The sequence below is a fragment of the Massilia sp. UBA6681 genome (genome assembly GCF_002454935.1).
Classification (GTDB): Bacteria; Pseudomonadota; Gammaproteobacteria; order Burkholderiales; family Burkholderiaceae_D; genus Telluria; species Telluria varians.
In genome coordinates, this window is record NZ_DKJX01000096.1 from 57,116 (window position 1) to 108,652 (window position 51,537).

The window sequence follows — 51,537 nt, forward strand, 5'->3', positions numbered from 1 at the left end:
CCGGACATCGGTCACCGGCAGAGAACTCAGGTAGGCCGACACGGCGGCGACCTCCGTCTCGGTCAGGCTCGACGCGATTACCTGCATGCAGTCCGGAGCCAGCGCGGTACGTACGCCATAACGCCACGCGCCAAGCTGCGCGCTCACGTAGTCGGCACGCAAGCCCAGCAGGCCAGGAATGCCTGGTTCACGTCCCGCCAGGTCACTGCCATGGCAAGTGGCACAGGCAGGAATGCGGCGCGCCGGCACGCCGCCGGTGACGATCTGCTGTCCATCCCGCACCAGCTGCGGTAATGGCGGCTGCCCCGTCGTCGCCAGCGGCGGCGGGTTCTGGGCGGCGAAGTATTCCGCCATCTTGTAGAGATAGGCATCAGGCAGGTAGGCCAGCAGGTAGTTCATCGGAACGTACTTGCGGCGACCGTCCCGGAAGGCCACCAGCTGGTTGTAGAGGTAGCCTGCGGGCTTGCCGGCCAGGCGCGGGAAATAGACATTCTGGACGCCGCGCCCTGCAACACCGTGGCAGCTGACACAAGCCGCCACGCGTGCTTCCATCGTGTCCGGGACCTGCCCGTCCGACGACGGCACGGTGGGCACATTCCGGCTCTGTGCCGGAACGAGCTGCGATATGGAGCCCAGCAACAGGCATGCGAAAACGTGTGCAAGAGGCTTCAATTTCCCTCTCCCAGTGAACATCTGCGTCGGCAGTAAGCCACGCTACATATGTACAACGTAGCATGAGCTCTACTGGGATGTCGCACTTTTGTCCCGTCTGTTTGAGCCCGAGAGGAAATTGGCAAAACTGCCGGAAAAGTCGGCTACTGTGTAAGCTTCACGATCAACTTGCCGAAATTGCGTCCCTGCAGCAGGTCGATGAAGGCTGCCGGCGCCTTGTCCAGCCCTTCGACGATGTCCTCGCGGTAGCGCAGGCGCCCATCCCCTACCCACCCCTGCGCTTCCTGCAGGAAGGCGGGCCGCAGCTCGGCAAACTCGCGCTGGATGAAGCCGCGGATGTTCAGGCTCTTCGTCAGCACGTCGCGCATGAGCAGGGCCAGCCGGTCGACGCCGGGCGCAGCCTGCGGCAAGGCGTTGTACTGGGCAATCAGGCCGCACACCGGCACCCGGGCGAAGTCGTTCAGCAGCGGGAATACCGCATCCCACACCTTGCCGCCGACGTTCTCGAAATACACGTCGATGCCTTGCGGGCAGGCGCTTGCGAGCTGCTGCGCGAAATCGGGCGCGCGGTGGTCGACCACGGCGTCGAAGCCCAGCTCGTCGCGCACGAAAGCGCATTTGTCGGGATCGCCCGCGATGCCGACCGCACGCGCACCCTGGATGCGGGCGATCTGCCCCACCGCCGAGCCCACCGCGCCGCTCGCCGCGGCCACCACCACGGTCTCGCCCGGCCGGGGGCGGCCGATCTGCAGCAGGCCCGCCCAGGCCGTAAAGCCGGGCATGCCCAGCACGCCGAGCGCTGTGCTGGGCGGCGCCACCGCGGGGTCGAGCTTGCGCAGTCCAAGGCCATCGGACAGCGCATAGCGCTGCCAGCCCGAGTGCGACAGCACGATGTCGCCCACCGCATACTGCGCGTGGCGCGATGCGATGACGCGCGCCACGGTGCCGCCTTCCATGACGGCGCCGAGCGCGACCGGCTCCGCATACGATTTCGCATCGTCCATCCTGCCGCGCATGTAAGGGTCGAGCGACAGGTACAGGATTTCCAGCAGCAGCTGGCCATCGGCGGGAACCGGGCAAGGCTCCTCTACAATGCGGAAGTTCTCCGGCCGCGGCAGGCCCTCGGGACGGGAAGCGAGCAGGACCCGCTGGTTGCGTGCTGGTGTCATCGTCGGCATCCTCCGGATAAATAAGGAACAGACAATCCTACGCCGGATTCAGAAATTTTTCCGAAACAAGCCTGCGGCACAAAGCCCACATCCTCGTCGACGATTACAAGAACTTACAGAAATCCGACCATTGCCGCCTTCTCAACGGTTCGCGGCACTTGTACCATAGCCGTCATTCCCGTTTCATTACTCTTCACTAGAAAAGCACCATGACCTTCACCACCCTGTCCCGCGCGCTGTGCCTGGCCGCCTTCGCCGCCGCCGTCGCCGCTCCTGTCCACGCCACCAGCTTCACCTCGTCCGCCTCCAGCGCGGGCTCGGCCTCGTCGGGCAGCATCTCCGATTCGATCGGCGCTTCCAGCAACAGCTCGAGCGGCGAAGACCGCGTGGCCGCGGGCGAATACCGCGTGATCGACATCGCCCAGGCGCCGGGCAAGGCGGATACCACCCGCATGACCCTGCGCGCGGTCGCCGCCGGCCCGGTGCGCGAATTCACCCTCGACGTGCCGAACCGCGCACTGGCCGGACGCGACGTCGGCAAGGGCGAACTGGTGCAGGTCAGCGAACGCGTGTACGGCTTCGACTTCGCCCACGCCGACACCAAGCGCTCCTTCTTCCTGGCGCTGCAGGACGACTGGTACCGCGACCTGGCTTCGCGCAAGGTCACGATCTAAGCAATGTTCAGCAAGTTCGCCGCTGCCGCGCTCCTGCTGGGCGCGAGCGCGGCAGCGCAAGCCGGGCTGCCGGCCTTCTGCCAGCAGTCGATCGACATCAGCGCCGCCGAGCAGGACCGCGTGCTGCGCTTCGCCGGCGCGGTCAAGACCGAACTGGAACGTTCGGGAGCGCGCGTTGCCCTCATCGCGCGCGCCGGCCTCGACCTGAGCCGCTTCGGCCAGCTGTATTCGCACGCCGGCATCGCCCTGCGCGACAATCCCGGCGGCCCGTGGGCCGTGCGCCAGCTGTATTACGCCTGTGACGAATCGCGCCCACGCCTGTTCGACCAGGGCGTGGCCGGTTTCGCGCTGGGCGCCGACGCCCCCACGCGCGGCCATATCTCGCTGGTCTTCCTGCCCAGCGAAGACGCCGCCCTGCTCGAAGGCGCGGCGCTGGACAAGCGCCTGGCCCTGGCCCTGCTGGGCGGGGAGTACAGCGCCAATGCCTATGCCTACGGCACCCGCTACCAGAATTGCAACGGCTGGGTGGCCGAACTGCTCGCCAGCGCCTGGGGAGCGCGCGCGGATGGCGGCGCCGGCACGCACCCGCGCGAGGACGCGCAGGGCTGGCTGCGCGCGCAGGGCTATACCGCCGGCCCGGTCCGGATTCCCTCGCACTGGCTGATGTTTGCCGGGCAGTTCGTACCGCTGGTGCACATGAACGACCATCCGGTCGAAGACTTGCACGCGCTCGCGCTGCATACGAGCGTGCCGGCCTCGATCGAAGCCTTCGTGCGCCGCCGGGCGCCGGAAGCGCACCGCGTCGAGCTGTGCCACACGCAGGACCGCATCGTGGTGCGCCGCGGCTGGGAGCCGCTGGGCGCCGCCTGCGAGCCGGCGCCGGGCGACGACGTCATTCCACTGAACTGAACACCATCCAGGTTCTTCAGCCACGCACAACAAAAAGCCCCGCTCGCAGCGGGGCTTTTTGCAGAAACCGGTAGGGCTTACTTGGCGGCGTCCAAACATGAGGGTCAGGTCTGACATTCAGACACGAACTCGAGCGTTACCTTGCCGTATTGCTCAGCCCGTGTCCAAATGTCAGACCTGACCCCGACGTATGCACGAAACAAAAAGCCCTGCTCGTAGCAGGGCTTTTTGCAGAAAGCGGTAGGGCTTACTTGGCGGCGTCGGCCAGCTTGCGCAGCACGGCGGGCGATACCGAGTCGCGGCCACGGCTGAGCTGATAGAGGGTCCAGAGGTCGCCGCCGCTATTGTGGGCCGTGATGGGGGCCGGGGTAAGGAAGAGGCTGCGGATGAAATTGACGATGATGGCCATGATGTTATTTCCTGAGATCGCTATGGAGTAACTCCAGTATGCGCCCTTTCAGATAGAAATCAAATTGCGATCAATGATGATCGCCATTCACGAATCAACTATCTCTAGCACATGATTATTTGCTCACACATTTGTGCAAATGCATTGTGTGTTACACTCCAGCCCGCTGGCCAAGGCCAGCGTCAATATCCCTCTCGCCGGTAAGGGCCATAGCGCTGTGCGACAGTCTCGCAGCGATTGGTCCATACTGAACGCCTGTCATGCAGGCGATCCGTCAAGGTCAAGCTGGCAGTGCATGCCCGGCATCTTCATGCCCAGGCACCTGCTCCGCCCGACCCTGCCTGCGGTTACGCCCGGCCCTCCTGCTGGCCTGCGCCCGCACGCATCAATAAGGAGAACTCATGCAACTGCTCTGCTCTGCGGGCTTTATTTTTCTGATCGTCCTATGGGGCATTATTGCCCCGGACAACATGGCCGCCGTCTTCTCGGAGATGCTTGCCGCACTCACCCGCAACTTCGGCTGGTTCTACCTGTGGGTCGTGCTGGCCCTGGTCCTGTTCGCCGCCTTTGTCGCCTTCAGCCGCTACGGCGACCTCAAGCTCGGCGGCGAGGACGACGAACCGGAATTCGCGCTCGGCAGCTGGTTCTCCATGCTGTTCGCCGCCGGCATGGGCATCGGCCTGGTGTTCTGGGGCGTGGCCGAACCGGTTTCCCACTACGTCACCGCGCCGCCCGGCGTCACGGCCGGCACGCCGGAAGCGGCCAACGCCGCCATGCGCTACGTGTTCTTCCATTGGGGCATCCACCCCTGGGCCGTGTACAGCGTGGTGGCGCTGGCGATCGCCTTCTTCCAGTACCGGCGCGGCGGCAATTCATTGATCAGCACCGTTACCAGCTCGCTGCCCTGGCGTCCGATTCGCGCCATGTCGGGCCTGTTCAACGGCCTGGCGATCGTGGCCACGGCCTTCGGTGTGGCCGCCTCGCTCGGCGTCGGCGCGCTGCAGATCAACAGCGGCCTGAACGCCGTGTTCGGCGTCGCGATCAGCCCCACCGCGCAAGTCGTCATCATCATCGTGACCGCCGCCATGTTTCTCACTTCGGCCATCTCCGGCGTCGAGAAGGGCATCAAGTTGCTGTCGAATGCCAACATGATCGTGGCGGCGCTGCTGGCCGTCGCCGTGTTCCTGCTCGGGCCGACGGTCGCGATCATCGACACCTTCACCAATACCCTGGGCAGCTATGCCAGCGAGTTTGTCCGGATGAGCCTGCGCTCGACGCCCTTCCGCGACAGCAGCTGGGTCGGCAACTGGACCATCTTCTACTGGGCCTGGTGGATCTCGTGGTCGCCGTTCGTCGGCCTGTTCATCGCGCGCGTCTCGCGCGGCCGCACCATCCGCGAATTCATCCTCGGCACCGTGCTGGCGCCCTCGCTGGCGGCCTTCATCTGGTTCTCGATCTTCGGCGGCACCGCGCTCTACCTGGAGATCTGGCAGCACGTCCCGTTGGCCGAAGCCGTCAAGGCCGACCTGGCCACCGCCTTGTTCGCGCTGTTCGACGCCATGCCCTTCGGCCAGATCATGTCGGTGGTGGCCACACTGCTGGTGGTGGTGTTCTTCGTCACCTCGGGCGACTCGGCCGTGCTGGTGCTGGGCATGATGAGCCAGGACGGCAATCCGAATCCGACCACCCGCACCAAGCTGATCTGGGGCACCCTGATCGCCGGTATCGCCATCAGCCTGCTGCTGGCGGGCGGGATCGACGCCGTGCAGACCGCCACCATCCTGTTCGCCCTGCCCTTCGCCCTGGTGATCGTACTGATGGTCATCGCCCTGTGGCGGGGGCTGCGCGACGACTGGGAGGAAGAAGCACGCCGCGAACGCGCCCTGCGGCGCAAGATGCGCGAGATGGCGGCGCGCTAGCCGCCCGGGGAAGGGGCTGGAGGACGCGCGTGCCCGGGCTGTAGCCAAACTGGTATCATGCGCGTTTTCCGGACCCTGGCCCGACAGCGCGCCCGTCCCCACCCTACAGAACATCAAGAATGAATACACCGACCCAACTGCCCGGTTTCTTCGGCCGGCTTTCGATCGCCTTCGGCAGCTTCTTCAAATCGCTCGGCGATGCCGAATTCGCCGCGCGCGTGCGCGATGACGCGGTAGGCCCTGCCGTGGTTCCCACTCCGGCGCCGACGCCTGCCCCGACCCTTGCCCCGACGGCCGCGCCGACGCCGGCCCCTACCCCGGCGCCGACGCCTGTGCCAACTCCTGCGCCGCTGCGCGCCCCGAGCGCCGAGTCGGCCCTGCAGCTGCTGAGCCTGTTCCAGCGCGAAGCCCGCCTGATCGACTTTACCCAGGAAAACCTGAGCGCCTATTCGGACGCCGACATCGGCGCCGCCGCCCGCGTCGTGCATGAAGGCTGCGCGCGCGTGCTGCGCGAGCACTTCACCATCGAGCCGGTGCGCAGCGAAGCCGAAGGCGCCCGCGTCACGCTGGAAGAAGGCTTCGACGCCGCCAGCGTGCGCCTGACCGGCAACGTGGTTGGCCAGGCCCCGTTCAAGGGAACCTTGTCGCACCGCGGCTGGCGCGCCACCAAGGTCCAGCTGCCGCAGCTGGCGGAGAAGCACGACGCGCGCGTGCTGGCGCCAGCGGAGGTGGAACTGTGAGCGATCCACGCTATGCCATCGGCATCGACCTGGGCACCACCCACAGCGCCCTCTCCTATGTCGACCTGCAGGCCAGCGACGGCGAGAAGACCGTCGACGGCGTGCTGCCCGTTCCGCAGCTGAGCGGACCGGGCACCGTCGAGGCGCTGCCGCTGCTGCCCTCCTTCCTCTACCTGCCGCACCCGGACGAACTGGCCGCGGGCGAGACGGCGCTGCCCTGGAGTGCGGGCGGCGAAGGTTTCATCGCCGGCGAAATGGCGCGCAGCCGCGGCGCCACCACCCCGATCCGCCTGGTGTCCTCGGCCAAGAGCTGGCTGAGCCACCCGAGCGTGGACCGCCGCGCCGCGATCCTGCCGCACGACGCGCCGGAAGAAGTCACGCGCGTCTCGCCGCTGGAGGCATCCACCCGCTACCTGGCGCACCTGCGCCAGGCCTGGAACGCCGCCCATCCGGACGCGCGTTTTGAAGAGCAGCAGGTCACCGTCACCATTCCGGCCTCGTTCGACCCGGGCGCGCGCGAACTCACTGCAGAAGCCGCACGCAACGCCGGCTTCGCTCCGACCCTGCTGGAAGAGCCGCAGGCGGCCCTGTACAGCTGGATCCAGGGAAGCAAAGGCGCCTGGCGCAAGCAGGTCAAGGCCGGCGACATCGTGCTGGTCGTGGACGTGGGCGGCGGCACCAGCGACTTCTCGCTGATCGCCATCCTCGAGCGTGACGGCAAGCTCGAACCGCACCGCGTGGCGGTGGGCGACCACATCCTGCTGGGCGGCGACAACATGGACCTGGCCCTGGCCCACTTCGTGGCGCGCAAGCTCCAGGCGAACGGCACCCAGCTCGATTCCTGGCAGATGCGCGCCCTCACCTACGGCTGCCGCAGCGCCAAGGAACACCTGCTGGCCGACGCCAACGCCACCGTGTGGCCGATCGTGGTGCCGAGCCGCGGCTCGAAACTCATCGGCGGCTCGATCCGCACCGAACTCACGCGCGACGAAGTCACCGCCTTCATCACCGACGGCTTCTTCCCGCGCGTCGAGGCAAGCGCACGCCCGGCCACGCGCCAGCGCGCCGGCCTGACCCAGGTCGGCCTGCCCTATGCACAGGACGCCGCGATCACCAAGCACCTGGCCGCCTTCCTGGCGCGCCAGGCCGGCGCCACCGCCGAGCTCGAAGGTTTCGCAGGCCGCGTGAACGCGGAACACACTTTCCTGCACCCGAGCGCGGTGCTGTTCAACGGCGGCGTGTTCAAGTCGAACATCCTGGCCCAGCGCGTGATGGACACCATCAACGACTGGCTCTACATGGAAGGCGCCGAGCCGGCGCGCATGCTCGAAGGCGCGGACCTCGACCTGGCGGTGGCGCGCGGCGCGGCCTACTTCAGCTACGCGCGGCGCGGCGGCGGCGTGCGCATCCGCGGCGGCACGGCCCGTTCCTACTACGTCGGCGTGGAATCCTCGATGCCGGCGATCCCCGGATTGGCCCCGCCGATCGAAGCCCTGTGCGTGGCGCCCTTCGGCATGGAAGAAGGCAGCGAACTCGAACTGCCGGGCCAGGAATTCGGCCTGGTGGTGGGCGAGCCGGTCACCTTCCGCTTCTTCGGCTCCACCACGCGTCGCCAGGACCGCATCGGCGAGGTGCTCGAGTTCTGGGGTCCGGACGAGCTGCAGGAGATGAACGAAATCCAGGCGACCCTGCCGGCGGAAGGCCGTGTCGCGGGCGATGTGGTGCAGGTCAAGCTGCACGCGCTGGCAACCGATGCCGGCACCCTGGAACTGGCCGCGGTATCGCGTGAAGGCCAGCGCTGGAAGATCGAGTTCGACGTTCGCAACGCGCCCGACCAGCAGTGAAGCCGCAGTGACGCAATACCTCGTCAGCATCGACCTGGGCACCACGAATACGGTGCTCGCCTACGCCCTGCCCGGCGGAGGGCAGGTCGAGCTGCTGGCCATCGAGCAGCTGGTGGCGCCCGGCGAGGTCGCCGCGGCGCCGCTGCTGCCCTCGATGCGCTATCACCCCGCCGAGGGCGAACTCGCCCCCGGCGAACTCCAGCTCCCCTGGAGACAGCAGGACCCGGCCGGAGTTGAACGCGTTGCCGTTGGCCGGCTGGCGCGCGTGCTCGGCGCGCAAACGCCCGGACGGCTGGTGGCCAGCGCCAAGAGCTGGCTGTCGCATGCGGGTGTGGACCGTATGGCCGCCATCCTGCCCTGGGGCGCCGAGGATGCCGACGTGGCGAAGGTATCGCCCGTCGCGGCCAGCGCCAGCTACCTGGCGCACCTGCGCGCGGCCTGGAACCGGCGCTTTCCCACCGCGCCGCTGGAAGCCCAGCAGATCGTCCTTACCGTGCCCGCTTCCTTCGACGAGGGCGCACGTGCGCTTACGTTCGAAGCGGCGCGCATGGCCGGCCTGCCCGAGCTGCGCCTGCTGGAAGAACCGCAGGCCGCCCTCTACGACTGGCTGTACCGCCACCGCGCCAGCCTGGCCCAGGACCTGGCGCAGACGCGCCTGGTGCTGGTGGCCGACGTCGGCGGCGGCACCACCGACTTCAGCCTGGTCAAGGTCGAGCTGGGAGAAGACGGCCAGCCGAAGCTCACGCGCATCGGCGTAGGCAACCACCTGATCCTTGGCGGCGACAACATGGACCTGGCGCTGGCGCACCTGGCCGAATCGCGCCTGGGCAATCCCGAACGCCTGTCCGCCGGCCGTCTTGCACAGCTGACGGAACGCTGCCGCGCGGCGAAGGAACAGCTGCTTGCGCCGGACGCGCCTGAACAGGTCAACGTGACCCTGCTGGGCAGCGGCGCGCGCCTGATCGGCGGCAGCCGCTCGGCCACCATCACGCGCGAGGACGTGCAGCGCATCGTGCTCGACGGCTTCCTGCCGCCGAACGAAGCGCAGGAGCCGGCCAAGCGCGCCAGGACCGGCATCGTCGAATTCGGCCTGCCGTATGCGAGCGATCCGGCGATCACGCGCCACCTCGCCGGTTTCCTGCGCCAGCATGCGCAGGCCGCGCGCGAAGCGCTCGGCAAGGTGGACGACACTAAGGATGACGGCGCGCTGCCGGTGCCCGACGCCCTGCTGCTCAACGGCGGCGTGTTCCGCGGCGCGGCGCTGGCCCAGCGCCTGGCGGACGTGCTGTCACACTGGCGCGGCGCGCCTGTGCAGGTGCTGCACAACGAGGACCCGGACGTGGCGGTGGCGCGCGGCGGTGTCGCCTACTCGCTGGCGCGCGCCGGCCAGGCGCCGTCGATCGAAAGCGGCTCGGCGCGCAACTACTACCTGCTGCTCGACGCGCAGCAATCCGGCGACACGCTGCGCGCGGTCTGCCTGCTGCCACGCGGTGCCCCCGCCGGTGAAGAAGTCCGCCTGGCGGGCCGCAGCTTCGCCCTGCGCCTGGGGCGGCCGGTGCGCTTTCACCTGGTTTCCATGACCGCCGACCCGGGCGGCGTACTGCCGCAGCCGGGCGACTTGCTCGACCTGCCGGCGGCCGACATCGTGCGCCTGCCCGCCATTTCGACGGTCCTGCGCAGCAAGCGCAGCGCCGACATTCCGGTGCAGCTGGCCATCGTACTGTCCGAGGTAGGCACGCTCGAGGTCTTCTGCGTGGCCGAGGAAGACGCGACCCAGCGCTGGCGCCTCGAGTTCCAGCTGCGTGCACAAGATGAGGAGCCAACCGAGGACCTCGATCTGCCGCCGGAACTGGACGACGCCATCGCACGCATCGACCGCATCTTCGGCAACCGCTCGCAGCAGGTCGACCCGCGCGAGGTGCGCCAGCTGCGCGCCTCGCTCGAACACCTGCTGGGCGGACGCGAACGCTGGACCACGCCGCTGCTGCGCCGCCTGTTCGACGCCCTGCTGGCGCGCGCCAGGGGCCGCCGCCGCTCCGCCGAGCACGAGCGCGTGTGGCTGAACCTGGCCGGCTACTGCCTGCGTCCGGGCTTCGGCCATCCGCTCGACGAATGGCGCATCGAGCAGCTGTGGGCGATGTTCGAGCTAGGTGCCCAGTACCACAAGGATAGCCAGGTGCGCGCCGAATGGTGGACGCTGTGGCGGCGCGTGGCCGGCGGCCTCTCCGTCGAAGCCCAACTACGCCTGCTCGACGACTTCGCCTTCAACCTGCAGGCCGACGAATCCGAGCGCGGCCGCCGTCCGGTGACGCTGGTGGACGGCAGCGAGGACGACATGCTGCGCGTCGGCGCCTCGCTGGAGCGCATCCCGTCCGCCTACAAGGCCGAGATCGGCGACTGGCTCGTCCAGCAGATCATGGAGATGCCGCCAGCGGCCAAGATCGATGCGCGCGCCGCGGCGCGCTACGGACGCTACCTGTGGGCCCTGGGACGCGTGGGTGCGCGCCAATCCTTCCACGGCGCCGCCCACGAGGTGGCGCCCAGCACCTCCGCCGAAAGCTGGCTGGGCCAGCTCCTGCAGCTCGACTGGAAGAAGATCGAGCCGGCCGGTTTTGCCGCCGCCCACATCGCCCGCATGACCGGCGACCGCTCGCGCGACATCGGCCAGGCGGTCCGCGACGAGGTGCTGCGGCGCCTGTCGTCCAGCGGCGCGCCAGCCAGCTGGTCGGCCATGGTGCGCGAGGTGGTCGAACTCGACCAGGCCGTCGAGACCCGCATGCTGGGCGATGCGCTGCCACCGGGACTCAAGCTGCTGCGCTAGCAAAACACGAAATCCTCATTCGATCTCGGCAGCGCGCACATTACGGCACGTACGCTGAACCACGCAAACCCCGCAACGGGAACCAGCAGCAACCAGAACGCAGACATGATCGACTCCTTCAGTTCAGCTCGATTTCGCACAGGTGTGCGAAAATCAGTTCAAAAAAAGGGACAGGCGTGACCGGTCCCGCTTTGCACATCCCTATTCCAGATCGTTGAAACTCTTGTACGTCGATATCAGGCGGTTGAACGCCCACTGCGCCCGCCGCGGCACCGCATTCGCGCGCAGGAAGCGCGCGTCGTGCATCACTCCGATCGCCAGGCTGTAGATCTCGAACACCAGCTGCTCGGGTTCGGTGTCGGGCCGCAGGTGCCCGGCTTCCATCGCCTGCAGCACCGTCTTGCGCAGCGAGGCGCGCCAGCGCGTCACCCCGGCTTCGATGCGGTCGCGCAGCGGTCCGGGCACGTCGTCGAACTCGAAGGCGCCGGCGGTGTACAGGCAGCCCCCGCGCGCGGTCTCGTTGCCGATCTTCTTCAGCCACAGCTCGACCTGCATCGTCAGGCGCGGCAGGCCGCGCGGCGCCTGCAGCGCCGGCACGAACACTTCCTCGCTGAAGCGGCGGTCGTATTCGTCCAGCACCGCGTCCTGCAGGGCTTCGAGCGAGCCGACGCGCGAGAACACGCCGCTCTTGCTGATGCCGGTGCGCTTGGACAGTTCGCCCAGCGACACCTTGCCGATGCCCTCGCCAGCGGCCATGTCGTAGGCGGCCGCGAGGATCGTCGCGTAGGTGGCTTCGCTTTTGGCTGTGGTATTCATGCCCTTACTTTAGCACAGGTGTGCGAAACAGCAAGGCATTTTGTTTCTTTCCATCGAGCTAGCGAATGCCCCGTCTTGCCGATCATGGCTACCATCGTTCCGCCAGACGAGACCAGCAGGAGTGCAACCCTTATCTTCAGGAGAAAAAATGGATTCCGATAACAAGCAGAACGGCGAGACCGTGGAACCTTCGCGCCGCCGCTTCGTCAGCACCGTCGCCACCGGCCTCGCGGCCGGCGCCGCGGCCGTTCCCGCGATGGCCCAGCAGGCCGGCGCCGCCAACCAGCCGCCGCCCGGGCGCGCCCGCGAAGCGGCGATGCGCTACCCGGCCCCACCCTTCCCCAAGCAGGAGCAGCCCTGGCCGGGACTGGCCAGCAAGATGACGCCGCGCCCGGACCATGGCGAGACCACCTACCGCGGCAGCGGACGCCTGGCCGGACGCAAGGCCCTGGTGACGGGCGGCGATTCGGGCATCGGCCGCGCCGCCGTGATCGCCTTTGCGCGCGAAGGCGCGGACGTGGCCATCAACTACCTGCCGGCCGAGGAGCCGGATGCCCAGGAGGTGGTGCAGCTGATCCGGCAGGCGGGCCGCAAGGCGGTCGCCATCCCCGGCGACATCCGCGACGAAGCCTTCTGCCGCAAACTGGTGGACGAAGCCGTGCGCCAGCTGGGCGGGCTCGACATCCTGGTCAACAACGCCTCGCGCCAGAAGTCGGCCGACTCGATCCTCGATATCTCGACGGCCGATTTCGACTGGACCTTCAAGACCAATGTGTATGCGATGTTCTGGATCACCAAGGCCGCGCTGCCGCATCTCAAGCCCGGCAGCTGCATCATCAACACCGCTTCGCAGCAGGCCTACGATCCATCGGAGAACCTGCTGGACTATTCCATGACGAAGGCGGCCGAGGTGGCGATGACCAAGTCGCTGGCCAAGCAGCTGGCATCGAAAGGGATCCGGGTGAATGCGGTGGCGCCGGGGCCGGTGTGGACGCCCTTGCAGGTATCGGGTGGCCAGACGCAGGAGAACCTGAAGAGCTTCGGTGGCCACACGCCGATGAAGCGGCCGGGCCAGCCGGCCGAGCTGGCGGCCACCTATGTGACCCTGGCCTCGGACGAGTCGAGCTACACCACCGCGCACGTCTACGGCGTATCGGGCGGCGGCGGCAACCCTTGACGGGGCCCTGAGACTGGCGCGCGGGCCGGGGCCAGCCCGCGCGCTGCGCCCCGGTTCAGCGGCGGCCGAACCAGCTCAGGCGGGCGAAAAAGGAAGCGACGGTGTTCGTGATCGAGCGGGTCGGAATGCGTTGGCTGAACAGGCCGGTGTAGTTGCAGCGCGAATTGACGGTCATTTCTTTTCTCTCCGAAACATTACTTGGCACAATAACCATGCTGCAAATACTGTTCTGTGCGCTAACTCGCATAGCGCGCCGGGAGACCGTCGCCTGGCGCGCGCGCCCTCGCACGATTGCGCCATATCATGCGACCAGCAGGGCTGCGTTCTACCCTGCTTCGTGGCCAACCAACGACCTAGGAGGTGTGCGATGAGCTACGCAGATCGTGACAAATATGGCATGTACAAGGACACCCGCAGTACCGGTCCCGGCCCTGAGCTGATGGGCGCCGACACGCTGATCGGAGACAGCGTCGTCAATGCGCAGGAGGAAGATCTCGGCGACATCAAGGAAATCATGCTCGACATGCAGACCGGCCAGGTCGCCTATGCGGTGCTGGGCTTCGGCGGCTTCCTCGGCCTGGGCGAAAAGCTGTTCGCCGTGCCCTGGCAGGCCCTGCACCTGGACACCGCGAACAAGCGCATGGTGCTCAACGTGGACAAGGAAAGGCTGAAGAACGCGCCCGGCTTCGACAAGGACGCCTGGCCCGACATGAGCGACCTGAACTGGGCCAACGGCATCCACAGCTTCTACGGCACCGATCCACAGCGCTCCGGCGCGCCCAGCATGGGGCCGGGCACGACGATGGGCGGCATGGTGGGCGGCGCCGGCAGCAGCTCCGCAATGGGCAGCGGCATGGGTTCCAGCATGGGAGCAGGATCGGCCGGCAGCACCGGCGGCGCCGGCAGCAGCCTGGGCGCCAGCGTCGGCTCGGGGAGCGTGCATGGCGACTCCTACGGCGTCGGCGGCAGCGCCGATCCGCGGCCCGGGCATGATGGGGACGACAAGGACCTGAGCCGTATCCGCGGCAGCAATATCGGTTGAGTGTTCATGCTGAACAGCCGATAGCGCAAATAGCAACCGTTAGAATTTGCACGTCATCCCGGCGAAGGCCGGGATCCAAGTTCTTCCGCAGTACCACTAACGGTACGGACTCCGGAAGCAAGATTGGATCCCGGCCTGCGCCGGGATGACGGTTTCACGGACAGTGGTCCCAAGGGCGCTTACGGCTGCCCGCTCACCGAATCATCGACTCCCACACCTTCTGCAGGCGCTTGGCCGACACCGGCATCGGCGTGCGCAGCTCCTGCGCGAACAGCGACACCCGCAGTTCCTCCAGCATCCAGCGGAACTCGGTCATGCGCGGGTCGTTGTTCTTGCCGGCCTGGTTCTTGAGCGTGCGCTGGAACTGGCTGGCCGCGTTCTGCCACTCCGCCATCAGCTGCGCATCGCGCGAGGGATTGCCGCGCAGCTTCTCGATACGCACATTGATCGCCTTCAGGTAGCGCGGGAAGTGCGCCAGCTGGCTGTACTCGTTGTCCGCGATGAAGCGCTTGTGGATCAGCCCCTGCAGCTGCGACTGGATGTCCTGCTGCACCGCCGGCGGCAGGCTCTGGATGCGCTTCGGCATGCCGTGGAACTCCGCCAGGATCGAGCCCACCAGGCGCGCGATCTCGTTGATCAGGAGGCCGATGCGCCCCTTGCCCTCGTCCTTGCGCTTGTTGAACTCTCCGGAGTTGATCGGCAGCGGGTCCTGCAGGCAGGCGATGTCGATCGCCTTGGCGATGATCTGGTCGCGCAGGTCTTCCTGCGTGCCCACGCTCATGAACTGCATGCCCATCCCTTGCAGGCCGGGGATGTTCTTCTCGGCGAATTTCAGCTGGTCCTTCAGCTGCAGCGCGAACAGGCGGCGCAGGCCGATGCGGTGGGTGCGCGCCGCCACGTTCGGGTCGTCGAACACTTCCAGGTCGCAGTGCGTGCCCTTGTCCACCAGCGCCGGGAAGCCGATCAAGGTCAGCTTGCCCTGCGTGATCTCCAGCAATTCCGGCAGCTCGCCGAAGCTCCAGGTGGTGAGACCCGTGTGCTGGATCGCGCCCGGCGCCGGCGCAGCGGGCGCGGCGCCTGATGCCTGGCCAGCCGATTTCGTGACCGGCGCATTGCCCTTCCCCTTTGCCGGAACAGGAGCGGCCGGCGCCGCCTGCAGCTTCGCAGGCGCGGCCGTCGGCGTGGCTTCCGCCATCTTCTGGAAGCTCTGGCGCGCCTGGCCGCCCAGCTCGGCCTGCAGGGTCGCCAGGTTGCGGCCCATGTCGAGCTGGCGCCCGTGCTCGTCGATCACCTTGAAGTTCATGAACAGGTGCGCCGGCAGGGTCTCGAGCTTGAAGTCGCCCGTGAGCACGCGCGCACTGGTGTGCATGTGGATGTCGGCGATCAGGGCGTCGACCAGGTCGCCCTTGGCGAAGCGCAGCGGATCCTGGTGGCGCTCGAAGAACTTGGCCGCGTACTCCGGCAGCGGCACGCAATGGCGGCGCAGCTTCTGCGGCAGGGATTTGAGCAGCAGGTGCACCTTCTCCTTCAGCATGCCCAGCACCAGCCAGCCCGCACGCTCCTGGGGAATCTGGTTCAGCGCAAACAGCGGCACCGCCAGGGTCACGCCGTCGCGCGGGCTGCCCGGTTCGAAGTGATAGGTCAGGCCCATCTCGATGCCGGTGACGTTCATCGTCTTCGGGAACAGCTCGGTGGTGACGCCGGCCGCCTCGTGCCGCATCAACTCTTCGCGGACCAGGAACAAGAGCTTCGGGTTGTCGCGCGAGGCGTCCTTGTACCACTTCTCGAAACCCGCGCCGTTCACGACCGTGTGCGGGATTTCCTTGTCATAGAAGGCGGCGATCAGCTGCTCGTCCACCAGCACGTCGAGGCGCCGCGACTTGTGCTCGAGGTTCTCGATCTCGCGCACCAGCTTGTGGTTGTGCGCGTAGAAAGGCGCGCGCGTCTCGTAGTCGCCCGCCACCAGCGCGTCGCGGATGAAGATCTCGCGCGCTTCAAGCGGGTTGTGCTGGCTGTAGTTGATGCGGCGGTTGCTGTACACGACGATGCCGTACAGGGTGGCGCGCTCGAGCGCCGTCACCTGGGCCTGGCGCTTTTCCCAGCGCGGCTCGCCCCAGGATTTCTTGAGCAGGTGGGCACCGATCTTTTCCACCCATTCCGGCTGGATCTGCGCGATGGTGCGCGCGTACAGGCGCGCGGTCTCGACCAGTTCGGCCGCCATCACCCAGCGTCCCGGCTTCTTGGCGAGGTAGGAACCCGGCCAGATGTGGAACTTGATGCCGCGCGCGCCCAGGAACACCGGCTCGTCCTCGGCCTTGAAGCCGATGTTCCCCAGCAGGCCGGTGAGCAGGGCCATGTGCAGCTGGTTGTAGGTGGCCGGCGCGGCATTCAGGCGCCAGCCCTGCTCGCGCGCCACGGTGAGCAGCTGCGAATGCACGTCGCGCCACTCGCGCAGGCGCAGCTGCGACAGGAAGTTGGCGCGGCAGTTCTCCTGCAGCTGGCGGTTCGACTTCTTGTGTGCGATGGCGTCCTCGAACCAGGCCCAGATCTTCAGGTAGCTGAGGAATTCGGACTTCTCGTCGGCGAACTTCTTGTGCTTCTCGTCGGCCTGCTGCTGGTACTCGATCGGGCGGTCGCGCGGATCTTGGGTGGACAGCGCCGAGGCCACGATCAGCATCTCGGTCAGGCAATCGTTGTCGACCGCGGCCAGGATCATGCGGCCCACGCGCGGGTCGAGCGGCAGCTTGGCCAGCTTCCTGCCCAGCGGGGTCAGCTCGTTGGCGTCGTCGACCGCGCCGACTTCCTGCAGCAGCTGGTAGCCGTCGGCGATCGCGCGGCCCTGCGGCGGCTCGATGAAGGGGAAGGTCTCGACGTCGGTCAGGTGCAGCGACTTCATGCGCAGGATGACCGAGGCCAGCGAGGAACGCAGGATCTCCGGATCCGCGAACTTCGGACGCTTGTTGAAATCGTCCTCCTCGAACAGGCGGATGCAGACGCCGTCGGCCACGCGGCCGCAGCGGCCGGCGCGCTGGTTGGCCGAGGATTGCGCCACCGGCTCGATCTGCAGCTGCTCGACCTTGTTGCGGAAGCTGTAGCGTTTGACGCGCGCCAGGCCCGTGTCGACCACGTAGCGGATGCCCGGCACGGTCAGCGAGGTCTCGGCCACGTTGGTGGCCAGCACGATGCGGCGCGCATTGGTGGTCTTGAACACGCGGTCCTGTTCCTCCACCGACAGGCGGGCGAACAGGGGCAGGATCTCGACATGCGGCGGATGGTGCTTGCGCAGGCTTTCCGCGCAGTCGCGGATCTCGCGCTCGCCCGGCAGGAACACCAGCACGTCGCCCGAACCGATGCGGCACAGCTCATCGACGGCGTCGACCACCGCTTCCATCAGGTCGCGCTTTTCGCGCGCCACCTGCGCCTTCGGGGCCGGTTCGCCGGGCTTGGCATTGGTGCTTGTCACCGGGTCGCGGTCCACCGGACGATATCGCACCTCCACCTTGTACAGGCGGCCCGAGACCTCGATGACGGGCGCCGGCATTGAAGGCGTGCCGAAGTGGCGCGAGAAGCGCTCGGCGTCGATGGTCGCCGAGGTGATGATCACCTTCAGGTCCGGACGGCGGGGCAGCAGCTGCTTCAGGTAGCCGAGCAGAAAGTCGATGTTCAGGCTGCGCTCGTGCGCTTCGTCGATGATGATCGTGTCGTAGGCGCGCAGCAGCGGGTCGGTCTGCGTTTCGGCCAGCAGGATACCGTCGGTCATCAGCTTGACCGAGGCGCCCTTCGACAGGGTGTCGTTGAAGCGCACCTTGAAGCCCACGTGCTCGCCCAGCGGCGAGCCGAGTTCCTGCGCGATGCGCTTCGCGGTGCTCGATGCGGCGATACGGCGCGGCTGGGTGTGGCCGATCAGGCCCTTCTGGCCGCGGCCCAGCTCCAGGCAGATCTTCGGCAGCTGGGTGGTTTTACCGGAGCCGGTTTCGCCCGACACGATCACGACCTGGTTCTCGCTCACCGCCTTCGCGATCTCGGCGCGGCGGCTCGAGACCGGCAGGTCTTCGGGGAAGGTGATCACGGGGAGCGGGTTGCGGAAAGGCGCAAGCTCGGCACGCTCGCGCGGCGGCTTGGCGCCGCCCTGCCCGTTCGCCGGACGCTGGCCATTGTCGTTGCGCGGCGCTGGTGCGCGGCGCGGTCCGCTGCGTTCCGCGCTACCCGGCTGCCTGGTCTGCAGTTCGCCATCGCGCGTCTGCGTCATTGACATGCGCGTCTGCGACGCACGGGTCTCGCCCTCCGGCCGCCCATTGCGTGGATCGGTAGCGGAAGTGTTCCGGGATGCGGCGCGCGCCTGCTGAGGCGAAGGCTTGTTACTCTGTTCAGACATTGATTTTTACAAGGTATTTGGTGCGCACAACGCGCAGCGAATTATAATGCGGCAAATGGAAAATCCTACCCAATTCGTCCAGTGGCTGCGCTCTGTCGCGCCATACATTCACACCTTCGGCGGCAAGACTTTCGTCGTCGCCTTCCCGGGCGAACTGGTCGCAGCCGGCGCCCTGCCGGTGCTGGCCCAGGACCTGTCCCTGCTGCTGGGACTCGGCATCCGCCTGGTGCTGGTGCACGGCTCGCGTCCGCAGGTAGCGGAGCAGCTCGCCCTGCGTAACGTCGAAGGCCGCTTCCATAACGGCGTCCGGATCACCGACCCCGCCGCGCTCGAATGCGCAAAGGAAGCCGCCGGCGAATTGCGTCTCGACATCGAAGCCGCCTTCAGCCAGGGCCTGCCGAACACCCCGATGTCGCATGCCCAGATCAGCATCGTATCCGGCAACTTCGTCGTCGCCCGTCCGCTGGGCGTGATCGACGGCGTCGACTTCGAGCTCACCGGCGTGACCCGCAAGATCGTCGCCGAGAAGATCCAGCCGATCCTGCAGACCGAAGACAGCCTGGTGCTGCTGTCGCCGCTGGGCTTCTCGCCCACCGGCGAGATCTTCAACCTGACCATGGAAGACGTGGCCGCCTCGGCCGCGATCGCGCTGCACGCCGACAAGCTGATCTTCATCACCGAGACCGGCATGATGAGCGACGCGGCCGGCACCGAGATCCGCGAACTGTCCTCGCACCAGGCCGAAGCCGTGCTGCAGGCCGGTTTCCTGCCGCCCGATTCCGCTTTCTACCTGCGGCACGCCATCAAGGCCTGCAACAGCGGCGTGGACCGCGCCCACATCGTGCCCTTCGAGATGGACGGCTCCGCCCTGCTCGAACTGTTCACCCACGACGGCGTCGGCACCATGATCAGCCACGAGAACCTCGAGAGTCTCCGCCAGGCCACAATTGAGGACGTCGGCGGGATTATCAAGCTCATCGAACCGCTGGAAGCCGACGGCACCCTGGTATACCGCGGCCGCGAGCTGATCGAACGCGAGATCGACCAGTTCTCGGTGATCGACCACGACGGCGTGATCTTCGGCTGTGCCGCGCTCTACCCCTTCCCGGAAGCGAAGATGGGCGAGATGGCCTGCCTGACCGTGAGCCCGGACGCCCAGACCCAGGGCGACGGCGAGCGCATCCTCAAGCACATCGAGAACCGCGCCCGTGCGGCCGGCCTGACCAAGCTGTTCGTGCTGACCACCCGCACCTCGCACTGGTTCAAGAAGCGCGGCTTCGTGCCGGCCACGGTGGACGACCTGCCCAAGGACCGCCAGCACATGTACAACTGGCAGCGCCGGTCACAGGTTTTCATCAAGACTCTATAATGTCGGTCTGACCCGCATTAGCGCGTACTTAACAGATACAGGAGCAATACCATGGCCCGCACCGTCCAATGCATCAAACTGAACAAGGAAGCCGAAGGACTGGACTTCCCGCCGGTACCAGGCGAAATGGGCAAGAAGCTGTACCAGTCGGTCTCGAAAGAGGCCTGGCAGGCATGGCTGAAGCACCAGACCATGCTGATCAACGAAAACCGCCTGAACCTGGCGGACGACCGCGCGCGCAAGTACTTGGCCACGCAGATGGAGCGTCACTTCTTCGGTGACGGCGCTGCCGACCAGGCACAGGGCTACGTGCCGCCGGCGGCTTAACTGATTGCTTGAACTGACACGGCAGTACTTCTGCCGTTAGCTGCGAAACCGTCGCTCCGGCGCAGGCCGGAGCCTAATTTCTGGTGCGTGCCGCTGACATCACGCGTTAGTGGTACGCGTCGAAAATTGGATTCCGGCCTTCGCCGGAATGACGTGCATCGGTAGCGTGAACAAAATTTCGGTTCGACACGCTCACATCTTCACGCACTGGCGCAATTCACAGCGCGCCATGAACACCTTCCCATCCTCGCAGCGCATCCGGTAAACCTCCACCGGTCCCGGCTCGGTCACCAGACCGGCGCCCTGCGCGCTCGTGCAGCCTTGCTGTTTCGCCAGCTTCTCGACCGTCGCCGACGACACGCCGATCCTGAAGGGCACGCGCTCGATCGGCGTGCCGTTCGGGTCGGCCAGGCCGGGAGCCGCCGGCTTGGCGGCCGCCAGAGGCGCCGGGGCCGGCTCCACCTTGCTCTTGAACAGCGTACAGCCGCCCAGCAGGACGGCGACCAGCAGCAGCGCGTGCTTCATGCGTTCTCCGCTCAGAAAGTCAGGGTCTTCACGCCTTCAGGCGTGCCCAGCAGGCAGACGTTCGCGCCGGCCTTGGCGAACAGGCCGACGGCGATCACGCCGACGATCTGGTTGATCCGCTCTTCCAGCGCCACTGGATCGGTAATCGACAGGCCGACCACGTCGATGAGCTCGCCGCCGTTGTCGGTGATGAAGGCTTCATCCGAACCCGCCTTGGTGCGCAGGCGCGGCTCGCCGCCCAGCAGCGCCAGCTGGCGCATCACCGAGGCGCGCGCCATCGGGATCACTTCCACCGGCAGCGGGAACTTGCCCAACGTTTCGACAAGTTTCGAACCGTCCGCGATGCACACGAATTTCTTCGACACCGAAGCCACGATCTTCTCGCGGGTAAGCGCCGCGCCGCCGCCCTTGATCATGGCGCCGCTGGCGGTGATCTCGTCCGCGCCGTCGATGTAGATCGCCATCGAGGTGACCTCGTTCAGGTCGAACACGGGGATGCCATGGCCGCGCAGGCGGCTTGCCGTCGCTTCGGACGAAGCCACGGTGCCCTTGATGCGGTCCTTGATCTTGGCCAGTTCGTCGATGAAGAAGTTGGCCGTCGAGCCGGTGCCGACGCCGATGATTTCGCCGTCCACCACGTAATCGATCGCGGCGCGCGCCACGGCTTGCTTGAGTTCGTCCTGGGTCATGATGCTGTCAGTGAGGTAAAAGGAAGCCGCCATTTTAGCGGATCGCTCCGTCCACCCCTCGAAAACGACGCTTCGTCGCATGGTTTGGCCAGTCGATGCATCACGCATTGCCAAGCTGATATCCGTACAGCACACTAAGTCTTTCCGTAGTTACCAGAACAGCACAATGAAACTCTTGACGAAGAAGCGGGTGGCGATCGCCGCCGGGGTGATCGTGATCGGCGGCGCGGCCGCCGCATGGTGGATGCCGAAGGGCGAGCCGAAAGTGCCGCCGTCGAAATACCGCACCTCGGCGGTCGACATCGGCGCCATCAACCAGACCGTCACCGCCACTGGCACCATCAACCCGGTCGCGCTGGTGAATGTCGGCTCGCAGGTCTCCGGTACCGTGGTCGAACTGAATGCGGACTTCAACGACCGCGTCACCAAGGGCCAGGTGCTGCTCAAGCTCGACCCGACCATCTTCAACGCCCAGATCCGCCAATTCGAAGCCAGCCGCGCGTCCGCCATGGCCAACCTGAAGCTGGCCGAGGCCAACTACCAGCGCAACCAGCAACTGGTCACCCAAAGCTTCGTCTCCAGCACCGCGCTCGACCAGAGCCGCCGCGAGATGGACGTGGCCCGCGCCAACGTGCAGCTGGCCCAGGCCCAGCTCGACCGCGCACGTGCGGACCTGAACAACAGCGTGATCCGCTCGCCGATCGACGGCGTCATCATCAAGCGCACCATCGACCTGGGCCAGACCGTGGCGGCCTCGTTCAACACGCCGAACCTGTTCCAGATCGCGCGCGACCTCACCAAGATGCAGATCGACACCAGCGTATCGGAAGCCGACGTCGGCGCCCTGAAGGACGGCCTGCCGGCGCGCTTCGTGGTCGACGCCTACCCGGACCGCGAATTCCACGCCACCATGCGCCAGTTCCGCCTGGCCGCCAACGTGGTGCAGAACGTGGTCACCTACAACGTCGTGCTCGACGTCGACAACCAGGACGAGATGCTGAAACCCGGCATGACGGCGCAGGTGCGCCTGGTGGTGGCCAACCGCCCGAACGTGCTGCGCATCCCGACCACCGCGCTGCGCTTCCAGCTGCCGGAAGAGGAACAGGAAAAGCTGCGCAAGCAGGAACAGGAAAAGGCCGGCAAGGACGGTAGCGTCAAGCAGGTGGCGCAAAAAGCCGCGCCACCGAGCCAGGACGACGACCTGGCCTTCCGCACCGCCAACGAAACCGCGCGCCAGTACAAGGTGTATCGCCTGGATGCCAAGAACCAGCCGCAGCCGGTGGACATCCGCGTCGGCCTGTCGAACTTCCGCTATACCGAAGTGGTGTCGGGCGGCCTGAAGGCGGGCGACCAGGTCGTCACGCGCACGCTGGCGCAGCCGAAAGAGGACATGTGAGCGCCGACGTGACTTCTTCTTCATTGATCGATATCCGCGGCGTCACCAAGACCTACGTCAGCGGCAGCGTCGAGACCCGGGTACTGCACGGGATCGACCTGCAGGTGGCGCGCGGCGACTTCGTCTCCATCATGGGCCAGTCCGGTTCCGGCAAGTCGACCCTGATGAACATCCTCGGCTGCCTCGACCAGGCCACCGGCGGCACCTACCTGCTCGACGGCGCCGACACGCGCTCGCTGTCGCGCGCCCAGCTGGCCGACATCCGCAACCGCGCGATCGGCTTCGTGTTCCAGAGCTTCAACCTGATCAAGCGGATGAGCGTGGCCGAGAACGTGGCGCTGCCGCTGATCTACGGCGGCTGGGGCCGCGGCAAGGCGCATGCGCGCGCGCTGCAGGAGCTCCAACGTGTTGGCCTGGAAGGCCTGGCGGGGCGCACCCCGAGCCAGCTCTCCGGCGGCCAGCAGCAGCGCGTGGCCATCGCCCGCGCCCTGGCCACCGACCCGCCCCTGCTGCTGGCGGACGAACCGACCGGCAACCTCGATACGCAAACGAGCGACGACATCATGTCCAGCTTCCAGCAACTGAACAAGGAGCGCGGCATCACCATCGTGCTCGTCACCCACGAGGCCGACGTCGCCGCCTACAGCCGCCGCCTGGTGCGCCTGAAGGATGGCCGCGTGCTGTACGACGGCCCATCCGCCGAGGGCCTGCGCCAGCTGAGCACGAACCACGCCGAGGTGCCGGCATGAACTTTATCCAGGTACTGATCGAATCCTTCCGCTCGATGGCGGCCAACCGCCTGCGCACGGCCCTGACCATGCTCGGCATCGTGATCGGCATCGCCTCCGTGGTCCTGCTGCTGGCGATCGGCGACAGCATGCAGCGCTTCATCGGCAAGGAACTGCAGCAGCTCGGCACCAACATGCTGTACGTGTTCCCCGGCGGCGACCGCACCACCGCCCAGCGCGCCCGCGCCGGCGCGGTGCCTTCGCTGTCGATCCACGACGCGGCCGCGCTCAACGACCTGCCCAGCCTGGTCGGCGCGGCGCCTGCGCTGCAGGGCAGCTTCAAGCTCAGCGCCGGCAACGAGAACCTGAACAGCCAGGTGCACGGCGTGACGCCGGCCATGTTCAAGATCCGCAACTGGAAGCTCGACCAAGGCAACATCTTCAGCGAAGCGGACGTGCGCGCCTCGAGCCGCATGGTGGTGATCGGCCAGAAGATCGCGGACCAGTTCTTCTACAAGACCGATCCGCTGGGGCAGTACATCCGCATCGAGAACGTCGCCTTCCAGGTGATCGGCGTGCTGGCCGGCGAAGGCAAGCAGATCGACGGCTCCGACATCTCGGAATTCGTGCTGATACCGATCACGGCGGCCAGCGCGAACCTGATCAAGATGCCCTTCCCGCAGAACGTGCACTACATCGCGGCCCAGGGACGGCCCGACATGTCGCTCAAGGAAGCGGAAGAAGACGTCAAGGAAACCCTGCGCGCCCGCCACCGCATCCGCATCGACAGTCCGGACGACTTCAAGGTGCAGAACATGGCCTCGTTCGCGGAGACCGCCAACACGATCAGCGCCGGCGTCGCCATGCTGCTCGGCCTGATCGGCGCGATCTCGCTTCTGGTGGGCGGCATCGGCATCATGAACATCATGCTGGTGTCGGTCACCGAACGGACCCGCGAGATCGGCATCCGCATGGCCATCGGCGCACGGCCGCGCGCGGTGCTGCTGCAGTTCCTGGCGGAGTCGGTGGTCATCTGCGTGGCCGGCGGCCTGGTGGGCGTGGCGATCGCGGCGGCCGGGGCGGCGGCGATCACTTCGACCGGCAAGTTCGACGTGTACCTGACCTTCCAGGGCGTGCTGGTTGCCTGCGGCTTTGCCACGGCCGTGGGTGTGTTCTTTGGATTCTATCCGGCGCGCCGGGCTTCGCGCCTGCTGCCGGTGGATTGCTTGCGCTACGAGTAGACATGAAGAAGTTGTACGATCCCGCCACGCCGCCTGTCGCGGCGCTGGCGGCATTGATGGTGTTCACCGCCTTCGCCACCGTCCCGGCCCAGGCCGTGGCCCGCGAAGGGGCACCCGCGAAGGCCGGGGCGACCGGCCTGCACCTGGACGAGCAGGCGCCGGTCCACGTCCATCGCAAGACCAACCGGGGCGACCTGCCCTACAAGCCCTTCTTCCTGATACAGACCTATCTGCAGTCGCTGCTGCCGCCGGAACCGCGCACGATCGACCTGCTGGGCCGGGTCGAGTTCGTCGCCAAGAGCGAAGCGGAAAAGGATTTGTTCGCGCCGGACTCCTGGGCGGTCGCCATCGTCGGGGACGAACTCGACCAGGTCGTCCCGGTCCGCCGCGGCGGCTACTTCCTGCTGCCGAAAGTGAAACTGGGAATGCTGGAGCTGGGCACCATCATGTTCAACACCCAGACCCAGAAAGGCAAGATGAGCGTCGCGTGGAAAGTCCGCGTTCCGCCCACGCAAACCCTCTCGTACGCCGAGTTCGCGCAAGCGCTCGAGGAAGTCAGCTACGTCCAGAGACGGATTCCCACCTACCGCTACGACCTGCGCGAGATCCGGCGCCACGGCCACAACGCCTTGCGCGCCTGCTTCCTGGGTGGCCCCGGCCGCATCGAGGTCGATGGCCGGCCGGCCACGACGATTCCCGACGGCGCCTGCCAGGTGCTGAAGTATGACGCCGCCGCGCGCGCGGGCAAGGCGCAGATCGCTTTCGTGGGGAAGCTGGACATCGTCACGCTCAAGGAAGTGATCAAGGGGGATTGAAGGTCCGGCGGCGCTCCGGCTTGCCGCCCGCTCCTGCTGCGCTCGTCATCGTTCTGCCCCTGCGAAAACTTAGTTCATCGGCAAGTTTTCGTTTCTTCAATGCAACAATGTTCAAGATAATTTGATGCCTGGTGCGCCGGCACCGCCCTTTAACGTTTATTCTTGAGGAAAAGTTCTGGAATACTCATTCTACAAATAAAACGTTTCTGACTAGGGCATCATGAAAATCAACAATCTCAAGATCGGCACCCGGCTGGGTGGCGCTTTCGCAGCGGTGATTCTCCTCATGGCGGTCATGCTCGCCAGCATGCTGTGGCAACTCGAGCGCATCTCGCATGCCAAGGACGTCATGGCGCAGACGGCCCGCCAGACGACGCTCGCCAAGGACTGGCTCGAAGGCGTCTCCGCCAACAGCGTCCGCTTCGTTGCCAAGCTCAGGAGCAACGTGCCGGGCGACGACCAGTACTACGACGAGCGGATCGGGACCGCCCGCGCCAAGGTCGCAAAGGTACAGGAGCAACTGCAGGCCATGGTCGATACGCCAGAGGGCAAGGCCCTGCTGGAGCGGGCGCTCGAGAACGACCGCAGCTGGTATGCGCTGGGCGACGCCGGCTTCGAACGCAAGGCCGAGCTCGGCGGCGAGCATCCCGAGGTCCAGGCCTTCTTCAAGGACAAGGTCGCTCCCCAGATGCGTGCCTATATCGCCTCGGTGGAAGAGATGGTGACCTACCAGACCGGGCTGTCGGAACGGGCCCAGGCCGACATCGACGCCCTGCAACTGACAGGACGACGCGTGCTGCTCGGCGTCGGCGCCTTCGCGCTGATCAGCGCCGCACTGTTCGGCTGGGTCCTCACGCGCAGCATCACGCACCCGCTGGCAGGCGCCGTGCGCGTCGCGCGGCGCGTCGCGTCGGGCGACCTGAGCGCCGACATCCGGGTCGAATCGCGCGACGAGATCGGCGAACTGATGGGCGCGCTGCAGGCCATGAACGCCAGCCTGCTCAAGACCGTCAGCGCGGTACGCGGCGGTACCGAGACCATCGTCGGCGCCTCGCAGGAGATCGCCGCCGGCAACCTCGACTTATCAAGCCGCACCGAGCAGCAGGCCGCGTCGCTGGAGGAAACCGCCTCCTCGATGGAGGAGCTGACCGGCACCGTGCGCCTGAACGCCGACAACGCGCAGGAGGCCAACCTGCTGGCCCGGCAGGCGTCGCAACTGGCCACCCGCGGCGGCGAGGTGGTGGCGCAGGTGGTGAGCACCATGGCCTCGATCAGCGCCTCCTCGAAGAAGATCGCCGACATCATCGGCGTCATCGACGGCATCGCCTTCCAGACCAACATCCTGGCGCTGAACGCGGCCGTCGAAGCGGCGCGCGCCGGCGAACAGGGGCGCGGTTTCGCGGTGGTCGCCTCCGAAGTGCGCAACCTGGCCCAGCGCTCGGCCGCGGCGGCCAAGGAAATCCGGCTCCTGATCGCCGATTCGGTGGACAAGGTCGGCGCCGGCGGGCGCCTGGTCGACGAGGCCGGCGACACCATGCAGGACATCGTGGACGGCATCGCGCGCGTGACCAACATCATGTCCGAGATCGCCGGCGCCAGCGCCGAGCAGACGGTCGGCATCGAGCAGGTCAATGCCGCCATCGTCCAGATGGACGGCGTGACCCAGCAGAATGCCGCGCTGGTCGAGCAAGCCGCCGCGGCGGCGGCCTCGATGCAGGAGCAGGCCCTGGCGCTGGCGGAACTGGTGCGCGCTTTCGATATCGGCGATGGCACGAGCAACGTAGTGAAGACGCCGGCGCCGACGGGCGTCGCGCGCTTGCTCGCACCTGTGGCCCTGGACTACGAACGGACAGCCGCCTGAGGCTAGCTCGTCCGCTGGCTGGCCGGCACCAGCCAGCGGGCCAGCCCGCGGTGCAGGCTGCGCCTATCGGAAGGATCGGCCAGGAAGGACGCCAGCACCCGCTCATACAGCGCCAGGCTGTCGCGATAACGCTCCTGGCGCATAGCGCCGGGCCGGCGCAGGAATTTCAGCACGAAGTAATCGGCCAGCAGGTCGCCCTGCGCCTCCATGTTGTAGTCGGCCAGCGTCGCGCCCTCGCGCAGCGAGTAGGCATACGACAGCCCGAGACGCACCGCCCCGCGCATCCGCACCGGGTACCCCAGCTGGTGCTGCCACACATGCACCATCTCGTGCATGAACCAGTGGATGGCGCCGGGATCGCCGCGCGAGTAATCGGGAAGAAAGCAGGACCGGTGAAAGTACATGCTGCCGTTCGGCGTCATGCAGCAGTTCTTCGGCTGGAAGGGCATGTAGCGCCGGCCGTGAATACGGACGCGGCTGTAGTCGATGGCGTCGCGGAACAGCAGCGACGCCATCGCGATCTCGTTCTCGGTCAAGGGCCGGGAACGAGGGCGTTGCATGGAAGGTTCAGGCAGCACGCAGCGCGGAAGCCGCTTTCGCCAGTTCGGTGATCCCGGCCCAGTCGCCGCTGGCGATCAGGTCCTTCGGCGTCAGCCACGAACCGCCCACGCAGGCCACGTTCTTACAGGCCAGGAACTTCGGCGCGGTCTCGATCGAGATGCCGCCGGTCGGGCAGAAGGTCACGTCAGGCAGCGGGCCGGCGATGGCGTTGAGCATGCCGACGCCGCCCGCCGGCACCGCCGGGAACAGCTTCAACTGCTTGAAGCCGTGCTCGCGCGCCGCCATCACTTCGGACGGGGTCATCACGCCCGGCAGCAGCGGCAGGCCGCTCTTTTTCGCTGCCTCGATCATGGCCGCGGTCAGGCCCGGCGAGACGCCGAACACCGCGCCCGCGTCGCGCGACGCGGCAAATTCTTCGGGCTGGGTCAGGGTGCCGACGCCGACGATCGCGCCTTCCACGGTGCTCATGTCGCGGATCGCCTGCAGGCCGTGTTCGGTACGCAGCGTCACTTCCAGCACGCGGATGCCGCCTGCCACCAGGGCCTTGGCCAGCGGCACGGCGTGGGCCGGATCGTCGATGGCGATGACAGGGATCACGCTCGCCGAGCGCATGATTTCAAGTAAAGTCATTTCTGCGTCCTAAAGAGAAAGTCTTCGTCGGAACCGGGCTGCACTTCATCGGTCTGGATACCGTCGTGCAGCGGCACGGTGGTCTGGATCGGCGATGGCAGCGGGAACGTTGCCGCCCCCTCCTCCGCCGGGCTGGAATGGGAACGGAACATCGCGAACAGTTCGCGGCCCATGCCGATGTGGCTCTTCGACAGGTCGGCGCTGGCCATGCCGCGCGCGGCCCACACAGTGTCGGTCACCAGCGCTTCCAGGGTGCCGCTGGTGGCGTCGACGCGGATGATGTCGCCGTCGCGCACCAGGCCGAGCGGGCCGCCGGCCAGGATCTCGGGCGACACGTGGATCGCCGCCGGCACCTTGCCGGAGGCGCCCGACATGCGACCGTCGGTGACCATCGCCACCTTGAAGCCGGCATCCTGCAGGTTCGACAGCGCCGGGGTGAGCGCGTGCAGTTCGGGCATGCCGTTGGCGCGCGGGCCCTGGAAGCGGATCACGGCCACGAAGTCGCGATTCAGGAGGCCGTCCTTGTAGCGCTGCATGAAGTCTTCCTGCGAATCGAAGGTGATCGCCGGCGCTTCCACCACATGGTACTCGGGCTTGACCGCCGAGATCTTCATCACGGCGCGGCCCAGGTTGCCCTGCACCAGCACCATGCCGCCGTTGTTGGCGAACGGATTGCTGGCCGGGCGCAGCACGGCTTCGTCGCCGCTCTTTTCGGCCACGTCGCGGAACACGACCTTGCCGTCTTCGCCGAGGAAGGGCTCCTTGCAGTGCGCGCGCAGGCCGCGGCCGAGGATGGTGTTGACGTCTTCGTGCGCCAGGCCGGCGTCGAGCAGCTCGCGGATCACGAAGCCCGGGCCGCCGGCGGCCTGGAAGTGGTTCACGTCGGCTTCGCCGTTCGGGTAGATCCTGGTGAGCGAAGGCACGACTTTCGACAGCTCGTCGAAGTCGTTCCAGTCGACCACGATGCCTGCCGCGCGGGCAATGGCGATCAGGTGCAGGGTGTGGTTGGTCGAGCCGCCGGTCGCGTGCAGCGCGACGATGGCGTTGACGATGCTCTTCTCGTCCACGATGTGCCCGATCGGCATGTACTGGCCGCCCTGCTGCGAGATCGCGACGGCCTGCTGGGCCGCGGCTTTCGTCAGCGCGTCGCGCAGCGGCGTGCCCGGGGTGATGAAGGCGGAGCCCGGCAGGTGCAGGCCCATCATCTCCATCAGCATCTGGTTGCTGTTGGCGGTGCCGTAGAAGGTACAGGTGCCCGCGCCGTGGTAGGACGCCGACTCGTTCTCCAGCAGCTCCTCGCGGGTGGCTTCGCCCTTGGCGTAGCGCTGGCGCACGGCCGCCTTTTCCTTGTTCGAGATACCGGTGGTCATCGGGCCGCCCGGCACGAAGATGCCCGGGATGTGGCCGAAGTGCAGCGCGCCGATCAGGAGGCCCGGCACGATCTTGTCGCAAATGCCCAGGTAGAGGGCCGCGTCGAACATGTTGTGCGACATCGCCACGGCGGTCGCCATGGCGATGGTGTCGCGCGAGAACAGCGACAGTTCCATGCCCGGCTGGCCCTGGGTCACGCCGTCGCACATGGCCGGCACGCCGCCCGCGAACTGGGCCACGGCGTCGACTTCACGCACGGCGTCCTTGATCACCGCCGGGAAGGTTTCGAAGGGCTGGTGCGCCGACAGCATGTCGTTGTAGGACGAGACGATCGCTACCGACGGCTTCTTGTATTCCTTCAGCTTGAGCTTGTCGTTGGCCGGGAAAGCGGCGAAGCCGTGCGCGAGGTTGGTGCACGACAGCGCTCCGCGCTGCACGCCTTGCACGCGGGCGGCTTCCATATGCGCGAGGTAGGCCGCGCGCGATGGGCGGCTTCGCTTGATGATCCGGTTCGTTACCTGTTCGACTACGGGGTGCAGCGCCATGATCGTTCCTTCGTAAATTTAGTATCTGAAATTTTACTACAGATTTGAAAGGGACGCAGCCAAGCCATTTTTGGCCTGCCTGTAGAGAGAGCTCGTCCGAACATCGACGAGCCCGACTGCGAGATGCGTGGTGAACCTGCTACTCTTTTATGTAGTGAATTTACGCACGCATCCTGTATTATTCGTTAATCTGCTATTGACAACATTGTGCCATCGGCACCGCTCATTGACACTGACCTTATGCGCCAGCCAACCCTCACCAGCACTCCCGGCTTCCAGGCCCTCGAAAACCACGCCGCCACGGCAGAAGACTGGGAGATGCGCGACCTGTTCGCCGCCGATCCCAAGCGCTTCGAGCGCATGTCTTTTGAGGCGGCAGGGCTGTTCCTAGACTATTCAAAAAATCGCCTCGACGGGCGCACGCTTGAACTGCTGGCGGCGCTTGCGCGCGAGCGCGGCGTGGAAGAACGCCGCGACGCGATGTTCGCGGGCGAACGCATCAATAATACCGAGAACCGCGCCGTCCTCCACGCTGCCCTGCGCGCCCCGCGCGGCACTAAGCTGGTGGTCGATGGCCAGGACGTCGACCTTGAGGTGCACGCGGTGCTCGACCGCATCCGGACCTTCACCGATGCCGTACGCAGCGGCGAATGGCTGGGCCACACCGGCAAGCCGATCACTGACATCGTCAACATCGGCATCGGCGGCTCGGACCTGGGCCCGAAGATGGTCGTGCTGGCCCTGCGCCACTACGCGCATCCGCGCCTGCGCATGCACTTCGTGTCCAACGTCGATGGCCATGACATGGACGCCGCCCTGTCCCAGGTGGATCCGGAAACCACGCTGTTCATCGTTGCCTCGAAGACCTTCACCACCGCCGAAACCATGATGAACGCGCAGACCGCGCGCAGCTGGTTCCTCGAGCGCGCACCGGAAGAAGCACTGGCGAAGCACTTCGTCGCCGTCTCCACCAATACCGAGGCCATCAAGAGTTTCGGCATCGACCCGGCCAACATGTTCCCGTTCTGGGACTGGGTGGGCGGGCGCTATTCGGTGTGGTCGGCGATCGGCCTGTCGGTCGCGCTGGCGGTGGGTTACGGTTACTTTGCCGACTTCCTGGCCGGCGCCCACGAGATGGACCAGCATTTCCGCACTGCCCCGGTCGAGCAGAACATGCCGATGCTGCTGGCCCTGGTCGGCTTCTGGAACCGCGAATTCCTCGATGCGCACTCGGTCACGATCGCGCCCTACCACCAGGACCTGAACCGCTTCCCGGCCTACCTGCAGCAGCTCGACATGGAGAGCAACGGCAAGTGCGTCACGCGCGACGGCGACCCGGTCGACACCCCGACCTGCCCGGCGATCTGGGGCGAGCCCGGCACCAACGGCCAGCACGCCTACTTCCAGCTGCTGCACCAGGGCACCGACCTGACGCCGATCGACTTCATCGCCGCCCTGCGTCCCGCGCACGAGATGGAGCACCACCATACGGCCCTGCTGGCGAACTGCTTCGCCCAGTCGGAAGCCTTTATGAAGGGCAAGACCATCGACGAGGTGCGCGCCGACCTGCAGGCGCAGGGCCTGGCCGCCGAGGAAGTGGAACGCCTGGCGCCGCACAAGACCTTCCCGGGCAACCGTCCGAGCAACACCATCCTGATGGAACGCCTGACCCCGAGCACCCTGGGCGCCCTGATCGCGCTGTATGAGCATAAAACCTTCGTGCAGGGCGTGATCTGGAATGTCAACAGTTTCGACCAGTGGGGCGTTGAGCTCGGCAAGGTGCTGGCGAAGAAGATCGAAGCCGAGCTGGCGGGCGAGCCGCAGCCGGCGAATCACGACAGCTCCACCAACGGCCTGATCGCCCGCGCCAAGGCCGCCTTCTGAACCTGATCACGACATTACATGGCAAGCGATAAATTTGAAGTGGTGCACGACGCGCCGATGCTGGTAGGCGAAGCGGCAACCTGGCACGAGGTCGAGTCGGCGCTGTACTGGGTGGACATCAACGGCTACACGGTCAACCGCGTGCATCCGGCCAGCGGCAAGTATTCGTACTGGAAGATGGGCTCGGAGCCCTCGGCGCTGGCGGTCGACGGCGACAACAACCTGATCGTGTCCCTGCGCTCCGGCCTGATCTGCCTGAACACGACCAGCGGCAAGGAAACGCCGATCGCCGACGCGCCCTACGACACGTCCATCGTCCGTTTCAACGACGGCCGCGTGGACCCGGCGGGCCGCTTCTGGATCGGCACCATGTACGAGCCGCGCGACAAGCCGGCGGCCGAGATGTACGTGCTCGAGCGCGGCCAGCTGCGTCGCGCCTGGGCCGGCGGCATGACCAACTCGAACGGCCTGGCCTGGAGCCTGGACGGCCGCACGATGTTCCATGCCGACACCACCACGCACCGGATCGACTGCTACGACTACGACCCGGCCACGGGCACGCATTCGAACGCACGCACCATCAAGACCTTTTCAACCGACAAGTCGGCAGCCGACTATGGCGGCCGCCCGGACGGGGCCACGATCGACAGCGAAGGCGCCTACTGGGTCGCGATGTTCGAAGGCGGACGCGTGCTGCGCATCTCGCCGTTCGGCGAGATCCTGCGCGAGATCGCGCTGCCGCTGCGCTGCCCGACTTCGCTGGCCTTCGGCGGGCCGGACCTGCGCACGCTGTACATCACCAGCGCCAGCCACGGGCGCTCGGCCGAGGAACTGGCGCGCTATCCGCTCAGCGGCAAGGTGCTCTCCATCCGCGTCGACGTGGCGGGACGCGAAGAGCCAGAATACGCTCACCGCTGATCCGTAGGCTGGGCGGCTGTACCGGGTGGGTAGATGTGCCAATAGCACTTGCGCCGCCCACGCGGTGATCGCTAGCGGCGACCTTCCCTACCGGATGATCTTGCTGCAAACAATCACCGCGTGGGCGGCATATGCAGCTTCACTGCTCACAGGCAGCGGTGGAGCCGCCCACCCTACAAGCTTTTTCGTAGTATATTTTCTTGCTAAGCGAATATCCGTGTAGTAAATTTACACATCGCTGATCACTCCTTCCAGACATTTCCATGGCCCTTTCCGATTTCGACCTCGTTTTCTTTGGCGGCAGCGGAGACCTTGCAATGCGCAAGCTGCTCCCTGCGATGTACGCGCGCGACGTCTGCAACGACCTGCCCGACACGGCCCGCATCATCTGCGTGGGCCGCGACGACTTCTCGCAGGAAGACTTCCTCCAGTTCATCGAGAAGAATTCGAAGCCGCACATCAAGGAAACGCCGCAGGACGAGACCTGGGCCCGCTTCCTCAAGCGCATCGTCTACGTGGCGCTGAACGCCACCGACGTGTCCACCTTCGGCCCGCTGGTGGAAGCCCTGCGCAAGGACGACACGCTGACCCGCGTCTACTACCTCGCGACGCCGCCGCATTTGTTCGCGACCATCTGCGACAACCTGGCCGCAACCAGGCTGGTCTCGCCGAACTCGCGCGTGGTGCTGGAAAAGCCGCTGGGACGCGACCTGGCTTCGGCCAAGCAGATCAACCTGGATGTCGGCAAGGTCTTCCTCGAGACGCAGATCTACCGGATCGACCACTACCTGGGCAAGGAGACCGTGCAGAACCTGCTGGCCCTGCGCTTCGGGAACATCCTGTTCGAGCCGCTGTGGCGCCGCGAGTGGATCTCGGACGTGCAGATCACCATCGCCGAGAAGATCGGCGTGGGCAACCGCCTCGGCTACTACGATACCTCGGGCGCCCTGCGCGACATGCTGCAGAACCACCTGCTGCAGCTGCTGTGCATCGTGGCGATGGAGCCGCCCACCTCGATCGCGCCGGACGCCGTGCGCGACGCCAAGCTGCAGGTATTACGGTCCTTGAAGCGCTTTACCCCGACCACGCTGGCGCAGAACATCGTGCGCGGCCAGTATCGCTCCGGCCACATCGACGGCCAGGCGGTGCCGGGCTACCGCGAGGAGCCGGACGCGCCCAAGCAGTCCAGGACCGAGACCTTCGTTGCCATGAAGGCCGAGATCGACACCTGGCGCTGGGCCGGCGTGCCCTTCTACCTGCGCACCGGCAAGCGCATGGCCGACCGTCTGGCCGAGATCGTGGTGCGTTTCAAGCAGATCCCGCATTCGATCTTCAACCAGCCGACCTCGAGCTTCCAGCCGAACAGCCTGGTGATCCGCCTGCAGCCGGACGAAGGCCTGTCGATGAACCTGATGGCCAAGACCCCGGGCGACTCGATGCGCCTGAAGCAGGCCGAGCTCGAACTCGACTTCCGCGAGCAGTTCACCAGCCCGCGCATGGAAGCCTACGAGCGCCTGCTGGTCGACGTGCTGCGCGGCCAGCTGACCCTGTTCATGCGCGGCGACGAGCTGGAAGCCGCCTGGGAATGGGTCGAGCCGATCCTGGAACACTGGGAACAGAACGACAGCGCACCGGTGCCCTATACCTCGGGCACCTGGGGCCCTGCCGCCTCGAGCGCGCTGATCGGCCGCGACGGCCTGCAGTGGCGCGAAGAAGTGCTGCCCGAAGACTGACGGCCATCATCATGCTGCTCGACTCCATCCGCACCCAGCTCGACTCGCTCTCCAAATCCGAGCGCAAGGTGGCGCTCGCCGTGCTCGCGGCGCCATCCAACACGGTGAGCCAGAACATCACGGCGCTGGCCAAGAGCGCGCAAGTGTCAGAGCCGACCGTGGTGCGCTTCTGCCGCACCCTCGGCTACGACGGCTGGCACGAGTTCAAGCTCAAGCTGGCCCAGGGCCTGGCGCTGGCCCTGCCGGGCGCGAACGAGCAGCCGGCGCCGGACGACCTGGCGGCCGACCTGGTGAATAAAATCTGCAGCCGCTCGATCAATACCCTGCTCGACCTGCGCAACAACCTCAAGCCGGAACTGGTCCAGAAGGCCCTCGACATCCTGTCGCGCGCCAACAAGATCGAGTTCTACGGCCAGGGCTCGTCGGGCTTCGTCGCCGCGGATGCCCAGCACAAGTTCTTCCGCTCGGGCGTGCCGACGGTGGCCTACACCGATCCGGCGATCCACTCGATCGCCGCGGCCCTGCTGCGCGAAGGCGACGCGGTGGTGGCGATCTCGCAGCGCGGCAACAATCCGGCCCTCACCCGCTCGGCCAAGCTGGCGCGCCGCGGCGGGGCCGACGTGATCGTGCTGGCGCCCTCGGGCACGCCGCTGGCGGAGATCGCGACCCTGTTCATCCCGATCGACCTGGTGTTCGCGATCGACCCCTACACGCCGATCTCGGCGCGCCTGGCCTACCTGGTCGTGATCGACGTGCTGGCGGTGGGGCTGGCGCTGCAGCGCGGGCCGGAGTTCCGCAAGAAGATGCAGAACGCGCAGAAGGCGTTGCAGGAGTTCGACATGCAGTTCGATTCGTTCATCGGCTGACCCAACCCACCACAGGTGTAAAATACCCGGTTTCCATAGCAACCCGGGTCTACGCCAATGCACATCAATCCCGAACGCAGCTCCCGTCCCGACTACGCCCTGCTGGAGCGCCAGGTCGAGAGCGTCCTCGAAGGCGAACGCAGCCTGATGGCGAACGCCGCGCAGTTTTCCGCCCTCGTCTACGACACCCTGGCCGACCTGAACTGGGCCGGTTTCTACTTTACCGTTCCAGCGCGCAAGGGCGACGGCCATGACCTGCTGGTCGGCCCGTTCCAGGGCAAGCCGGCCTGCGCCCGCATTCCCTTCGGCCGCGGCGTCTGCGGCGCCTCCGCCGCCGAGCGCAAGACCATCGTCGTGCCGGACGTGCATGCCTTTCCGGGCCACATCGCCTGCGATTCGGCGTCGAATTCGGAAATCGTGATCCCGCTGGTCAAGGACGGCGAGGTGGTCGGCGTGTTCGATATCGACAGCCCGCAGCTCAACCGATTCTCCGATGAAGACCGTGAAGGACTGGAGCGCATGCTCGCCGCCTTCATGGACGGCACCGATTTCTCCTGACTCTTTACTTTGGCTCCCACCATGAACCAACTCGAACAACTCAAGCAGTACACCACCGTCGTCGCCGATACCGGCGACTTCCAGTCGATCAAGGCCTATGCCCCGCAGGACGCGACCACCAACCCGTCGCTGATCCTGAAGGCCGTGCAGAAGCCGGAATACCGTCCGCTACTGGAAAAGGCCGTCGCCGACGCCAACGGCGCATCGGTCGACGCCATCGTCGACAGCCTCCTGATCGCCTTCGGCGTCGAGATCCTGAAGTACGTGCCGGGCCGCGTCTCGACCGAGATCGATGCCGCCCTTTCTTTCGACACCGAAGCCACCGTCGCCAAGGGCCGCGAACTGATCGCCCTGTACGAAAAGAACGGCGTGTCGCGCGAGCGCGTGCTGATCAAGATCGCCTCGACCTGGGAAGGCATCCGCGCCGCCGAGATCCTGGAAAAGGAAGGCATCCACTGCAACCTGACCCTGCTGTTCTCGCTGTGCCAGGCCGTTGCCTGCGCCGAAGCCGGCGTCAAGCTGATCTCGCCCTTCGTCGGCCGCATCTACGACTGGTACAAGAAGTCGACCGGCACCGACTACACCGGCGCGGACGATCCGGGCGTGCAGTCGGTCAAGCGCATCTACCAGTACTACCGCAAGTTCGGCTACCAGACCGAAGTGATGGGCGCGAGCTTCCGCAACACCTCGCAGATCCTGGAACTGGCCGGCTGCGACCTCCTGACCATTTCGCCGGACCTGCTGCAGAAGCTGGCCGATACCGAAGCGCCGGTCGAGCGCAAGCTGGTCGCTGACGCGGGCGCCGACATCCAGAAGATCGCGATCGACGAGAAGACCTTCCGCTTCATGCTGAACGAAGACGCGATGGGGACCGAGAAGCTGGCCGAAGGCATCCGTGCCTTCGTGGCGGATTCGATCAAGCTGAAGAAGATGATCGAAGAACTGCTGAAGTAAAAACAAAAGCGCACCCGAGGGTGCGCTTTCTACATGGGGCGCCGCTCAGGCGCCTCAGGCGGCGCGCAACCCTGCCAGGTAGGTATCGATCACCGTCCCGCCCAGTTCCCGCAGGTCGAACAGGGTCGGCTCGAAGATCCAGTTGCGGATCAGGCCGTCGACCAGGATCCAGCCGCCCTGTGCGGCCGCCAGCGTGCCGACGCCCGGACGCAGCATGCCCTTCTCCTGCGCCTGTTTCAGCTGAGCTTCCATCCGCTCCTGCCACAGGGCGATCGACTCGCGCCGGCGCGCGCGCACCGCGTCCACCTCGTCGATGAATTCCGTCTTCAGCGTGGCGATCTCGAACACGCGGCGCGCCTTCTCGTCCTCGACCACGATGCGCAGCACGGTCATCATGTCGTCGCGCAGGCATTGCAGCGGATCCTTCACGTCGCGTTCGTGGTCGAGCTGCTGCAAGGCCTCGTCCATCGGCAGTTTCGCGCGATCGAACATGGCGTTGAACAGCGCGGCTTTGTCCAGGAAATGCCAATAAATAGCACCGCGCGTCACACCCGCAGCGGTCGCAATATGCTGTAAAGTCGTTCTTGATACGCCTTGTTCAGCAAACAATCTTTCAGCAGCATCCAGGATGCTGTCGCGGGTTGCCGCAGCTTCCGCTTTGGTTTTACGTGCCATTTTTTTTGCGCCCTCCCATTTGAAGGGGCTCTCCAGCAATAAACATACAGCCGTGATAGTATATAAAACTGTCCGTAAAATCCAGTGACAATTCCTGCGTGATCGAAAGGTGTGCGCCGGATATCGAAACAACAATGAGAAGGAAGCATACGTAATGCGCTCAGACCACTCCTCCCACTCCCTGACCCGCATCGCCGCAGGCACGCTGGTGGCCCTCGCCCTGTTGTCGGGCTGCGGCAAGAAAGATGCCCCGGCGGCCGGCGCCCCGGGCGGCGGCATGCCGGCGCCGGAAGTCGGCGTCATCACCACCAAATACGAACCGGTCGCGCTGCTGACCGAACTGCCGGCGCGCGCCGAGCCGGTGCGTACCGCCCAGGTCCGTGCACGTGTCGACGGCGTGGTGCTCAAGCGCCTGTTCACCGAAGGCAGCATCGTCAAGCAGGGCCAGTCCCTGTTCCAGATCGACCCGGCGCCCTACCAGGCGCGCCTCGCGGCGGCCCAGGCCGACGTCGGCAGCGCCCAGGCGACCCTGAACCAGGCCACCGCCCAGGCCGAGCGCTACAAGCCGCTGGTGGAAGCCAATGCCATCAGCAAGCAGGAATATACCAACGCCGTCGCCGCCCAGAAGCAGGCGGAAGCGGCCGTGGCGGCCGCCAAGGCCCAGGTGCGCATCGCCCAGATCAATACCAGCTACGCCAACGTCTATGCCCCGATTTCGGGCCGCATCGGCCGCGCGCTGGTGACCGAGGGCGCGCTGGTGTCGGCGGCCCAGGCCACCGAACTGGCGCTGATCCAGCAGACCGACACGATGTACCTGAACATCACCCAGTCGGCCAGCGAACTGCAGCGCCTGCGCAAGCAGGCCGGCAACAACGCCAGGGACGCCGCGGTCAGCGTGATCCTCGACGACGGCACCGAGCTGGCGACCAAGGGCCGCCTGCAGTTCTCGGACATCACCGTCGACCCGGGCACCGGCCAGGTCACCCTGCGCGCAACCGTGCCCAACCCCGATAACGCCCTGCTGCCGGGCCAGTACGTGCGCGTACGCCTGGCCCAGGCCGAAATCCCGAACGGCATCGTGGTGCCGCAGCAGGCCGTCACCCGCGGCGGCCAGCAGGGCGACACCCTGATGGTCGTCGGCGCGGACAACAAGCCGGCCCAGCGCGTCGTCAAGATCGGCTCGCAGCAGGGTTCCAACTGGATCGTCACCGACGGCCTGAAGGAAGGCGAACGCGTGATGGTCGACGGCTTCCAGAAGCTGCAGATGCTGCCGCCGGGTACGCCGGTCAAGGCAGTGCCATGGCAGGCCGCGTCCGCGCCGGGCGCAGCGCCGGCGCCGGCCACCGCCAATGCCGGCCAGGCCGCCGCCAACAACGCGCGCCAGCTGCCTGCTTCGGCCCCGTCGGGCTCCACCGCCGGCGCCGCGCCGGCAGCCGCCTCGACGCGTAACTGAGCTGCTGCAGGAAAAGAACAGGACTAATTCATGGCACGTTTTTTCATTGACCGCCCAATTTTCGCGTGGGTGATCGCGCTGTTCATCATGGTGATCGGCGCGGTCTCGATCACCCAGCTGCCGGTCGCCCAGTATCCGAACGTGGCTCCGCCATCGATCGTGATCAATGCCGCCTATCCGGGCGCCTCGGCACAGACCCTGGAAGACTCGGTCATCTCCGTCATCGAACGCGAGATGAACGGTTCGCCAGGCCTCGTCTACATGGAATCGAGCAGCACCGCCAACGGCAGCGGCTCGATCACCCTGACCTTTGAAACCGGCACCAACCCCGAGCTCGCGCAGGTGGACGTGCAGAACCGCCTGTCGCGCGCGGCCCCGCGCCTGCCGGCGGCGGTGAACCAGCAAGGCGTGCGCGTCGACAAGGTGCGCGCGAACTTCCTGCTGTTTACCATCCTCTCGTCGGACGATCCGAAGTGGGATCCGATCGCGCTGGGCGACTACGCCTCGCGCACGGTGCTGCCTGAAATCCAGCGCATCAAGGGCGTCGGCACCGCGCAGCTGTTCGGTACCGAGCGCGCCATGCGCGTCTGGATCGACCCAGCCAAGCTGGTGGGCTACCGCCTGTCCCCGGCCGACGTCAACAACGCGATCCGCAGCCAGAACGCCCAGGTGGCTTCGGGCACCATCGGCGAACTGCCGCTGGCGAAAGGCCAGGAAATCACCGCGACCGTGGTCGTCACCGGCCAGCTCTCCACCGTCGAACAGTTCGGCAACATCGTGCTGCGCGCGAACCCGGACGGCTCGACCGTGCGCCTGAAGGACGTGGCCCGCATCGAAATCGGCGCCCAGGCCTATGGCACCTCGGCGCGCCTGAACGGCAAGCCGTCCACCGGTATCGGCGTGCAGCTGGCGCCGTCCGGCAACGCGCTGGAAACCGCGCGCCTGGTGAAGCAGCGCATGGACGAACTGTCGAAGTTCTTCCCGCCCGGCGTGAAGGCCACCGTGCCCTTCGACAGCTCGAAGTTCATCGACATCTCGATCGAGCAGGTGCTGCATACCCTGGTCGAAGCGCTGGTGCTGGTGTTCCTGGTGATGTACCTGTTCCTGCAGAACTTCCGCTACACGATCATCCCGACCATCGTGGTGCCGGTCGCCCTGCTGGGTTCGCTCGGCACGCTGCTGGCGCTGGGCTACTCGATCAACGTGCTGACCATGTTCGGCATGGTGCTGGTGATCGGTATCGTGGTCGACGACGCCATCGTGGTCGTCGAGAACGTCGAACGCATCATGTCCGAGGAAGGCCTGCCGCCGCTCGAAGCGACCCGCAAGGCCATGGGCCAGATCTCCGGCGCCATCATCGGCGTGACCGTGGTCCTGATGTCGGTGTTCGTGCCGCTGGCCTTCTTCGGCGGCGCGGTGGGCAACATCTACCGCCAGTTCTCCGTCGTCATGGTGTCCTCGATCGCCTTCTCGGCCTTCCTGGCGCTGTCCCTGACGCCGGCGCTGTGCGCGCACTTCCTGAAACCGGTCGCGGCCGGCCATCACCACGAGAAGCGCGGCTTCTTCGGCTGGTTCAACCGCAAGTTCGGCGCCACCGCCAAGGGCTATGAAGGCTGGGTCGGCAAGCTGATCCGCCACTCGGGCCGCGGCCTGGTGGCCTTCGTGCTGGTCTGCGGCCTGGTGACGCTGTTCTTCACCCGCATGCCGAATTCCTTCCTGCCGAACGAAGACCAGGGCTACGTCATCGCCAACATCCAGCTGCCGCCGGGCGCGACGCTGGAGCGCACCAGCGAAGTGATGGCCACCGCCGAAAACTTCATCATGAAGCAGCCGGAAGTGGCCAACATGGTCAGCGTGCTGGGCTTCTCGTTCTCGGGCGCCGGCCAGAACATGGCCCTGGCCTTCATTCCGCTGAAGGACTGGGACGAGCGCAAGGGCGCGGGTTCGGACGCCCAGTCGGTGGCCAACCGCATCATCGGCGGCCTGTCGGGCATCCGCGACGCCTTCATCTTCGCGCTGTCGCCGCCGCCGATCCCGGAACTGGGCCGCGGCACCGGCTTCAGCTTCCGCCTGCAGGACCGCGGCGGCAACGGCCACGAGGCCCTGCTGGCGGCCCGCAACCAGCTGCTGGGAATGGCCGCGCAGAGCCCGATCCTGACCGGCGTGCGTCCGGAAGGCCTGGAAGACGCGCCGCAGGTTCGCCTGGACATCGACCGCGACAAGGCGCAGGCGCTGGGCGTCACCTTCGACGCGATCAACACCGCGATCTCGACTTCGCTGGGCTCGGCCTACGTGAACGACTTCCCGAACGCCGGCCGCCTGCAGCGCGTCGTGGTGCAGGCCGATGCGAAAGACCGCATGCAGCCGGACGACCTGCTGCGCATCAATGCGCTCAACGTCCAGGGCCAGCCGGTACCGCTGTCCTCGTTCGCCACCACCCGGTGGGTGACCGGTCCGATGCAGACCCTGCGCTACAACGGCTATCCGGCGATGAGCATCTCGGGCGACGCCAAGCCGGGCTACTCGACCGGCGACGCGCTGGCCGAGATGGAGCGCCTGGCGGGCAAGCTGCCGGCGGGCTTCGCGTTCGAATGGACCGGCCAGTCGCGCGAGGAACAGCTCTCCAGCGGCACCATGGGCATCCTGATGGCCTTCTCGCTGCTGGCGATCTTCCTGGCCCTGGCGGCGCTGTATGAAAGCTGGTCGATCCCGGTGTCGGTGCTGCTGGTGGTGCCTTTCGGTATCCTGGGCGCGGTGCTGGCTGCCATGATGCGCGGCTACCCGAACGACGTGTACTTCAAGATCGGCCTGGTGACCATCGTCGGCCTGGCGGCGAAGAACGCGGTCCTGATCATCGAATTCGCGAAAGACCTGCAGGCGCAGGGCAAGTCGCCGATGGAAGCGGCGATCGAGGCGGCGCACCTGCGCTTCCGCCCGATCATCATGACCTCGCTGGCCTTCATCCTCGGCGTGCTGCCGCTGGTGATCGCGGGCGGCGCCGGCTCGGCATCGCAGCGTGCGATCGGTACCGGCGTGATGGGCGGTATGATGACGGCTTCCACCCTGGGCGTGCTGTTCGTGCCGCTGTTCTTCGTCGTGGTGCGCAAGCTGTTCAAGGGCAGCAAGCGCCAGCAGGACAAGTACGCGCACCATGCTGACGCGGCCACGGTCGTCGAAGGAAAACAACCATGATCCAAACAATGAAAAAACTGACTCCGCTGGCACTGGCAATGATGCTGGCAGGCTGCATGTCGCTGGCGCCGAAGTACGAGCGCCCCGCGGCGCCGGTGGCCGAGGCCTTCCCTGAACTGGCCAAGCCGGCCAGCGCCCCGGCCGCCCAGGTGGCGAACGAGGCGCCCGCAAGCATCGCGTGGCAGCGCTTCTTCCCGGACGCGCGCCTGCGCGGCCTGATCGACCAGGCCCTGGTCAACAACCGCGACCTGCGCGTCTCGATCGCCAACATCGAACAGGCCCGTGCGCAATACCGCATCAGCCGCGCCGACCGCCTGCCGACCGTAGGCCTGGGGATCACTGGCTCACGCCAGACCACCGGCGAAGACCAGCCGATCAACAGCCTGTACCAGTCGGGCTTCTCGGTTTCAGCCTTTGAGCTGGACCTGTTCGGCCGCGTGCGCAACCTGTCGGAAGCCGCGCTGGCGCAGTTCCTGGCAACCGAGGAAGCGCGCAAGTCGGCGCAGATCAGCCTGATCTCGTCGGTGGCCAACGTCTACCTGCAGCTGCTGGCCGACGAAGAGCTCCTGGGAATCACCCAGCAGACCCTGGGCACGCGCCAGGAATCGCTGCGCCTGACCCAGCTGCGCTTCGACAACGGCGTGGCTTCGCGCTTCGAGCTGCAGCAGGCGCGCTCGCTGGTGGAAACCGCGCTGGCCACGCTCGCGGCGCAGCAGCGCCAGCGCGCGCAGGACCTGAACCTGCTGACCCTGCTGGTGGGCACCCCGGTACCGCCGACCGCGGCCGCCGGCGCCACCCTGGCCTCGACCGAGCTGCCCGACCTGCCGGCCGGCCTGCCTTCGGACCTGCTGGCCAACCGCCCGGACATCCGTGCGGCCGAGCAGCAGTTGATCGCCGCCAACGCCAACATCGGTGCGGCGCGCGCCAACTTCTTCCCGCGCATCACCCTGACGGGCAGCGTGGGCAGCGCCAGCACCGAGCTGTCGGGCCTGTTCAAGTCCGGCACCTACGGCTGGAGCTTCGCGCCGCAGGCGATCCTGCCGATCTTCGACTACGGCCGCAACACCGCGGTGCTGGGCTCGGCCCGCGCCGGCCGCGACATCGCGGTGGCGCAGTACGAGCGCTCGATCCAGACCGCGTTCCGCGAAGTGGCGGACGCGCTGGCCGGGCAGTCGACCTTCAGCGAGCAGCTGCGTGCGCAGCGCGCGGTGGCCGAGGCGGAAGCCGACCGCTTCAACTTGGCCGACCTGCGCTACCGTAACGGCGCGGCCAGCTACCTCGAGCTGCTCGATGCCCAGCGCGCGCTGTTCCAGGCGCAGCAGGCGGCGGTGCAGGCCAACCTGCAGCGCCTGCAGAACCAGGTCACGCTGTACAGCGTGCTGGGTGGCGGATGGACCGAGCCGGCCACGCCGGTGGCGGCGCGCTGAGCGCAGTTCGCTTCATTCGAAATCGGGCCGTTCGCGGCCCGATTTTTTTTGCGGTCAGGGTCCGGGCGGGGGTCACCGGGCGGGGGTCAGGTCTGACATTCGGACACGAACTCGAGCATTACCGTGCTGCATTGTTCAGCCCGTGTCCGATTGTCAGACCTGACCCCGTGGTTTGAATTGAAACGCGGAATCGAAGCGCTGCCGGTTTGCACAAATGGCTACACTGAACGCATGAACGCTTGGGGGCTTGCCGCCCGACTGCCATGCGCAAATTCGCTCGCTCACACTGGAAAATCCTCATCGCGATCCTGCTGGCGATCGCGCTGGCGACACTGACCTTGGAAACCGATTCCGCCGCCCCTGCCCCGGAGCTCTCCGCCCGCCTGCGCACGCACGTCGAGGCCATCGCCTCCCCAGAACACAATACCGCAACGCCGCGCGAACTGGAACAGGCCGCGCGCCACATCGAAACCACACTGGAGGGCTACGGCTACCGCCTGCGCCGCCAGGAGTACGAGGCCGGCGGCCAGAAGGTACGCAACATCGAGGTCTCGGTATCGAACACCGCGCCGGGTGCGAAACCGGCGCGCATCTTCATCGTCGGCGCCCACTACGATTCCGCGCGCGGCGCCCCGGGCGCCAACGACAACGGCAGCGGCACCGCCGCCGTGCTGGAACTGGCGCGCCTGCTCAAGACCATGCAGCCGAGCCGCGGCACTGAAGTGAAGTTCGTCTTCTTCGTCAACGAGGAACCGCCCTGGTTCATGGGCGAAGAGATGGACAGCATGCAGCATGCCCGCGACCTCAAGAAGAACGGACACAATGTGGAAGGGGCCTTGATCCTGGAGACGATCGGCTGGTATTCGCAGGCGCAGAACAGCCAGAAGCTGCCGCCGGGGCTGGAGAAGCACTACCCGAGCACCGGCAACTTCATCGCCTTCGTGGGCACGCTCGAATCCTCGGCCCTGGTGCGCCAGGCCCTGGCGGCCTTCAAGGCCCAGTCGGATTTCCCGGCCGAAGGCCTGGCGGCGCCGGCCCACGTGATGGGCGTGACGCTGTCGGACCATTCTTCGTACAACCGGCACGGCTACCCGGCCCTGATGATCACCGACACCGCCTTCCTGCGCTACCCCTACTACCACACCGCGGAGGACACCCCGGACAAGCTGGACTATGCGAGCATGGCGCGCGTGGTTAGGGGGCTGGCGCGGACCATGGAGTCGCTCGCTGGCGCGGCAACAACCTGAGGTTTTGTAGGGTGGTCGGCTCTGCCGACCGCGCGTTCAACTTACGGACGCGCAGTGGCAGCGCATGCCGGAGCTGAACGCGCGGAGTGATCTGGTCCAGTGGACCAGATCAAAAAAAGCCGTCCACCCTACGCACCCGCATAGCCACATATCCTTGCGTCAGGCCCCCAGGAACATCTCCTGCAGGTCGTTCAAGAAAAGCTGCCCAAGCTCGGTCGGCTTGATGAGCTTGTGATCACGGTAGAGCAGTCCCTTGCCTTCCGCCTCGTTCAGCGCCTTGGCAATCGCGCTGATGCTCATGCCGGTGCGCTCGGCGAACAGGTTCGGATCGAAGCCGTCGACCAGGCGCAAGGCGTTGAGCATGAACTCGAAGCCCATGTCGCCGCGTGCGATCTCGTGCTCTTCCTGCACCGGGTTGCCGCGCCTGGCCGCCTCGATGAAGGAGCCCGGCTGCTTGTAGCGCGCCTGGCGCAGCACGCGGTGCGGGAAGGAGATCTTCGAATGCGCGCCGGCGCCGATGCCGAGATAGTCGCCGAACTGCCAGTAGTTCAGGTTGTGCTTGGCCTGGCGGCCTTCCCTGGCGTAGGCCGAGACCTCGTAGTGCCGGTAGCCCGCCGCGGCCGTCGCTTCCAGGATCATGTCCTGCATGTCGGCACTTAGATCGTCGTCGGGCAGGACCGGCGGGTACTTTGCGAAGACCGTGTTCGGTTCCATCGTCAGGTGGTACATCGACAGGTGCGGCGGGGCGAAGGACAGCGCCGTCTGCAGGTCGCGCCTTGCCTCGTCGAGGCTCTGCCCCGGCAGCGCGAACATCAGGTCGAGGTTGAAGTTGTCAAACGTAGAGCGCGCGATCTCCACCGCGCGCAGGGCCTCAAGCTCGTCGTGGATGCGGCCCAGCGCCTTCAGGTGGGCACCGTTGAAGCTCTGGATGCCGATCGACAGGCGGTTGATGCCGCTCTCGCGGTAGGAGGTGAAGCGTTCGGCCTCGAAGGTGCCGGGGTTGGCTTCCATCGTGATCTCGGCGTCCAGCGCCAGGGGCAGCAGGGTGCGCACGTCGGACATCAGGCGATCCAGCCCGGCCGCCGACATCAGGCTGGGCGTGCCGCCGCCGATGAAGATGGTGTGGATCTTGCGGCCCCAGATCATGGGCAGCGACTGCTCCAGGTCGAGGCGCACGGCGTCGAGGTATTCCTTTTCCGGCAGCTCGCCCTTGGCCTCGTGCGAGTTGAAGTCGCAATACGGGCACTTGCGCACGCACCACGGGAAGTGGATGTAGAGCGACAGCGGCGGCAGGACCGTCAGGTTCAGCGCGCCCGACTGCAGATACTGCAGGGCGGTGGCGGCGGGAGAGCGCGATTCGCCGGCGATTTTCCCAAGATCTGAACCGGCGACTTTAATCGGGATCATTTCAGTTTTTCTACCAGTGCACGCAGGGCCTGGCCGCGGTGCGAGTGGGCGTTCTTCACGGCCGGGTCGAGCTCGGCGGTGGTCTTGCCGAGCGCAGGAATCAGGAAGTGCGGGTCGTAGCCGAAGCCGTTGGCGCCGCGCGGGGTCTCGATGATCTCGCCATGCCACTGGCCGTCGGCGATGACCGGTTGCGGGTCGTCGGCGTGGCGCACGTAGACCAGCACGCAATAGTAATAGGCCGACTTGTCGGCGTGGCTGGCCAGGTCGGCAACCAGCTTCTCGTTGTTGCGGGCATCGGATTTCGGCTCGCCGGCAAAGCGGGCCGAGTAGACGCCCGGCGCGCCGCCGAGCGCGTTGACGCACACGCCCGAGTCGTCCGCCAGGGCCGGCAGGCCGGTCAGGCGCGAAGCGTGGCGGGCCTTGACCAGCGCGTTTTCCACGAAGGTGCCGAAAGGCTCTTCCGCTTCCGGGACATTGAATTCGCCCTGCGGGTGCAGCTCGAAACCGATGGGTTCGAGGAGCTGGGCGAATTCCTTCAGTTTGCCGGCGTTGTTGGAGGCGAGGATCAGGCGTTGGGTCATGGAGGGCTCGAGGGTGTGGGTGATGCGGAGGGTGGGTATTTTAGCGCGTCGGGCTAAAGCATGCTTCGGTGGGTGCGGTACGAAATTGGGTTCCCGCCTGCGCGGGAACGACGTTCATGTGTTTGTGGCCACAATCTCCAGCACGTCATGCGCGCTACTGGCGCCCATGACTTCCCGCGCAGGCGGGAATAATGCCACTGGCATTATTCCCTCCAAGTTTTTCATCGAAGTCGAATCCCTGAATCAGCCAACCAATCCCAACGACTGTTTCTGCAACCTGATCAACTCCGTAATCCCCAGCTGCCCCAGGTCCAGCAGCCGATTCATCCCCACACGGTCGAACGCGGCCCCCTCGGCCGTACCCTGCACCTCGATGAAATGCCCCTGGTCCGTCATCACGATGTTCATGTCGGTGTCGCAAGCCGAATCCTCGACGTAGTCCAGGTCCAGCACCGGCGTTCCCTGGTACACGCCGACCGAGATCGCCGCCACGAAGTGCTTCACCGGCACCGCCGGGACCAGGCCCTGTCCCGCGAGCGCACTGAAGGCGTCGTAGGCGGCGACCATCGCACCGGTGATCGAGGCGGTGCGGGTGCCGCCGTCGGCCTGGATCACGTCGCAGTCCAGGTGCAGGGTGCGCTCGCCAAAGGCTTCCAGGTCGAAGGCGGCGCGCAGCGAGCGGCCGATCAGGCGCTGGATCTCCTGGGTGCGGCCGGTCTGCTTGCCGCGCGCGGCTTCGCGGTCCATGCGCGTGTGCGTCGAACGCGGCAGCATGCCGTACTCCGCCGTCAGCCAGCCCTGCCCTTTGCCCTTCAGGAAGCCCGGCACCTTCTCTTCGATGCTGGCAGTGCAGATCACCTTGGTGTCGCCGCACTCGATCAGCACCGAGCCTTCGGCGTGCTTGGTGTACTGGCGGGTGATGCGGATGCTGCGCAGCTGGTCGACCGCGCGGCCGCTCGGGCGTTGTGCAAACGTCATGGGAATCCTTATTTAAGTAATTGGGAGGATTTCTCGATCGCCTCGCGGATCTCGGCAATCGCTTTTTCGATTTCGTCTTCGTCGAAGGCATCCGCACCGGCAGGCAGCGGCTGCCCGGCGGTGATGGTCGAGCTGACCTCGTCCTCCGGCAGCATCTGGGTCGAGATCACGTCGGGCGACAGGCTGCCCTTGGCGTCCGCGCCCTGCCAGGTGATCGCCAGGGCCGTCGTGTTGTCGGCGCGGGCGCCGCCGATCGCGGCGGCCATCGCCACCATGTCCGGCACCGCCTGCACGATGGTGGAGGTGGACAGCCGGTGCACGATCTCGGTCTCGGGCAGCATGCCCCACAGGCCATCGGAGCATAGCAGCAGGGTGTCTCCCGGTTCCAGGCTGGCCTGGCGCGAGATGTCGATCTTCGGCGCCTGGCCCGCGCCGAGGCAGTTGTACAGCTTGTTGCGGTCCGGATGGGTGTTGCGCTCGGACTCAAGCGCCTTGCCGCGCTCGATCAGGTATTCCAGGTGCGAATGGTCGCGCGTGCGCGCCAGCACCTGGTTGCGGCGCACCCAGTACAGGCGCGAGTCGCCGCAGTGCGCCCACACGGCGCAGTTGTGCTGCACCAGGCAGGCCACCACCGTGGTGCGCGGCGTCTCCGGCAGCTTGTGACGCTCCGCATAGGCCAGGATGTCCCAGTGGGCCTGGTTCAAGGCCTCTTCCAGGAAGCGCTCGGGCTTCTTCACATAGGGCTTGGCCTGCATGCGGAACATCATCGACAGGGTCTGCAGCGCGATGGTCGCGGCGATCTCGCCTGCCATGTGTCCGCCCATGCCGTCGGCCAGCACCAGCAGCAGCGCGTCGCGCGTGAAGCTGTAGCCCATCCGGTCCTGGTTGACCTTGCGCCCGCCGATGTGGGTCTGCTGGTAGACGGAAAACTGCATGCTGCCTCCGATTTCTTAATGACTGGCCTTGCGGCCAAAGCGCCCAACCAGGCCGCGCCATCCTCCGGCCCGCGCCGGCGCTTCTTCGGCGGCGTCCAGCTGCGGCGCCAGCGTCGGCGCCGCCTGCAGCACCTTCTGCATCGAGAACACGCTCTGCGGCCGGCTCAAGGGATCGAGCGCCATGCACGCGCGCACCATCTCGACCAGCTCGGGCGAATAGCTGCCGGCGATCTTGGCGAACTGCGCCTCGGTCTTGTCCTCGTCCTTGCGTGCCTCGACCGGGGGCGGCATGCTGCGCGTCATGCAAGCATACATGGCTGCGCCGATGCTGTAGATGTCGGTCCAGGGCCCGAGCGTGGCCGCCCTGCCGTACAGCTCGGGCGCCGCGAAGCCCGGGGTGTACATCGGCGCCAGCATCGGCGCATCCAGGTTGATGGTCTGGCGCGCTGCGCCGAAGTCGAGCAGCAGCGGCGAGCCATCTACGCGCAGGTAGATGTTGGCCGGTTTCAGGTCGAGGTGCAGCAGCTTGTTGGCGTGGACTTCGCGCACGCCGGCGCACACCCCGTTGAACAGCTGGCGGATCGAGGCTTCGCCCATGCGGCTGCCCCTGGCGTGCAGGCGGGCGATGTGATCCTGCAGGGTGTGGCCGGATTCGTAGGCCATCACCATGTAGACCGTTTCGTGGGCGCGGAAGAAGTTCACCACCCGCACCACGTTCGGATGGACGATCCGGGCCAGCGCCCGCCCCTCTTCGAAGAAGCACTTCAGGCCGATGCGGAATACCGGTAGATTGGGCTTGGAAACGACTGGTATCAGTTCGCCCGGCGCGCGCAAGGCGAGCTGACTGGGCAGGTATTCCTTGATGGCGACCGCGTTGCCCTCGGCGTCATATGCCAGATAAACAATACTGAACCCGCCGGACGCAATTTTCTTTACAATGCGATATCCGGCAATTTCCAGGCCATCAGGCAGGGGGGCATTATTCTGTGCGGCCATTAGAGTCCTTGCTTAACAGGGCGATTGTGTGGGATAAATGTTGCCTTTGTAAAGGCCACCTCGATCAGCCCCTGACGGTTCTCGAGGTATCTAAAGAATAAAAAAGACGGGGAAATCTTTGAGCATTTCAAGCATGACAGGTTATGCGGTTGCCACCAGCGAAAGCGCTGCCGGCACCCTCACGATCGAGATCAAGAGCGTCAATTCGCGCTTCCTCGACCTCCAGTTCCGCATCAACGACGAACTGCGCGCGCTGGAACCCGACCTGCGCGCCGCCATCATGGCCGCCATCACGCGCGGCAAGGTCGAGGTGCGCTTGTCCTTCGGCCGCAAGACCGCGGGCGGCTCGCAAGTGCTCAACCAGGAACTGCTGGCCGACCTCGCACGCCTGCAGGCTGAAGTCACCAGGCATTTCGCCCAGGCGGCGCAGATGACGGTGGCCGAACTGCTGCGCTGGCCCGGCGTGATCGAAGAGTCGACCGTGGGCCAGGAGTCGCTGCAGCTTGATGTCGCCGCCCTCACCGCCACCACCGTGGCCGCTTTCGTCGACAGCCGCAGGCGCGAAGGCGCGGCTTTGGCGACGATGCTGCTGTCGCGGATCGACGCGATGGAAGCGATCGTCAAGCGCATCACCCCGCTCATCCCGCAGGTGATCGCGCAGTTCCAGCAAAAGGCCATCGAGCGCATGCAGGACGCGCTGGGCCTGGCCGGACACGGCAACCCGTCGACCCTGACGCGCCAGGAAGTGCTGGAGCGTATTCGCCAGGAAGTGACGCTGTACGGCATCCGCATCGACGTCTCGGAAGAGCTGTCGCGCCTGTCGGCCCACCTGAACGAGACCCGTCACATCCTCAAGAAGGGCGGCCAGGTCGGCAAGCGCCTCGACTTCATGATGCAGGAACTGAACCGCGAAGCGAACACGCTGGGCGCCAAGGCCTCGGTCAAGGAGCTGGCGGATGCGTCGATGGAGCTCAAGCTGCTGATCGAGCAGATGCGCGAGCAGGTGCAGAACCTGGAATAAATTGTTGTCGTTGCGCAACAGCGCGACGATGATTTGAACGCGTGGGCAGGGCAAAGTAGTCCACCGGACTACTTTGCCCTGCCCACG

42 protein-coding genes and 1 pseudogene (1 of these 43 running past the window's edge) are annotated in these 51,537 nt (G+C 66.3%); 26 read left to right on the top strand and 17 right to left on the bottom strand.

All coding sequences use genetic code 11. The features are described from left to right. Both B2R83_RS17595 and B2R83_RS17600 read right to left on the bottom strand, forming a co-directional pair. Nucleotides 1-552: the 5' portion of a c-type cytochrome gene (locus B2R83_RS17595; protein ID WP_152571027.1), read on the bottom strand. It extends 63 nt beyond the left edge of the window; the window shows 552 of its 615 coding nt (coding positions 1-552); its start codon is at nucleotides 550-552; its stop codon lies off the left edge, out of view. Nucleotides 553-815: 263 nt separating this feature from the next. Continuing rightward, nucleotides 816-1,841: an NADP-dependent oxidoreductase gene (locus B2R83_RS17600; protein WP_292043966.1), complete on the bottom strand. Its 1,026-nt coding sequence runs from the start codon at nucleotides 1,839-1,841 to the stop codon at nucleotides 816-818. A gap of 209 nt (nucleotides 1,842-2,050) precedes the next feature. Between B2R83_RS17600 and B2R83_RS17605 the strand changes: the two genes are divergently transcribed. Together B2R83_RS17605 and B2R83_RS17610 are read left to right on the top strand one after the other, a co-directional pair. Beyond that, entirely contained in the window at nucleotides 2,051-2,515 is a 465-nt protein-coding gene (locus tag B2R83_RS17605) for a hypothetical protein (RefSeq protein WP_292043967.1), read from the top strand. Between the two features lie 3 nt (nucleotides 2,516-2,518). Next, on the top strand, nucleotides 2,519-3,424 hold the full coding sequence (locus B2R83_RS17610) for a DUF2145 domain-containing protein (RefSeq protein ID WP_292043968.1): 906 nt from the start codon (nucleotides 2,519-2,521) through the stop codon (nucleotides 3,422-3,424). 247 nt (nucleotides 3,425-3,671) lie between these two features. Here the strand turns inward: B2R83_RS17610 and B2R83_RS17615 are convergent, their stop codons facing one another. Then, nucleotides 3,672-3,833 carry a hypothetical protein gene (locus tag B2R83_RS17615; protein WP_292043969.1) on the bottom strand — a complete coding sequence of 54 codons (162 nt, stop codon included), beginning with the start codon at nucleotides 3,831-3,833 and terminating at the stop codon, nucleotides 3,672-3,674. Nucleotides 3,834-4,234: 401 nt separating this feature from the next. On the opposite strand from B2R83_RS17615, the gene B2R83_RS17620 reads away from it, so the two are divergent. The 4 genes from B2R83_RS17620 to B2R83_RS17635 all read left to right on the top strand — a co-directional run bounded on the left by B2R83_RS17620 (nucleotide 4,235) and on the right by B2R83_RS17635 (nucleotide 11,157). Beyond that, nucleotides 4,235-5,752: a BCCT family transporter gene (locus B2R83_RS17620; protein ID WP_292043970.1), complete on the top strand. Its 1,518-nt coding sequence runs from the start codon at nucleotides 4,235-4,237 to the stop codon at nucleotides 5,750-5,752. Between the two features lie 119 nt (nucleotides 5,753-5,871). Further along, nucleotides 5,872-6,492 (top strand): DUF2760 domain-containing protein, encoded by a 621-nt coding sequence (locus tag B2R83_RS17625; protein ID WP_292043971.1) that lies wholly within the window; start codon nucleotides 5,872-5,874, stop codon nucleotides 6,490-6,492. After that, nucleotides 6,489-8,336: an Hsp70 family protein gene (locus B2R83_RS17630; protein WP_292043972.1), complete on the top strand. Its 1,848-nt coding sequence runs from the start codon at nucleotides 6,489-6,491 to the stop codon at nucleotides 8,334-8,336. Before B2R83_RS17625 ends, B2R83_RS17630 begins: the two co-directional genes overlap by 4 nt. A 7-nt stretch (nucleotides 8,337-8,343) precedes the next feature. After that, nucleotides 8,344-11,157 (top strand): Hsp70 family protein, encoded by a 2,814-nt coding sequence (locus tag B2R83_RS17635; protein WP_292043973.1) that lies wholly within the window; start codon nucleotides 8,344-8,346, stop codon nucleotides 11,155-11,157. 201 nt (nucleotides 11,158-11,358) lie between these two features. Here the strand turns inward: B2R83_RS17635 and B2R83_RS17640 are convergent, their stop codons facing one another. Next, nucleotides 11,359-11,973: a TetR/AcrR family transcriptional regulator gene (locus B2R83_RS17640; RefSeq protein ID WP_292043974.1), complete on the bottom strand. Its 615-nt coding sequence runs from the start codon at nucleotides 11,971-11,973 to the stop codon at nucleotides 11,359-11,361. 148 nt (nucleotides 11,974-12,121) lie between these two features. Here B2R83_RS17640 and B2R83_RS17645 point away from each other — a divergent pair, with 148 nt between their 5' ends. Both B2R83_RS17645 and B2R83_RS17650 read left to right on the top strand, forming a co-directional pair. Then, complete coding sequence (locus B2R83_RS17645) at nucleotides 12,122-13,150, top strand: SDR family oxidoreductase (protein WP_292043975.1); 1,029 nt, start codon at nucleotides 12,122-12,124, stop codon at nucleotides 13,148-13,150. A gap of 367 nt (nucleotides 13,151-13,517) precedes the next feature. Further along, the gene (locus tag B2R83_RS17650; RefSeq protein WP_292043976.1) at nucleotides 13,518-14,192 is read left to right on the top strand and encodes a PRC-barrel domain-containing protein; all 675 of its coding nucleotides are present in this window, start codon (nucleotides 13,518-13,520) and stop codon (nucleotides 14,190-14,192) included. A 193-nt stretch (nucleotides 14,193-14,385) separates the two neighbouring features. Here the strand turns inward: B2R83_RS17650 and hrpA are convergent, their stop codons facing one another. Next, nucleotides 14,386-18,567, bottom strand: a complete 4,182-nt coding sequence (hrpA, locus tag B2R83_RS17655; RefSeq protein ID WP_414674445.1) for an ATP-dependent RNA helicase HrpA — start codon at nucleotides 18,565-18,567, stop codon at nucleotides 14,386-14,388. Between the two features lie 55 nt (nucleotides 18,568-18,622). Here hrpA and argA point away from each other — a divergent pair, with 55 nt between their 5' ends. After that, nucleotides 18,623-19,936 (top strand): amino-acid N-acetyltransferase, encoded by a 1,314-nt coding sequence (gene argA / locus B2R83_RS17660; RefSeq protein ID WP_027864370.1) that lies wholly within the window; start codon nucleotides 18,623-18,625, stop codon nucleotides 19,934-19,936. A gap of 51 nt (nucleotides 19,937-19,987) precedes the next feature. Beyond that, nucleotides 19,988-20,263 carry an oxidative damage protection protein gene (locus tag B2R83_RS17665; RefSeq protein WP_027864371.1) on the top strand — a complete coding sequence of 92 codons (276 nt, stop codon included), beginning with the start codon at nucleotides 19,988-19,990 and terminating at the stop codon, nucleotides 20,261-20,263. A gap of 192 nt (nucleotides 20,264-20,455) precedes the next feature. Here B2R83_RS17665 and B2R83_RS17670 read toward each other — a convergent pair whose 3' ends face one another. Beyond that, a complete protein-coding gene (locus B2R83_RS17670; RefSeq protein WP_036214156.1) occupies nucleotides 20,456-20,788 on the bottom strand; it encodes a hypothetical protein in 333 nt (110 codons plus the stop codon). 11 nt (nucleotides 20,789-20,799) lie between these two features. Continuing rightward, nucleotides 20,800-21,477, bottom strand: coding sequence for a ribose-5-phosphate isomerase RpiA (gene rpiA / locus B2R83_RS17675; protein ID WP_292043977.1), 678 nt, complete (start codon nucleotides 21,475-21,477; stop codon nucleotides 20,800-20,802). Nucleotides 21,478-21,643: 166 nt separating this feature from the next. Here rpiA and B2R83_RS17680 point away from each other — a divergent pair, with 166 nt between their 5' ends. The 5 genes from B2R83_RS17680 (at nucleotide 21,644) to B2R83_RS17700 (ending at nucleotide 27,518) form a co-directional block, all read left to right on the top strand. Continuing rightward, complete coding sequence (locus tag B2R83_RS17680) at nucleotides 21,644-22,873, top strand: efflux RND transporter periplasmic adaptor subunit (protein WP_292043978.1); 1,230 nt, start codon at nucleotides 21,644-21,646, stop codon at nucleotides 22,871-22,873. Further along, the gene (locus B2R83_RS17685; RefSeq protein ID WP_292043979.1) at nucleotides 22,870-23,622 is read left to right on the top strand and encodes an ABC transporter ATP-binding protein; all 753 of its coding nucleotides are present in this window, start codon (nucleotides 22,870-22,872) and stop codon (nucleotides 23,620-23,622) included. The genes B2R83_RS17680 and B2R83_RS17685 overlap by 4 nt, the downstream gene beginning before the upstream one ends. Next, complete coding sequence (locus tag B2R83_RS17690; protein ID WP_292043980.1) at nucleotides 23,619-24,842, top strand: ABC transporter permease; 1,224 nt, start codon at nucleotides 23,619-23,621, stop codon at nucleotides 24,840-24,842. The genes B2R83_RS17685 and B2R83_RS17690 overlap by 4 nt, the downstream gene beginning before the upstream one ends. A gap of 2 nt (nucleotides 24,843-24,844) precedes the next feature. Next, a complete protein-coding gene (locus tag B2R83_RS17695) occupies nucleotides 24,845-25,657 on the top strand; it encodes a hypothetical protein (RefSeq protein ID WP_292043981.1) in 813 nt (270 codons plus the stop codon). Nucleotides 25,658-25,877: 220 nt separating this feature from the next. Then, a complete protein-coding gene (locus B2R83_RS17700) occupies nucleotides 25,878-27,518 on the top strand; it encodes a methyl-accepting chemotaxis protein (protein ID WP_292043982.1) in 1,641 nt (546 codons plus the stop codon). Nucleotides 27,519-27,520: 2 nt separating this feature from the next. On the opposite strand, the gene B2R83_RS17705 is transcribed toward B2R83_RS17700, so the two are convergent. From B2R83_RS17705 to edd, 3 genes are read right to left on the bottom strand one after another with little or no spacing between them, the layout of a single operon-like run. Beyond that, a complete protein-coding gene (locus B2R83_RS17705; RefSeq protein ID WP_292043983.1) occupies nucleotides 27,521-28,078 on the bottom strand; it encodes a Rhs element Vgr protein in 558 nt (185 codons plus the stop codon). A 7-nt stretch (nucleotides 28,079-28,085) separates the two neighbouring features. Continuing rightward, nucleotides 28,086-28,709, bottom strand: coding sequence for a bifunctional 4-hydroxy-2-oxoglutarate aldolase/2-dehydro-3-deoxy-phosphogluconate aldolase (gene eda / locus B2R83_RS17710; RefSeq protein ID WP_209588876.1), 624 nt, complete (start codon nucleotides 28,707-28,709; stop codon nucleotides 28,086-28,088). Beyond that, nucleotides 28,706-30,625: a phosphogluconate dehydratase gene (edd, locus tag B2R83_RS17715; RefSeq protein ID WP_292043984.1), complete on the bottom strand. Its 1,920-nt coding sequence runs from the start codon at nucleotides 30,623-30,625 to the stop codon at nucleotides 28,706-28,708. The genes eda and edd overlap by 4 nt, the downstream gene beginning before the upstream one ends. Before the next feature lie 240 nt (nucleotides 30,626-30,865). On the opposite strand from edd, the gene pgi reads away from it, so the two are divergent. The 6 genes from pgi (at nucleotide 30,866) to tal (ending at nucleotide 37,538) form a co-directional block, all read left to right on the top strand. Then, nucleotides 30,866-32,509 carry a glucose-6-phosphate isomerase gene (gene pgi / locus B2R83_RS17720; protein WP_292043985.1) on the top strand — a complete coding sequence of 548 codons (1,644 nt, stop codon included), beginning with the start codon at nucleotides 30,866-30,868 and terminating at the stop codon, nucleotides 32,507-32,509. Between the two features lie 18 nt (nucleotides 32,510-32,527). Then, nucleotides 32,528-33,427: an SMP-30/gluconolactonase/LRE family protein gene (locus tag B2R83_RS17725; RefSeq protein ID WP_292043986.1), complete on the top strand. Its 900-nt coding sequence runs from the start codon at nucleotides 32,528-32,530 to the stop codon at nucleotides 33,425-33,427. A gap of 263 nt (nucleotides 33,428-33,690) precedes the next feature. Beyond that, on the top strand, nucleotides 33,691-35,160 hold the full coding sequence (zwf, locus tag B2R83_RS17730) for a glucose-6-phosphate dehydrogenase (RefSeq protein ID WP_292043987.1): 1,470 nt from the start codon (nucleotides 33,691-33,693) through the stop codon (nucleotides 35,158-35,160). Nucleotides 35,161-35,171: 11 nt separating this feature from the next. Beyond that, a complete protein-coding gene (locus tag B2R83_RS17735; RefSeq protein ID WP_027864391.1) occupies nucleotides 35,172-36,026 on the top strand; it encodes an SIS domain-containing protein in 855 nt (284 codons plus the stop codon). A 57-nt stretch (nucleotides 36,027-36,083) separates the two neighbouring features. Then, nucleotides 36,084-36,584: a GAF domain-containing protein gene (locus B2R83_RS17740; protein WP_051996872.1), complete on the top strand. Its 501-nt coding sequence runs from the start codon at nucleotides 36,084-36,086 to the stop codon at nucleotides 36,582-36,584. Nucleotides 36,585-36,605: 21 nt separating this feature from the next. Beyond that, nucleotides 36,606-37,538 carry a transaldolase gene (gene tal / locus B2R83_RS17745; protein WP_285380848.1) on the top strand — a complete coding sequence of 311 codons (933 nt, stop codon included), beginning with the start codon at nucleotides 36,606-36,608 and terminating at the stop codon, nucleotides 37,536-37,538. Between the two features lie 54 nt (nucleotides 37,539-37,592). Here tal and B2R83_RS17750 read toward each other — a convergent pair whose 3' ends face one another. Next, the gene (locus B2R83_RS17750; protein WP_292043999.1) at nucleotides 37,593-38,030 is read right to left on the bottom strand and encodes a hypothetical protein; all 438 of its coding nucleotides are present in this window, start codon (nucleotides 38,028-38,030) and stop codon (nucleotides 37,593-37,595) included. A gap of 57 nt (nucleotides 38,031-38,087) precedes the next feature. Then, nucleotides 38,088-38,405, bottom strand: a pseudogene (locus B2R83_RS23945) (TetR family transcriptional regulator); the annotation flags it as partial. Between B2R83_RS23945 and B2R83_RS17760 the strand changes: the two are divergent. From B2R83_RS17760 to B2R83_RS17775, 4 genes are all read left to right on the top strand, one after another. Continuing rightward, the gene (locus tag B2R83_RS17760) at nucleotides 38,368-39,666 is read left to right on the top strand and encodes an efflux RND transporter periplasmic adaptor subunit (RefSeq protein ID WP_292043988.1); all 1,299 of its coding nucleotides are present in this window, start codon (nucleotides 38,368-38,370) and stop codon (nucleotides 39,664-39,666) included. The pseudogene B2R83_RS23945 and the gene B2R83_RS17760 overlap by 38 nt on opposite strands. Before the next feature lie 30 nt (nucleotides 39,667-39,696). Further along, a complete protein-coding gene (locus B2R83_RS17765; RefSeq protein ID WP_292043989.1) occupies nucleotides 39,697-42,858 on the top strand; it encodes an efflux RND transporter permease subunit in 3,162 nt (1,053 codons plus the stop codon). A gap of 8 nt (nucleotides 42,859-42,866) precedes the next feature. After that, entirely contained in the window at nucleotides 42,867-44,285 is a 1,419-nt protein-coding gene (locus tag B2R83_RS17770) for an efflux transporter outer membrane subunit (RefSeq protein WP_292043990.1), read from the top strand. A 263-nt stretch (nucleotides 44,286-44,548) separates the two neighbouring features. Next, the gene (locus B2R83_RS17775) at nucleotides 44,549-45,532 is read left to right on the top strand and encodes a M28 family peptidase (RefSeq protein WP_292043991.1); all 984 of its coding nucleotides are present in this window, start codon (nucleotides 44,549-44,551) and stop codon (nucleotides 45,530-45,532) included. A gap of 159 nt (nucleotides 45,533-45,691) precedes the next feature. On the opposite strand, the gene hemW is transcribed toward B2R83_RS17775, so the two are convergent. The 5 genes from hemW to B2R83_RS17800 all read right to left on the bottom strand — a co-directional run bounded on the left by hemW (nucleotide 45,692) and on the right by B2R83_RS17800 (nucleotide 50,429). Then, nucleotides 45,692-46,939: a radical SAM family heme chaperone HemW gene (gene hemW / locus B2R83_RS17780; RefSeq protein ID WP_292043992.1), complete on the bottom strand. Its 1,248-nt coding sequence runs from the start codon at nucleotides 46,937-46,939 to the stop codon at nucleotides 45,692-45,694. Then, entirely contained in the window at nucleotides 46,936-47,520 is a 585-nt protein-coding gene (gene rdgB, locus B2R83_RS17785; RefSeq protein ID WP_292043993.1) for an RdgB/HAM1 family non-canonical purine NTP pyrophosphatase, read from the bottom strand. The genes hemW and rdgB overlap by 4 nt, the downstream gene beginning before the upstream one ends. 243 nt (nucleotides 47,521-47,763) lie before the next feature. Next, nucleotides 47,764-48,498 (bottom strand): ribonuclease PH, encoded by a 735-nt coding sequence (gene rph, locus B2R83_RS17790; protein ID WP_292043994.1) that lies wholly within the window; start codon nucleotides 48,496-48,498, stop codon nucleotides 47,764-47,766. Nucleotides 48,499-48,506: 8 nt separating this feature from the next. Beyond that, nucleotides 48,507-49,433: a PP2C family protein-serine/threonine phosphatase gene (locus B2R83_RS17795; RefSeq protein WP_292043995.1), complete on the bottom strand. Its 927-nt coding sequence runs from the start codon at nucleotides 49,431-49,433 to the stop codon at nucleotides 48,507-48,509. Between the two features lie 15 nt (nucleotides 49,434-49,448). After that, nucleotides 49,449-50,429, bottom strand: a complete 981-nt coding sequence (locus B2R83_RS17800; RefSeq protein WP_292043996.1) for a serine/threonine protein kinase — start codon at nucleotides 50,427-50,429, stop codon at nucleotides 49,449-49,451. A gap of 133 nt (nucleotides 50,430-50,562) precedes the next feature. Between B2R83_RS17800 and B2R83_RS17805 the strand changes: the two genes are divergently transcribed. Continuing rightward, the gene (locus tag B2R83_RS17805) at nucleotides 50,563-51,450 is read left to right on the top strand and encodes a YicC/YloC family endoribonuclease (protein ID WP_292043997.1); all 888 of its coding nucleotides are present in this window, start codon (nucleotides 50,563-50,565) and stop codon (nucleotides 51,448-51,450) included. The last annotated feature ends 87 nt before the right edge of the window (nucleotides 51,451-51,537 follow it).

Bases quoted from the DNA above. Each gene is read 5' to 3' on its own strand.
- B2R83_RS17700 (WP_292043982.1), top strand. From the start codon at position 25,878: ATGAAAATCAACAATCTCAAGATCGGCACCCGGCTGGGTGGCGCTTTC.
- B2R83_RS17740 (WP_051996872.1), top strand. From the start codon at position 36,084: ATGCACATCAATCCCGAACGCAGCTCCCGTCCCGACTACGCCCTGCTG.
- B2R83_RS17705 (WP_292043983.1), bottom strand. From the start codon at position 28,078: ATGCAACGCCCTCGTTCCCGGCCCTTGACCGAGAACGAGATCGCGATG.
- B2R83_RS17775 (WP_292043991.1), top strand. From the start codon at position 44,549: ATGCGCAAATTCGCTCGCTCACACTGGAAAATCCTCATCGCGATCCTG.
- B2R83_RS17650 (WP_292043976.1), top strand. From the start codon at position 13,518: ATGAGCTACGCAGATCGTGACAAATATGGCATGTACAAGGACACCCGC.
- B2R83_RS17750 (WP_292043999.1), bottom strand. From the start codon at position 38,030: ATGTTCGATCGCGCGAAACTGCCGATGGACGAGGCCTTGCAGCAGCTC.
- eda (WP_209588876.1), bottom strand. From the start codon at position 28,709: ATGACTTTACTTGAAATCATGCGCTCGGCGAGCGTGATCCCTGTCATC.
- argA (WP_027864370.1), top strand. From the start codon at position 18,623: ATGGAAAATCCTACCCAATTCGTCCAGTGGCTGCGCTCTGTCGCGCCA.
- B2R83_RS17695 (WP_292043981.1), top strand. From the start codon at position 24,845: ATGAAGAAGTTGTACGATCCCGCCACGCCGCCTGTCGCGGCGCTGGCG.
- B2R83_RS17690 (WP_292043980.1), top strand. From the start codon at position 23,619: ATGAACTTTATCCAGGTACTGATCGAATCCTTCCGCTCGATGGCGGCC.
- B2R83_RS17600 (WP_292043966.1), bottom strand. From the start codon at position 1,841: ATGACACCAGCACGCAACCAGCGGGTCCTGCTCGCTTCCCGTCCCGAG.
- B2R83_RS17645 (WP_292043975.1), top strand. From the start codon at position 12,122: ATGGATTCCGATAACAAGCAGAACGGCGAGACCGTGGAACCTTCGCGC.
- B2R83_RS17765 (WP_292043989.1), top strand. From the start codon at position 39,697: ATGGCACGTTTTTTCATTGACCGCCCAATTTTCGCGTGGGTGATCGCG.
- tal (WP_285380848.1), top strand. From the start codon at position 36,606: ATGAACCAACTCGAACAACTCAAGCAGTACACCACCGTCGTCGCCGAT.
- B2R83_RS17770 (WP_292043990.1), top strand. From the start codon at position 42,867: ATGAAAAAACTGACTCCGCTGGCACTGGCAATGATGCTGGCAGGCTGC.
- B2R83_RS17670 (WP_036214156.1), bottom strand. From the start codon at position 20,788: ATGAAGCACGCGCTGCTGCTGGTCGCCGTCCTGCTGGGCGGCTGTACG.
- B2R83_RS17805 (WP_292043997.1), top strand. From the start codon at position 50,563: ATGACAGGTTATGCGGTTGCCACCAGCGAAAGCGCTGCCGGCACCCTC.
- edd (WP_292043984.1), bottom strand. From the start codon at position 30,625: ATGGCGCTGCACCCCGTAGTCGAACAGGTAACGAACCGGATCATCAAG.
- B2R83_RS17605 (WP_292043967.1), top strand. From the start codon at position 2,051: ATGACCTTCACCACCCTGTCCCGCGCGCTGTGCCTGGCCGCCTTCGCC.
- zwf (WP_292043987.1), top strand. From the start codon at position 33,691: ATGGCCCTTTCCGATTTCGACCTCGTTTTCTTTGGCGGCAGCGGAGAC.
- B2R83_RS17795 (WP_292043995.1), bottom strand. From the start codon at position 49,433: ATGCAGTTTTCCGTCTACCAGCAGACCCACATCGGCGGGCGCAAGGTC.
- B2R83_RS17725 (WP_292043986.1), top strand. From the start codon at position 32,528: ATGGCAAGCGATAAATTTGAAGTGGTGCACGACGCGCCGATGCTGGTA.
- B2R83_RS17610 (WP_292043968.1), top strand. From the start codon at position 2,519: ATGTTCAGCAAGTTCGCCGCTGCCGCGCTCCTGCTGGGCGCGAGCGCG.
- hrpA (WP_414674445.1), bottom strand. From the start codon at position 18,567: ATGTCTGAACAGAGTAACAAGCCTTCGCCTCAGCAGGCGCGCGCCGCA.
- rpiA (WP_292043977.1), bottom strand. From the start codon at position 21,477: ATGACCCAGGACGAACTCAAGCAAGCCGTGGCGCGCGCCGCGATCGAT.
- pgi (WP_292043985.1), top strand. From the start codon at position 30,866: ATGCGCCAGCCAACCCTCACCAGCACTCCCGGCTTCCAGGCCCTCGAA.
- B2R83_RS17640 (WP_292043974.1), bottom strand. From the start codon at position 11,973: ATGAATACCACAGCCAAAAGCGAAGCCACCTACGCGACGATCCTCGCG.
- B2R83_RS17760 (WP_292043988.1), top strand. From the start codon at position 38,368: ATGCGCTCAGACCACTCCTCCCACTCCCTGACCCGCATCGCCGCAGGC.
- B2R83_RS17615 (WP_292043969.1), bottom strand. From the start codon at position 3,833: ATGGCCATCATCGTCAATTTCATCCGCAGCCTCTTCCTTACCCCGGCC.
- B2R83_RS17800 (WP_292043996.1), bottom strand. From the start codon at position 50,429: ATGGCCGCACAGAATAATGCCCCCCTGCCTGATGGCCTGGAAATTGCC.
- B2R83_RS17620 (WP_292043970.1), top strand. From the start codon at position 4,235: ATGCAACTGCTCTGCTCTGCGGGCTTTATTTTTCTGATCGTCCTATGG.
- rph (WP_292043994.1), bottom strand. From the start codon at position 48,498: ATGACGTTTGCACAACGCCCGAGCGGCCGCGCGGTCGACCAGCTGCGC.
- rdgB (WP_292043993.1), bottom strand. From the start codon at position 47,520: ATGACCCAACGCCTGATCCTCGCCTCCAACAACGCCGGCAAACTGAAG.
- B2R83_RS17735 (WP_027864391.1), top strand. From the start codon at position 35,172: ATGCTGCTCGACTCCATCCGCACCCAGCTCGACTCGCTCTCCAAATCC.
- hemW (WP_292043992.1), bottom strand. From the start codon at position 46,939: ATGATCCCGATTAAAGTCGCCGGTTCAGATCTTGGGAAAATCGCCGGC.
- B2R83_RS17665 (WP_027864371.1), top strand. From the start codon at position 19,988: ATGGCCCGCACCGTCCAATGCATCAAACTGAACAAGGAAGCCGAAGGA.
- B2R83_RS17625 (WP_292043971.1), top strand. From the start codon at position 5,872: ATGAATACACCGACCCAACTGCCCGGTTTCTTCGGCCGGCTTTCGATC.
- B2R83_RS17680 (WP_292043978.1), top strand. From the start codon at position 21,644: ATGAAACTCTTGACGAAGAAGCGGGTGGCGATCGCCGCCGGGGTGATC.